At 70.0% G+C, this 57,671-nt stretch carries 44 protein-coding genes and 3 pseudogenes (2 of these 47 only partly in view); 24 read left to right on the top strand and 23 right to left on the bottom strand.

Translation table 11 applies throughout. The annotated features are described in order from the left end of the window. Positions 1–1,298, top strand: the 3' portion of a protein-coding gene (locus tag I004_RS0102860) for an FdhF/YdeP family oxidoreductase (protein WP_028434257.1). 994 nt of this gene lie to the left of the window's left edge; 1,298 of the gene's 2,292 nt are visible here — the last part of the coding sequence; its start codon lies off the left edge, out of view; it ends in the stop codon at positions 1,296–1,298. 82 nt (positions 1,299–1,380) lie between these two features. On the opposite strand, the gene I004_RS0102855 is transcribed toward I004_RS0102860, so the two are convergent. Continuing rightward, the gene (locus I004_RS0102855) at positions 1,381–1,581 is read right to left on the bottom strand and encodes a hypothetical protein (protein ID WP_028434256.1); all 201 of its coding nucleotides are present in this window, start codon (positions 1,579–1,581) and stop codon (positions 1,381–1,383) included. 114 nt (positions 1,582–1,695) lie between these two features. Between I004_RS0102855 and I004_RS31760 the strand changes: the two genes are divergently transcribed. Beyond that, on the top strand, positions 1,696–4,479 hold the full coding sequence (locus I004_RS31760) for a LuxR family transcriptional regulator (RefSeq protein WP_051344618.1): 2,784 nt from the start codon (positions 1,696–1,698) through the stop codon (positions 4,477–4,479). A gap of 152 nt (positions 4,480–4,631) precedes the next feature. On the opposite strand, the gene I004_RS0102845 is transcribed toward I004_RS31760, so the two are convergent. From I004_RS0102845 to I004_RS37920, 3 genes and pseudogenes are all read right to left on the bottom strand, one after another. Next, positions 4,632–5,195 (bottom strand): hypothetical protein, encoded by a 564-nt coding sequence (locus tag I004_RS0102845; RefSeq protein ID WP_037974592.1) that lies wholly within the window; start codon positions 5,193–5,195, stop codon positions 4,632–4,634. A 294-nt stretch (positions 5,196–5,489) separates the two neighbouring features. After that, positions 5,490–7,316 carry a LamG domain-containing protein gene (locus I004_RS0102840; protein WP_028434254.1) on the bottom strand — a complete coding sequence of 609 codons (1,827 nt, stop codon included), beginning with the start codon at positions 7,314–7,316 and terminating at the stop codon, positions 5,490–5,492. A gap of 365 nt (positions 7,317–7,681) precedes the next feature. Next, a pseudogene (locus tag I004_RS37920) lies at positions 7,682–7,871 on the bottom strand (hypothetical protein); the annotation flags it as partial. 173 nt (positions 7,872–8,044) lie between these two features. On the opposite strand from I004_RS37920, the gene I004_RS0102835 reads away from it, so the two are divergent. Next, positions 8,045–10,750: a LuxR family transcriptional regulator gene (locus I004_RS0102835; protein WP_028434253.1), complete on the top strand. Its 2,706-nt coding sequence runs from the start codon at positions 8,045–8,047 to the stop codon at positions 10,748–10,750. An 80-nt stretch (positions 10,751–10,830) separates the two neighbouring features. Here the strand turns inward: I004_RS0102835 and I004_RS0102830 are convergent, their stop codons facing one another. Together I004_RS0102830 and I004_RS37915 are read right to left on the bottom strand one after the other, a co-directional pair. Beyond that, a complete protein-coding gene (locus tag I004_RS0102830; RefSeq protein WP_028434252.1) occupies positions 10,831–13,011 on the bottom strand; it encodes a LamG-like jellyroll fold domain-containing protein in 2,181 nt (726 codons plus the stop codon). 216 nt (positions 13,012–13,227) lie between these two features. Beyond that, positions 13,228–13,380 (bottom strand): annotated as a pseudogene (locus tag I004_RS37915) (DUF397 domain-containing protein); the annotation flags it as partial. 235 nt (positions 13,381–13,615) lie between these two features. Here I004_RS37915 and I004_RS31755 point away from each other — a divergent pair. The 4 genes and pseudogenes from I004_RS31755 (at position 13,616) to I004_RS0102810 (ending at position 19,187) form a co-directional block, all read left to right on the top strand. Beyond that, positions 13,616–15,922, top strand: coding sequence for a molybdopterin cofactor-binding domain-containing protein (locus tag I004_RS31755; RefSeq protein ID WP_051344617.1), 2,307 nt, complete (start codon positions 13,616–13,618; stop codon positions 15,920–15,922). Between the two features lie 10 nt (positions 15,923–15,932). After that, entirely contained in the window at positions 15,933–16,391 is a 459-nt protein-coding gene (locus I004_RS0102820; RefSeq protein WP_028434251.1) for a (2Fe-2S)-binding protein, read from the top strand. Between the two features lie 494 nt (positions 16,392–16,885). Beyond that, positions 16,886–17,164 (top strand): annotated as a pseudogene (locus I004_RS31750) (hypothetical protein); the annotation flags it as partial. A gap of 934 nt (positions 17,165–18,098) precedes the next feature. Then, positions 18,099–19,187: a class I SAM-dependent methyltransferase gene (locus tag I004_RS0102810; protein WP_078510751.1), complete on the top strand. Its 1,089-nt coding sequence runs from the start codon at positions 18,099–18,101 to the stop codon at positions 19,185–19,187. 219 nt (positions 19,188–19,406) lie between these two features. Here the strand turns inward: I004_RS0102810 and I004_RS31745 are convergent, their stop codons facing one another. Further along, the gene (locus tag I004_RS31745; RefSeq protein ID WP_051344616.1) at positions 19,407–20,468 is read right to left on the bottom strand and encodes a slipin family protein; all 1,062 of its coding nucleotides are present in this window, start codon (positions 20,466–20,468) and stop codon (positions 19,407–19,409) included. 324 nt (positions 20,469–20,792) lie between these two features. Between I004_RS31745 and I004_RS31740 the strand changes: the two genes are divergently transcribed. The 4 genes from I004_RS31740 to I004_RS0102785 are packed head-to-tail and all read left to right on the top strand — an operon-like array spanning position 20,793 to position 25,420. Further along, positions 20,793–22,151, top strand: coding sequence for an ABC transporter substrate-binding protein (locus I004_RS31740; RefSeq protein WP_051344615.1), 1,359 nt, complete (start codon positions 20,793–20,795; stop codon positions 22,149–22,151). A 53-nt stretch (positions 22,152–22,204) separates the two neighbouring features. Further along, positions 22,205–23,185, top strand: a complete 981-nt coding sequence (locus I004_RS31735) for a carbohydrate ABC transporter permease (RefSeq protein WP_051344675.1) — start codon at positions 22,205–22,207, stop codon at positions 23,183–23,185. Beyond that, on the top strand, positions 23,182–24,117 hold the full coding sequence (locus I004_RS0102790; protein ID WP_486579696.1) for a carbohydrate ABC transporter permease: 936 nt from the start codon (positions 23,182–23,184) through the stop codon (positions 24,115–24,117). Before I004_RS31735 ends, I004_RS0102790 begins: the two co-directional genes overlap by 4 nt. 19 nt (positions 24,118–24,136) lie before the next feature. After that, on the top strand, positions 24,137–25,420 hold the full coding sequence (locus I004_RS0102785; RefSeq protein ID WP_028434248.1) for a family 1 glycosylhydrolase: 1,284 nt from the start codon (positions 24,137–24,139) through the stop codon (positions 25,418–25,420). Between the two features lie 17 nt (positions 25,421–25,437). Here the strand turns inward: I004_RS0102785 and I004_RS0102780 are convergent, their stop codons facing one another. After that, positions 25,438–27,810, bottom strand: a complete 2,373-nt coding sequence (locus tag I004_RS0102780; RefSeq protein ID WP_199779313.1) for an isoamylase — start codon at positions 27,808–27,810, stop codon at positions 25,438–25,440. A 483-nt stretch (positions 27,811–28,293) separates the two neighbouring features. Here I004_RS0102780 and I004_RS0102775 point away from each other — a divergent pair, with 483 nt between their 5' ends. Further along, positions 28,294–29,151: an endonuclease I family protein gene (locus I004_RS0102775; RefSeq protein WP_486579694.1), complete on the top strand. Its 858-nt coding sequence runs from the start codon at positions 28,294–28,296 to the stop codon at positions 29,149–29,151. Between the two features lie 126 nt (positions 29,152–29,277). Here I004_RS0102775 and I004_RS0102770 read toward each other — a convergent pair whose 3' ends face one another. From I004_RS0102770 to I004_RS37910, 4 genes are all read right to left on the bottom strand, one after another. Continuing rightward, positions 29,278–29,844 carry an NlpC/P60 family protein gene (locus tag I004_RS0102770; protein WP_028434245.1) on the bottom strand — a complete coding sequence of 189 codons (567 nt, stop codon included), beginning with the start codon at positions 29,842–29,844 and terminating at the stop codon, positions 29,278–29,280. A 270-nt stretch (positions 29,845–30,114) separates the two neighbouring features. Then, on the bottom strand, positions 30,115–30,456 hold the full coding sequence (locus tag I004_RS0102765) for an SCO4225 family membrane protein (protein ID WP_051344613.1): 342 nt from the start codon (positions 30,454–30,456) through the stop codon (positions 30,115–30,117). A 151-nt stretch (positions 30,457–30,607) separates the two neighbouring features. After that, entirely contained in the window at positions 30,608–31,027 is a 420-nt protein-coding gene (locus I004_RS31730; protein ID WP_051344612.1) for an STAS domain-containing protein, read from the bottom strand. Between the two features lie 118 nt (positions 31,028–31,145). Next, positions 31,146–31,589 carry an ATP-binding protein gene (locus tag I004_RS37910; protein WP_158676980.1) on the bottom strand — a complete coding sequence of 148 codons (444 nt, stop codon included), beginning with the start codon at positions 31,587–31,589 and terminating at the stop codon, positions 31,146–31,148. 287 nt (positions 31,590–31,876) lie between these two features. Between I004_RS37910 and I004_RS31720 the strand changes: the two genes are divergently transcribed. Next, the gene (locus I004_RS31720) at positions 31,877–32,770 is read left to right on the top strand and encodes an RNA polymerase sigma factor SigF (protein WP_078510748.1); all 894 of its coding nucleotides are present in this window, start codon (positions 31,877–31,879) and stop codon (positions 32,768–32,770) included. A 236-nt stretch (positions 32,771–33,006) separates the two neighbouring features. On the opposite strand, the gene I004_RS0102745 is transcribed toward I004_RS31720, so the two are convergent. From I004_RS0102745 to I004_RS0102735, 3 genes are all read right to left on the bottom strand, one after another. Next, the gene (locus I004_RS0102745) at positions 33,007–34,440 is read right to left on the bottom strand and encodes a tannase/feruloyl esterase family alpha/beta hydrolase (RefSeq protein WP_028434243.1); all 1,434 of its coding nucleotides are present in this window, start codon (positions 34,438–34,440) and stop codon (positions 33,007–33,009) included. A 351-nt stretch (positions 34,441–34,791) separates the two neighbouring features. After that, positions 34,792–35,640 carry a SigB/SigF/SigG family RNA polymerase sigma factor gene (locus I004_RS31715; RefSeq protein WP_037974590.1) on the bottom strand — a complete coding sequence of 283 codons (849 nt, stop codon included), beginning with the start codon at positions 35,638–35,640 and terminating at the stop codon, positions 34,792–34,794. A gap of 305 nt (positions 35,641–35,945) precedes the next feature. Continuing rightward, positions 35,946–37,076, bottom strand: coding sequence for a ferritin-like domain-containing protein (locus I004_RS0102735; RefSeq protein ID WP_028434242.1), 1,131 nt, complete (start codon positions 37,074–37,076; stop codon positions 35,946–35,948). 237 nt (positions 37,077–37,313) lie between these two features. On the opposite strand from I004_RS0102735, the gene I004_RS0102730 reads away from it, so the two are divergent. The 6 genes from I004_RS0102730 (at position 37,314) to I004_RS31710 (ending at position 42,164) form a co-directional block, all read left to right on the top strand. After that, the gene (locus tag I004_RS0102730) at positions 37,314–38,270 is read left to right on the top strand and encodes an AurF N-oxygenase family protein (protein ID WP_051344610.1); all 957 of its coding nucleotides are present in this window, start codon (positions 37,314–37,316) and stop codon (positions 38,268–38,270) included. Positions 38,271–38,306: 36 nt separating this feature from the next. Beyond that, positions 38,307–39,062 (top strand): TetR/AcrR family transcriptional regulator, encoded by a 756-nt coding sequence (locus tag I004_RS0102725; RefSeq protein WP_028434240.1) that lies wholly within the window; start codon positions 38,307–38,309, stop codon positions 39,060–39,062. A 58-nt stretch (positions 39,063–39,120) separates the two neighbouring features. Then, on the top strand, positions 39,121–39,597 hold the full coding sequence (gene soxR, locus I004_RS0102720; protein ID WP_028434239.1) for a redox-sensitive transcriptional activator SoxR: 477 nt from the start codon (positions 39,121–39,123) through the stop codon (positions 39,595–39,597). A 28-nt stretch (positions 39,598–39,625) separates the two neighbouring features. Further along, the gene (locus I004_RS0102715) at positions 39,626–39,889 is read left to right on the top strand and encodes a hypothetical protein (RefSeq protein WP_028434238.1); all 264 of its coding nucleotides are present in this window, start codon (positions 39,626–39,628) and stop codon (positions 39,887–39,889) included. A gap of 179 nt (positions 39,890–40,068) precedes the next feature. Beyond that, entirely contained in the window at positions 40,069–40,920 is an 852-nt protein-coding gene (locus I004_RS0102710; protein WP_078510747.1) for a protein kinase domain-containing protein, read from the top strand. Positions 40,921–41,063: 143 nt separating this feature from the next. Continuing rightward, the gene (locus I004_RS31710) at positions 41,064–42,164 is read left to right on the top strand and encodes a C40 family peptidase (protein ID WP_051344609.1); all 1,101 of its coding nucleotides are present in this window, start codon (positions 41,064–41,066) and stop codon (positions 42,162–42,164) included. Positions 42,165–42,301: 137 nt separating this feature from the next. On the opposite strand, the gene I004_RS0102700 is transcribed toward I004_RS31710, so the two are convergent. The 5 genes from I004_RS0102700 to I004_RS0102680 are packed head-to-tail and all read right to left on the bottom strand — an operon-like array spanning position 42,302 to position 47,912. Further along, on the bottom strand, positions 42,302–43,558 hold the full coding sequence (locus I004_RS0102700; protein WP_028434236.1) for a styrene monooxygenase/indole monooxygenase family protein: 1,257 nt from the start codon (positions 43,556–43,558) through the stop codon (positions 42,302–42,304). Between the two features lie 47 nt (positions 43,559–43,605). After that, complete coding sequence (locus I004_RS0102695) at positions 43,606–44,247, bottom strand: ATP/GTP-binding protein (RefSeq protein WP_078510746.1); 642 nt, start codon at positions 44,245–44,247, stop codon at positions 43,606–43,608. Next, positions 44,228–44,638 (bottom strand): DUF742 domain-containing protein, encoded by a 411-nt coding sequence (locus I004_RS0102690; RefSeq protein WP_028434234.1) that lies wholly within the window; start codon positions 44,636–44,638, stop codon positions 44,228–44,230. The genes I004_RS0102695 and I004_RS0102690 overlap by 20 nt, the downstream gene beginning before the upstream one ends. Continuing rightward, entirely contained in the window at positions 44,635–45,201 is a 567-nt protein-coding gene (locus I004_RS0102685) for a roadblock/LC7 domain-containing protein (RefSeq protein WP_028434233.1), read from the bottom strand. The genes I004_RS0102690 and I004_RS0102685 overlap by 4 nt, the downstream gene beginning before the upstream one ends. Continuing rightward, on the bottom strand, positions 45,198–47,912 hold the full coding sequence (locus I004_RS0102680) for a sensor histidine kinase (RefSeq protein ID WP_486579688.1): 2,715 nt from the start codon (positions 47,910–47,912) through the stop codon (positions 45,198–45,200). Before I004_RS0102680 ends, I004_RS0102685 begins: the two co-directional genes overlap by 4 nt. A 419-nt stretch (positions 47,913–48,331) precedes the next feature. Here I004_RS0102680 and I004_RS0102675 point away from each other — a divergent pair, with 419 nt between their 5' ends. Continuing rightward, complete coding sequence (locus I004_RS0102675) at positions 48,332–49,219, top strand: protein phosphatase 2C domain-containing protein (RefSeq protein ID WP_028434231.1); 888 nt, start codon at positions 48,332–48,334, stop codon at positions 49,217–49,219. A 4-nt stretch (positions 49,220–49,223) separates the two neighbouring features. On the opposite strand, the gene I004_RS0102670 is transcribed toward I004_RS0102675, so the two are convergent. Next, positions 49,224–49,670, bottom strand: a complete 447-nt coding sequence (locus tag I004_RS0102670; protein WP_037974850.1) for a MarR family transcriptional regulator — start codon at positions 49,668–49,670, stop codon at positions 49,224–49,226. A gap of 258 nt (positions 49,671–49,928) precedes the next feature. On the opposite strand from I004_RS0102670, the gene I004_RS0102665 reads away from it, so the two are divergent. Beyond that, positions 49,929–50,780: a lysozyme gene (locus tag I004_RS0102665; protein WP_028434229.1), complete on the top strand. Its 852-nt coding sequence runs from the start codon at positions 49,929–49,931 to the stop codon at positions 50,778–50,780. Between the two features lie 183 nt (positions 50,781–50,963). On the opposite strand, the gene I004_RS31705 is transcribed toward I004_RS0102665, so the two are convergent. Next, positions 50,964–52,073: a hypothetical protein gene (locus I004_RS31705; RefSeq protein WP_037974588.1), complete on the bottom strand. Its 1,110-nt coding sequence runs from the start codon at positions 52,071–52,073 to the stop codon at positions 50,964–50,966. Positions 52,074–52,576: 503 nt separating this feature from the next. Next, positions 52,577–55,024 (bottom strand): endopeptidase La, encoded by a 2,448-nt coding sequence (gene lon, locus I004_RS0102655; protein WP_037974587.1) that lies wholly within the window; start codon positions 55,022–55,024, stop codon positions 52,577–52,579. Between the two features lie 139 nt (positions 55,025–55,163). Between lon and I004_RS0102650 the strand changes: the two genes are divergently transcribed. The 3 genes from I004_RS0102650 to I004_RS0102640 all read left to right on the top strand — a co-directional run. Continuing rightward, positions 55,164–55,913 carry a class I SAM-dependent methyltransferase gene (locus I004_RS0102650; RefSeq protein ID WP_028434227.1) on the top strand — a complete coding sequence of 250 codons (750 nt, stop codon included), beginning with the start codon at positions 55,164–55,166 and terminating at the stop codon, positions 55,911–55,913. An 80-nt stretch (positions 55,914–55,993) separates the two neighbouring features. Next, entirely contained in the window at positions 55,994–56,818 is an 825-nt protein-coding gene (locus tag I004_RS31700) for a response regulator transcription factor (protein WP_051344607.1), read from the top strand. 136 nt (positions 56,819–56,954) lie between these two features. Continuing rightward, positions 56,955–57,671, top strand: partial view of a sensor histidine kinase gene (locus I004_RS0102640; RefSeq protein ID WP_051344672.1) — the 5' portion only. Its footprint extends 387 nt past the window's final position; 717 of the gene's 1,104 nt are visible here — the first part of the coding sequence; it begins with the start codon at positions 56,955–56,957; its stop codon lies off the right edge, out of view.

Here is a 57,671-nt window from a genome sequence, read left to right as displayed (position 1 = left end):
CGCACGCACGTCAGGTCTGCTGGGACGACGTGCTGAGCGCCACCGGCCTCACCCGCGAGGAGATCGAGGCCGTGCACGCACGCGTCCTCGGCTCGCGGAAGGTCATCGTGTGCTGGGCGATGGGACTGACGCAGCACAAGCACGGAGTGCCCACGATCCGCGAGATCGTCAACTTCCTCATGCTGCGGGGCAACATTGGAAGGCCCGGAGCCGGGGTCTGCCCGGTGCGTGGCCACAGCAACGTGCAGGGTGACCGCACCATGGGGATCTGGGAGCGGATGCCGCAGCCCTTCCTGGACGCCCTGGAGCGGGAGTTCGGCTTCACACCGCCCACGGAGCACGGGCTGGACTCGGTGAACGCGATCAGGGCGATGCGGGACGGCCGTGCGCGGCTCTTCGTCGGAGTGGCGGGCAATTTCGTACGGGCCAGTCCGGACAGCGAGGCCACCGAAGAGGCCCTGCGCAGCTGCCGGTTGACGGCGCACATCTCGACGAAGCTGAACCGTTCGCACACGGTGTGCGGGGAGACGGCGCTGATCCTCCCGACGCTGGGCCGCAGCGACAGGGACTTCCAGGCCGGCGGAGAGCAGTTCGTCACCGTCGAGGACTCGATGAGCGAAGTGCACATCTCCCGCGGCAAGTTGCCCCCCGCCTCGCCGGAGCTGCTCAGCGAGGTGTCGATCATCAGCAGGCTGGCGCGCGCCACGCTCGGTGGTTCAACGTCCGTTCCCTGGGAGGAGTTCGAGGCCGACTACGGCACGATCAGGGACCGCATCTCCCGCGTGGTCCCGGGATTCGAGGACTTCAACGCGAGGGTGGCGGTGCCGGGCGGCTTCGGGCTGCGCAACCCGGTCAACGAGCGCACGTTCAACACCCCTTGCGGCAAGGCGGTGTTCACCCGCAACGAGTTCACGATGCTCCAGGCGCCGAAGGGGCATCTGCTGCTGCAGACGCTGCGCTCCCACGACCAGTGGAACACCGTCCCGTACGCGATGAACGACCGCTACCGCGGGATCCACGACGCCCGCCGGGTCGTGCTGGTCAACCCGGCCGATCTGGAGGAGCTGAACATCGCCGACCGGACCGAGGTCGACCTCGTCGGCGTCTGGCACGACGGCGTGGAGCGGCGAGCGAAGGGCTTCCGGGTCGTCGCGTATCCCACGGCACCCGGCTCCGCCGCCTCGTACTACCCGGAGACGAACGTCCTGGTGCCGCTGGACAGCGTCGCGGACATCAGCAACACACCCACGTCCAAGGGCATCGTGTGCCGCCTGGAGCCTGCCGGGCTGTCTGTGTGAGGAGCGGCGCGGGCAGGCGCGGCGGGCCGTTCACGGGCCTGCCGCCTGTCCGCGGACGCGGCGGCGCGCGACCCGAGCGGACTCAGCCGTCGAGGTCGACGGCCACGGACAGGAGATTCGTGCCGAAGGCCCGCACCGCGGCGCTGCTGAGACGCGGCAGGGCGGCCGGCTTGTTCCCCGGCTTGCCGGCCGCGGTGGATTCCCCTCTCCCCTGAGGTCGTACGGCCGTACCGGGGCCCGGACTTGGCCGTACGACGGCCGCCAAGTCAGAGCTCTGGTGCATTAGTGCGACTACGTGATACATAGCGGGCACCGGCCATCGGTGGCATGTGCGTCCGCTCGCAGGCGGCCCGGTACGGCGAGGAGTTCGTGACGACTGGGCGAGGAGCGGCCTCTCGTGTGCGAGCAAGCGTGGGAGCGGCAGTTGACGTGCGCGCCGGACGGCGATCAGGCATGGCCGGCGCTGGTGCTGGTCGAGGGCTCGGCAGGCACGGGCAAGAGCGAACTGGTGCGGCGGCTGCTGGAGTCGCCGGGCGCGAGGGCGGTGCCCCGGCTGGCCGTCACGTTCGGCCCGGCGGGTGCCGTGGACATCGTCGACCCCGCCGCCTGCGTCTCACACCCGTCCCTCGAGTCCTCGCTCGCCTCGGTGCGGCCCGTACTGCTGGTCGCGGAGGACCTGCACCACGCCGGCGAGGACGACCTCGGGCTGCTGCGCCGCCTGTTGCGTGAAGCGCCCGCACGCCTCATGGCGGTGCTGACCTACCGGCCGGAACAACTGGTGCGGCCCGGCCTGCCGTTGGGCCGCGCCGTGGACTACCCGGCGCGGCTCTCCGTGACCCGTTACGTGCCGCCGCGCCTGGGCGAGCAGCAAGTACGCACTCTGGCCGGGGAGTTGCTGGGGGCGCAGCGCTGCACCGAGGGATTCGTCACGCGGCTCCACCAGCGCTCGGCGGGCGTGCCGCAGGTCGTCGTCGATCTCCTGAGCACGCTGCGCGGCACCTGCCGCAGCCGCGAGCGGGAGCACTTCACGGCCGGGGACGTGGACGAGGCGGGGGTACCGGTCCGACTGAGGGAGCTGGTGCTGGATCGCCTGGACGCCCTCCCGGAGGCGTGCCGTCCGGTGGTCCGGGCCGCCGCGGTGCTGGGCGAACCGGCGGGCGCGGGCGACCTGGCCACCGTCGCGGGGCTGTGCGGCGATGCCGGGCACGAGGCGCTGGTCGCAGCGTTGAAGGCCTCGGTGCTGCGCGAGACGGAGCAGGGACGGTACGGGTTCGCCGTGCCGATGGAGGCCTCGGCCGTGTACGAGGAGCTGCACGGACCCGTGCGGGAGCGGCTGCATGAGCGCGCGGCGGCGATGCTCGCGGGCCGCACGCCGGTCCCATGGGCGCAGGTCGCGCGCCACTGGCGGGGCGGCGGTCGCACGGAGGACTGGCTGCGCGCCGCAGAGCATGTGGCGGACGCCGGCGGCGAGGGTGACCACGACGGCGCGGTCAGCGAGGACGAGGCCCGCTTCGCCCTGCTGGAACAGGTGCTGGGTGCCGGGGGTCTGCCGCCCCACCGGAGGGGCCGGCTCGCCCTGACACTGGCCCGCGGAGCCATGCTGGGGCCGCGCTCGGACGGCACAGCGCGGGCGCTGCGCAGGATCCTCGAGGACCCGGCGCTTCCGGCGGCCGCCCGTGGTGAGATACGGCTCGAACTCGGTCTGCTGCTGCACAGCCAGAAGCGCCGTTTCGACGAAGGGCGGGCGGAACTGCGTCTGGCCGCCGAGGAGTTGCGAGGGCGTCCCGCTCTCGCCGCTCGCGCGTCGGCCGCGCTGGCCAACCCCTTCTTTCCCGGTCCCGCACTCGATGAGGGCCTCGACTGGCTGCGTCGCGCGGAGGCGGCAGCGACGGCATCCGGGGACCGCGCCGCGCGCACGGCTGTGGCGGCCTGCCGGGCGACCGTGCTGATGAACTCGGGTGACCCGGACGCCTGGAGGCTGGTGGAGGAGCTGCCTCGTAACAGCCCGGAGCGTACCGGCCGCCAGCAGGTTGCCCGCGGGCTGTGCAACACGGCCAACGGCGCGGTGTACCTGGGGCATTACCGGCGCGCCGGCGAACTCCTCGCGGAAGGCGTGGAGTTGGCGGTACGCAGCGGTGCGCCGTTCCTGGAGCGGGTGGGGCGCGGCACGGCGCTGTTCCGGGACTGGCTGACAGGCCGCTGGGACGGTCTCGCGGAGCGGTGCACCGTGCTCGTCGCCGAGGACGGTGTCGCGAACGACGCCCGCGTGGTGCTGGCCCTGCTGGCGCTGGCGAAGGGCGAGTGGACCGCGGCACAGGACTGGCTGCCGCGTCCCGGATCGTCCTCCTCGCCGCACCGCGAACCCGGCGAGTCGTGCAACCCGTTCGAGCCGGAGCAGGTGTGGGAGTCGTGCGAGGCGCCGGTGGCGGCCACGGCGGCCGGCGCGTACGTCCGGCTCCACCTGGCGCGGCAGGACGCCGACTCGGCGCAGCGCGCGGCCGGTTCGGCGTGGACGTGGCTGCGGAGGAAGGGCGTGTGGGTCTGGGGTGCGGGGCTCGCACCCTGGGTGGTCGAGGCCCACACCCGTGCGGGCGCGCCGTCCGCGGCCCGGGCGGCGGCCGAGGAGTTCGCGGACGGCCTGGCCGGCCGGGACGCCCCGTCGGCGTCGGCGGCGCTGCTGTGGTGCCGGGCCCTGCTCGCGGAGGCGGCGGGCGAAGCGGAGGAGGCCTTCGGGCGGTTCGAGGAGGCGGCCGCGGCCTACGCCCGGCTGCCGAACCCCTACGCATCCGCCCTGATGACCGAGAGCGCCGGGCGGTGCGCCTTCGTGCTGGGCAGCGATCCGGAGGCCGCCGCCGGTCGCCTCGCGGCATGCGTGGAGCGGCTGACGGCTCTCGGCGCCGCGTGGGACGCGGCCCGGGTACGGGCGACGCTGCGCGCTCACGACCCCGCCGCGGCACGGCGCCGCTCCCCGGGGCGGCCTTCGTACGCGGAGCGGATGTCCCCGCGCGAGGGGGAGGTCGCCGAACTGGCCGCCACCGGCCTGACGAACAGGGAGATCGCCGCGACGCTCCATCTGTCTCCGCGGACGGTGGAGCAGCACGTGGCGCGGGCGATGCGCAAGCTCGGCATCAGTTCACGTCAGGCCCTCGCGGAGCGGGCGGCGTCCGCGGGGCGCACCTGAACGCCGCCGCCACGGCCGCCCCGTGCCCGCGGTGGCGACGGACGGGCGGTTGCGGGCAGGTGCGCGTGCACCGCGCACCTGCCCGCAACCTTGTCGCATCACTCACCTGCTCCCACACGGGCACGGGAGCCGGTGGATGACGCAGGCACCGGTCAGCACATCGTCGGACGCATCACGTCGTACGGGCTCGCCCAGCTCGCGCAGCCCGGGTCGGAGTGCCCGTACCAGTTGTGCCCGAACTCGTGCGCGGCCAGCAGCGCGAAGTCGCTGACGAGGGTGGAGAGCATGATCCTGTCGCCCTGGCCCCAGTTGCAGCCGACGACGTTGCCGCCGCCGCAGCCCTGCACGTAGCCGCCGGTGCACTCGACCGGGGTGCCGCTGGAGGACGTCTCCTGGGCGTCGCCCCAGTAGTTGGCGCCCTGGCGTATCGGGCCTTCGAGGCCGCTGCACGACGAGGTGATGTGGTAGCTCCAGGCGGTGAAGCCGGAACGCTCGTCGCGGGGTGCGTCGGGAAGGGCGCTGGTGCCCGGGGCCTCGCCGGTCGGGAAGCGGTCGGACAGCGCGGCGTCGCCGGCCGCCTGGGCGGAGACGGACTGCGCGGCGTCGGAACGTGCCGAGTCACCGATCTCGGCAGCGGTTGCCGAGGTGGGGAACGCGAAGACGAGAGCGAAGACCAGAGCCGCGGCGCCGGTCAGTCTTCGTAGCAGCGTACGCATGGACATTCTCCTCTGTGGGGGGCGGCGTGCACCGCGCCGGCACGGTCCCGTCCGGGGCCGCCGCGAATCCTCGGGCCAGAACCGCGGCCCATACCGATCGCCAGGAACGTACTCACGGATCCGTGACGCGCCTATACGGGTCCGGCGATATACGGATACGCAAGAAATCCAGGCCGCGGGCGGTACCCGCCCCCGCCTGCCCGCATATGCGAGAGCGCCCCAAGTCGCCGTCGTACGCGGGGACTTGGGGCGCTCGGCACGCTATGAGACGTACGAAGACGCCGTAGGTGCGGGCTACTTCGCCAGGGCTGCCGCCTGGCTGGTGGTGAGCGCCCTCCCGAAGGCCCTCACGTCGTCGACGCTGCCCTCCACGCCGCGGAAGCCCTCACCGAACGAGAGCCCGCGTCCTGCGGCGAAGTCGCCCTCGGCGGCGAAGTCGCCGTCCTCGTGGTCGGCGACGTCTTCGAGCCTGCCGTCGACGTAGAGCCGGATCTCGTCGTCGTCATCGTCGTAGACGCCCGTCAGATGGGTCCATTCACCGGGCTCCGGGCCGAAGTCGGCGGCTGCCTCGTCGGATTCGGCCTCCTCCGCGTCCTCCTCGTCCTCCTCGGGGATCCGCATCTCCCAGCGGTCCTCGTCCGCGTCGTACTGGAGCATGAAGCCACTGGCCTCGTCGGAGTCCTGGCTCACCACGACCTGACGGTCCTCGGTGTCGTCCAGTCGCACGCGCGCCGAGACGGAGAAGCTGCTCTCGGTGTCGACGACGGGGCCGTCCGACACGACGGCCTGCTCACCGCCGAGCTGAGCGGCGCTCCCGACGACCCTCGCCGTGGGTGAGCCCCTGAGGAGCCCGTCGCGCCCGTTCCCCGAAGTGTCGGCCACCGCCCCGCCCTTGACGTCGTCGAAGACCCACTCGAGCAGAGCACCGGCGACGGGCTGCTTGGAGGCGGGCGGCGGTCGCTTGCCGCCCTTGGAGGGCGGCTTGGAGCTGCGGGTCGCGGTCACGGTGGAGGTGGCCGTGGCGGTGGCGGTCGTACGGGCCGGCCCCGGCTTCCCCGGCGCCGGCTGCGCGCTCTGCGCGGGACTGGACTCGCTGCTCTGCGGCGCACCGGGACGCAGGCTGCCGGAGAACGCGAACGCCGCCGCGAGGGAAGCCAGTCCGATGAGGGCGAGGCTCTGCACGACCCGGTTCGCGCGCCGGTTGCCGGCCATCGGGCGGACCGGGCCCCAGCGTCCGAAGAGGCGCCGCCGCATCCTGCCCGGCGGGTGCGCCAAGTGGACGCCCGACGGGAGGAGTTCGAGAGCGGTGCCGACGGGGGCGTCCTCCTCCGCCCTGATGGCGCCGTACTCCTCGCCTCCCCAGGGCAGAACGGCCTCCGCCAGGAATCCCCCGCAGTCGACACGCATGCGCCCCAGGTCGGCGACGGCCCGGGAACAGGCGGCGCAGCCCTCGAGGTGCGGCGCGAGATCGGCCGCCATGTCGAGGGACTTCTCCTCGGCATAGGCGAGAACCATCCGGTGGAAGGGACGGCACTCGTCGTCCAGTCCTGCCTGGTGCGTCTGCACGTAGACGTTGTACAGCTCGTTCCGCGCGCGCCTCTCCAGCAGCGAGACGACCTCGGTGTCGGGACCGAGGATCTCCTCGATGCGCTCGATCTCGTCGTGCTCGACGATCTTGTGCCACAGCACCGTCTGGCTGTGCTCGGCGATGCCCTCGAAGGCCCGCGCCGCAACGGAGGGAGGCAGGAGGTCCGCCACCTCACCGGCCTCGGAACCGGCCGGCGGCAGGGGTATGTGCGTCTGGACCCAGGTGGTCAAGTCCGGGTTGAGGATGCTCCGTTGCTCGGTGGCGGCCCACGCCGCGGCCGTGCGCAGGACGACGGACAGCGCCATGGGACGGACCGCGCCCGCGGCGCCGCCGTCCTCCGGCCTCAGCGCCTGCTTCCACGCCTGACCGGCGAGGGCGTCGGCCGCCGAGGAGGTGACGACGCACGCCGACGCGAAGACCCGGACCGCCTGGAAGTGCCGCTGCTCCAGTTCCCGGAGCGCAGCGGTCGAGGGCTCCCCTCCCGCACGTACGAGGCGGAGCAGTTCCGCGTCAGACAGGCGCGCGCATTCCATCCGTTCGTTCAATCTCCCCGGCAGTCTCTGGGCCCCGTACGAGTCAACTGCTTCACGCTCGGGTCGACGCCCTGACCGTGTCGGTGGCAATGGTCAACATCCAGCTCAGCGGAAGGACGCTGAAAAGGCCATAGGCAATATGTACCTAGCCTGGGACCGCTCTTGATGCCGCTGTCCAATCACCCTGCGGGGCGGGGCCGAGTGATGCCGCATAGCCGGAACGGGTGGTTACCGGCGGGTCCTCGTGGACAGGGGTTTGAGTTCCGGCGTGAGGAGCAATGCCCAGTCCGGACCCGGCAGCCGGAGTGGCCGGGCAGCCGGATCCCGGCCCGGCTGTCCGGCCGCCCGCTGCCCGGGTGCCGCATTCACAGGCGCGGGTCGACGGGCTCCGACTCCAGCGCGAGAACGGCGAACACCGCCTCGTGGACGCGCCACAGGGGCTCGCCCGCCGCCGGCCTCTCCAGCGACTCCGGGACCAGGCCGTTTCGCGCCCCGGACCAACGCCTCCAGCGGCTTGACCACCATGCCCTCGCCGCCGGCCGCCGTCGTCTCCAGCCGCGCCTTCTCCGCTCCGCGCACGCCGAGTGGGTCCGGACGCGGACTTGATGCGTCACAGCTGTGACCGCGCCCGCAGCACTCAACATGTGCCAAATCCCGCACGTACAGGGTTCCTCCGGCGAGAGGGTCCCTACTCTGCACCGATCCGACTCCGGCAAGGGGGCGACATCGTGGAAGCTCCGACAGCATGGCCGTTCGTCGGGCATGAGCGGGAGCTCGCCGATTTCGACGAGGCGCTGGGCAGCGAGCAGTGCCACGCGTTCATCGTCCACGGCCCTCAGGGCATCGGGAAGTCGCACTTCGCGCAGGTCTGCCGGGAGCGGGCGGAAGACCTGGGCCATCCGACCGGCAGGGCGATCGCGGTCTCCGAACCGGACTTTCCGCTGGCCTCCTTGGCGCATCTGCTGCCTCCCGGGGCGGGCGTCAGCGATGCGGTGTCCCTGTTCGCGAGCGCCCGCGAAGCGTTCACGGGAGGAGCCACGGGGGCCACCGCCCCGTCCGTCGGCACCGGCACCGGCACGGGCACGGGCACCCGGCGGAGGTTCACGCTCGTCGTCGACGATCTCGACGGGCTGGACGAGGCGTCGGCGTCGCTCACGGCTCAACTCCTGGAGGCCGGGGCCGTGTTCCTCCTCGGCACGGTGGGCTCCCTGCAGAACCTGGGCCCCGTCGCGTACTGCCTCCAGGCGGGCGGCCAGGCGCGCAGGGCGGACCTGCACGCCTTGAGTGAGCCGCAGGCCGGGGAGGTCATGGTCCGGGTGCTCGGCGGCCCGGTGGAGCCGCGCACGGTGTCGCTGCTGCACAGGGTGAGCGGTGGAAACCCCTGCTATCTGCGGGAGTTCGTCCTGAACTCGCTGGCGGAGGAGAGCCTCGTCGACGACGGGGAGTCGTGGACGCTGATCTCCGACGTCGGCCCCACTCCGCTCCTGTCGGAGATGATCAAGCGACGCCTGGCGAGCGTGTCCCCCGAGACCCGCAGGACGCTGAACCGGATCGCGCTGTGCCAGCCAGTGGAGGCCGCCAGCCTTCCCGACGGCGCGATGGACGAGCTCGAAGTCCTGGGATTCATACGGTCGTTGAGGGAGGGCCGCCGCGAGTCGGTCTCCTTGCGGCACCCGGCGCACGAGAAGGTGCTGCGCGGCGCGATCCCGTCACCGGAACGCCGGCGCATCCTCGGCGAGGAGGCCGAACTGGTGCGGGCCAGGGGCGCCAAGAGGTTCACGGACAAGATCCGGATCGCGTCCTGGCAGCTCGCCGCCACGGGTTCGGCGGACCCCGACACGCTGCTGCGGGCGGCGACCCTGGCACGCCGCACCCAGAACTTCCGTACGGTGCGCGAACTCTCGCGTGCCGCGTGCCGTGAGGGCGAGGACTTCCTCTCCCGTCTGCTGCTCGCCGAGTCGCTGTACGAGCTGGGCGATCTGGCCGGCGCCTGGGAGGTCTTCGAGGAGGCGGAGGAGCGGACGGACGGAGAGTTCGACCGGCTGCTCCTCGCCCTCGGCCGGTCCAGGCTGCTGGCGTGGGGGTTCATCGACGCCCGCAAGGCGCTGGACGTCAACGCGGAGGCGGCACAGGAGGTCTCCGAACAGAAGCACCGGGACGCTCTGACGGCAGCGCGCGGCGCGATCCTCGTGGCGTTCGGAAGGCCCGAGGAGGCGCTGCGCGTCGTGGACGACACGGACTGCGGGGGTTCCGGGGGTCAGGTGCGCTCCCGGTGCTTCGAGGGCAACTGCCTCGCGGGCGTGCTCGGAAACGGCTCGCGGGCGACGGCGCTCGTGGCCACGGGCAGGGTGCGGGACGGCCTGGAGTCGGCGCGCGAGGCGTACGAGGAGCGAGTCCGTCTGGACGAGACCCCCGCGATCCCGCACCCGGTGGAGTACCTCAGCATCGTCATGTTCGCGCTGGAGGAGGAAGGCAGGCTCGATGAGGCGTACAAGACAGGCGAGCGGGGCTGGCAGGAAGCTCTGACCGACGACGTCGCCGGTGCGGAGGCACTGATCGCCGCGGCGCTCGCGCGCTGTTCACTGCTGCTGGGCCGTCCGGCCGAGGCACGGCGATGGGCCGCGCAGTCCGCCGGCGTCGCCTCCCGTAACTCCTTCCCCGGCACGCTGCACATCGCCCTGGCCCGCAAGGCCGAGGCGGCGGCCCTGATGCAGGACGTACCGGCCGCGGCCAAGGCCGTCGAGGCCTGCGCCGGTCTGCCGCGCTGGGGAGCCTTCCGCTCCGAACTGCCGCTGGGCCAGGCGTGGTTGCTGGCCGCCCAGGGCAAGCAGCAGGGAGCGCGCAGCGTCCTGTGGGAGGCGGCCGAGGACGCGCGGTCCGCGGGCCACCTGGCCAGCGAGGCCAGGATCCTCACCGACATCGCCCGGCTGGGCGACGCCAGGGGCGCCGGGGCGAGGCTGCTGCACATCGCCCGGACCTCGGACGGCGCGCTGACCGCCGCCCGCGCCTCGTACGTCTCCGCTCTCGCGGCCGGTGACCCGGAGAGGCTCATGGAGAGCGCCCACGTGCTCGCGGGGTCAGGGGCGTCCCTGGTCGCCGCGGAGGCCGCCGCCTCCGCCTGTACGCAGTGGAGTCACCGTGGCGAGCCGCGGCCTGCCACCGCGGCCGAGAACCTCTCCATCTCCCTTCAGCGGCACTGCGAACAGGCCCGTACGCCGGGGCTGACGGTGCTGGGAGCGGCCAAGCACCTCACCGCGAGGGAGGCGGAGATCGCGGGACTCGTGTGCTCGGGGCTCACGAACGTCGAAGTGGCGGAGTCCGTCACGATCTCCAAGCGGACCGTCGACAACCATCTCCAGAACATCTACCGGAAGCTGGGGGTTCGCAGCCGGCGGGAACTGCGGGCGGAGTATCTGAAGGAGGACTTCTCCTGACGCGCGCCGGCCGGGGTGCACGGGCAGCGTCCGTACGTGGCCCGCGCCTCCCGTCCCACAGCCGGCCGCTCACCGGGCGCTCAGCGGCCTGCGAGGGCAGCCACCTCGCCCGCGCTGAGCGCCCGCTTGAAGACCCGCACGTCGTCGATGGTTCCGTCGAAGCCCCGCACGAACTCCTCGCCCGCGAGCCCGCGACCGACGGCGAAGTCGCCGTCCGCGTCGACGACTTCGTAGTGGCGGACGGTCGTCCTCCGGATGATCTCGTCGGCGAACTCGCCGCCTGCCAGGTCGGCGGCGCTCCTTCCGGCTTCCTGCGAGGCCCCTCCGAAGTACCCGCCCCCGGCACCGCCGTACCCGCCGGTGCCGCCGAAACCGCCCCCGCCGCCGCTGAACTCGTAGCCGTTGCCCGACCCGTTGCTGTTGCCGCTGCTGTCGTACCCGTTGCCGTTGCCGTTTCCGCTGCCGTCGAATCCGAAGCCTCCGCCGGAGGTCGTCGTCGACGTGCTGGTGGTGGTCGTACTGTATTCGCGCGCCGCGTCGGCGCCTCCGCCGACCGACGCGCTGTCCTCGAGATGACCGTCGACGTACAGCCGGATCTCACCCGCACCGGCGTCGTACACGCCGGTCAGATACGTCCACCGGTCCGGCTCCGGGCCCGGCCCCGAGCCCGCCTGGACGAGGTCGGAGTCCTCTTCGTCCTCCTCGGGAACGATCATCTCCCAGCGGTCCGAGTCCGGGTCGTACTGGACGGAGAACCCGCTGATGTTCGTGGCGTCCTGGCTGATCACCGTCTGGAAGTCCTCGGTGTCGTTCATCTTGGCGCGGGCCGACACGGTGAAGCTCTTCGACGTGTCGACGACCGGGCCGTCCGCCACGACGGATTGCTGCCCGGCGAACTCCATGCCGCCCTTCACCGTTTCCGGCAACGGGTCACCGTCGAGAGTTCCGTCGATGCCGTTGCCCGAGGTGTCCGCCGTGACCCCGTCGTCGACCGAGTCGAAGAGCCACTCAAGTTCCGCTCCGCGCACGGGTGATGAGGGCTCGTAGCCGTTCCCGCGATTCCCGGGCGGCTTCGTCGCCGTCACGGTCGAGGTGGCGGTGGCCGTCGGCTCCGAACCCCCGGGCGGCGCAGGCGCCCTGGAGGTGTTCCCCGGACGCGGCCCGGCGCTGTTCTCCGCTCCCTGCCGTAGGCCGCCCGTGTAGGCGACGGCGACGACGAGCGAGCAGAGTCCGACGAGGGCGGCGGTCAGCACGATACGGCGGGCACGCGGGCTGCGTTCCTTGCTGGTCAGGACCGCCATGCCGGGCAGCACGGAAAGGCGGGCACGGAGAATGTCGAGGAACCGCCGTCCGGGCCCCGCCGCGCTCGCCCAGGCCCGGGCTCCCGCAGTCTTGCGCCAGTCCGGCGCTGACGCCCCGGAGACGACGTCGAGGGTCGCCGACGAGACCGTGTGCGCGGCCAGGGCGTAGTCGGCACCTCCCCACGGCAGCAGCGCCTCGGCCAGGACGCTCCCGAACTCGAAGCGCATGCGCTCCAGATCGTCCACCGCTCTCGCGCAGTGCTCGCACCGGTCGAGGTGCGCGACGAGGTCTCCCGGGGTGTTCATGGACGTCTGCTCCGCGTAGGCGAGCAGCATGCGGTGCAGCCGGCGGCACGCGTCGTCCACCGTCTGGTTCTGGTGCAGGGTGATGTAGGTGGTGTAAAGCTCCCTCCGCGCACGCCTGTTGAGGAGGGAGACGTCCTCCGCACCGGTGGCGAGGAGCTGGTGGACCGTGGCGGCGTCGTCGTGCTCGACCTCGTGATGCCACAGCACGGTCTGGCTGCGGGCCGGCAGCCGTTCGAAGGCCTGTGCCGTGAGGGAGGAGGCGCGCAGGTCCGCGAGCCTCGCGGCGGCCGCGTCACCGTCCGCCTCCACACCGGCCTCGCCGTCACCGACAGGGGCATCCTCGAACCAGTTCACCAACTCCGGTGAGAGCGCGTCACGTCGTCCGGCGCCCATCCAGTCCGCGCCCGTGCGCAGCACCGACGCGAGCGCGCGCGGACGCATGGCACCCGTGATGTCCTCGTCCAGCGGACGCAGGGCCTGCTCCCACGCCTCGCCCGCCAGCTCGTCACCCCCCGAGGGGCTGACGACGAACGCGAAGGCCCGTACGGCCTGATAGTGGCGCTGCTCCAGCTCGTCGCGCGCGCCGGGCGTCCTCTCCCCCTCGTCCTGGGCGAGCCGGCGCAACTCGTCGTCAGACAGTCGCGTGAATACCATCCGCTCGTTCATTCCCCGGGCAGTTGACGGCGTCTCAACCAAGAGACCGAGCCGAATCGGCGGTCGCGGACGCAGCACCGCGGCCGCACCTTGTCCTCACCCAGGATCACAGAACGGTGACAGCAGGGCATGAGCAATATGTACCTAGACGCGACTCGGGCGCACTGCGCTCGCCAGGTCGCCGAGGTTCAGAAGGGCCGTCTCATTCAAGGGCGTTCAGTGTGAGGGCCGCTTCGCTCCGCGCCTCACGTCGTCGACGAACGCGGACCACGCGGCGGCCGGAAATCGGTGGGCCGCGCCCGCCGGACGCTTGCTGTCCCGCACCGGCACGGTTCCGGGGACGCCGTCCCCGACCTCGACGCAGCCGCCGCCCTGGCGTCCCGTCCTCGGTCAGCCGCGATGACCACGGCGATGCGACGCGGACGGTCATGGCCCACGGCGCACGGACCGCATCAGGACCCAAGTGTGATCAGGCGTTTCCAACGCTTACGCACAATCGTCACGGGAGGCACATTGCCCGGCAGGACGGGGCGCGGAAGTGTGTGCGCAAGCCGGATCACGGGGCCGCCGTCCCGGCAGCCGTCCTGTTGCGAAGGAGCCCACCATGGCCGGAGCCGATGGGGAGGCCGGCACGGCCGGCGCGCACGCCACGCACAGCACGTCCGGCGAGGCGGATTCGCGCGACAGCGCCCCCCGGGAGCACGGCAGGCGCAGGTTCCTCACGTATCTGGTCGCCGCTCCGACACTCGCCGTCGCCACCAGCATCGGCTCGGAGACGGCCGCGCCCCGCGAGGCGGAGGCAGCCGTCCCCTCTCCCCCGGCACCGGCGGACATCCTCGACCTTGGTGACGTGCTGATCCTCGCCGCCAAGCCCACCTCGGGCCTCCTCGTGCTGACGATCGACGAAGAGGGCACCGTGCACTTCCGGTTGCCGAGGGAGGAGGTCGGCCAAGGCCTCACGACCGCGTTCGCGATGCTCGTGGCGGAGGAGCTGGACACACCTTTGGAGAACGTGCGCGTCCAACTGGACGACGCACGACCCGAGTTGCTGTTCAATCAGCTCACCGGCGGCTCGAACTCGATCAGGTCGCTCTACGACCCCGTCCGTCACACCGCAGCCGCCGCGCGCGCCCGCATGGTGACCACCGCGGCACGCAGGTGGGACATGAAGCCGGAGGCCCTGTCCGTGCGCAACGGCCAGGTCGTGGGTCCGGGCGGCCGGAGCGCCTCGTACGCGTCCCTCGCAGCGGCCGCGGCCGGTGAGCGGACCGAGGAGCTGAGCGGCGCCCTCACCGCGACGAAACCGGAGTCGGACCACAAGCTCGTCGGCGTGCCCACCTCCCGCATCGACGCCCGCGCGATCGTGACCGGTCAGCAGGAGTACACCCTCGACCTGGACGTCCCCGGCGCGAAGCCCACCATGGTCCGGCGGCCGCCGACGCTCAACGGCACGGTGAAGTCCGTGCGCAACGAGGCGGCCGTGCGCGGCATGCCGGGCGTGCTGGACGTCGTGGTCGTCGAGACGGGTGTCGCCGTCGTCGCGGAGACCTTCGGGCAGGCACTCGACGGCACGGAGGCCCTGGAGGTCTCCTGGGGCAAGGGCAGCGTCGACGATCTCTCCGACGACAGCATCCGCAAGAAGCTCCGCGCCGCCGCCCCGCCCGTCGCCGTGCCTCCCGTGCTGACGGGACACACCGACGCGGAGTTCGACTTCGCCTTCGTCAGCCACGCTCCGCTGGAGTCCAATTCGGCGGTGGCGGACGTGCGGAAGGACCGGGCCACGATCTGGTCGGGACTGAAGTCGCCGATCGTGGCGCAGCAGACCATCGCCGCCGAACTGGGGCTGCCGCAGGACAAGGTGACCGTCCATGTCATCCAGGGCGGCGGCTCGTTCGGGCGGCGGCTCTTCTTCGACGCGGCGCTGGAGGCGGCCCGAATCTCGAAGAAGAGCGGTCGGCCGATCCGGCTGATGTGGTCCCGCATCGACGACATGCGGCACGGCCGGATGCGGCCCGCGACCCATCACAAGATCCGCGCGACGCACACCCTGGGCAATGTGATCAGCTTCGAGCACAGTGTCGCCGCCGTGGAGACCGACTTCCGGCACGGACTGGGCGAGATCCTCTCGGCCACCGCCGCGAAGCTGCCCGTCGGGGGCAATGCGAGCCTCGCGCAGTCGATCTTCCTGACGACGGTGAAGACCCCGTACGACTTCGGCGTCACGACCCACCTGCTCAACGAGGTGCAGCTGCGGATGCCCACGGCCTCGTGGCGGTCGGTCTACTCGGCGAACTCGCGGGGCGCGGAGGAGATCATCGTCGACGAGATCGCCAAGAAGCTGAAGAAGGACCCTGTCGCCTTCCGGCGCGAGTTCCTCAAGTCCGCACGCCAGCGCGCGGTGCTGGACAAGGTCGCCAAGGACGGCGAGTGGGGCCGGAAGATGCCGGACGGCTTCGCGCAGGGCGTCGCCTTCCACGAGGAGTACAAGTCCTGCACGGCGTGCCTCGTCGAGATCGACGCCCGCGACCCGAAGGCGCCCCGGGTGACGAAGGCCGTCATCGCGGTCGACGTCGGGCGGCCGGTGAACCCGCGCGGACTGGAGGCGCAGATGCTCGGCGGGCTGACCGACGCGATCTCCACGACGCTGCGGGCCGGGCTGCACATCGACAAGGGGCTCCCGCTGGAGGGCAGCTACTCACAGTTCCACTACGCGCGGCAGAGGAACAGCCCGCAGGACGTCCGGATTCATGTGATGCCCGCCGAGGAAGGCGGGGAGCCCGGGGGCGCCGGAGAGCTGGGCGTGCCCGGGGCTGTCGGCGCCATCGCCAACGCCTATGCGCGGGCGACCGGCACGAAGCCGCGCTCCTTCCCCGTGAACTTCGACGTCGACTTCGACCCCTTCCCGCGTTGAGGAGCCTCCGTTGCCTTCCCACACCTTCTCCGTCAACGGCAAGAGCGTCACGGTCGACGCCCCCGACGACATGCCCCTGCTGTGGGTGCTGCGCGACCTGCTCGGCGTGCGCGGACCCAAGTACGGGTGCGGCATCGACGTCTGCAAGGCCTGCACCAGCCACCTCGACGGCCGGGCGGTGAACCCCTGCGTCGTGCCGGTCTCCGAAGCCGACGGGCGGGACGTCACGACGATCGAGGGCCTCGCCGACGGCGACAGGCTCCACCCGGTGCAGCAGGCGTGGCTGGACCAGGACGTCGCCCAGTGCGGCTACTGCCAGCCCGGCCAGATCATGGCGGCGGTCGCCCTGCTGCGTAAGACGAAGAACCCCTCGGACGAGGACATCGACGCGATCGCGAACGTGTGCCGCTGCGGCACCTACTTCCGCATCCGTGAGGCCATCAAGAAGGCGGCGTCGATGATGCAGTAGGCGGTCGCAGGGCGGGTAGGCACCGAAGTAGGCGCTCGCAGCGCGTGGACGTGCGCGGACGCTGGTGTGTGGGTGCCGTGACGGCAGTAACGCGGTCACGCCGTCGCGGCGCTGAGGGGATGCGGGCACCGGATTTCCGACTGCTCTCCCCCTGGACATCCGCCCCTGCGGCCGTGACTGTTCTTCTCCTAGGACGAGAATTTTGCGACAAGACGCGGTTTGCGCGTCGGATTGGGACCGATCCCGTGAGTGACACCGCACCCATGCCCAGGCAGCCGTACCAGGGCGGGCCGGGCGGGCCCCCTCCGGGCCCGGCCTACCGTCAGGGCGGCCCGCCCCCGGGCCCTGACTACGGCCCGCCCCAGGGCCACGGCTACCAAGGCGGCCCGCCTCCGGGTCCGGGCTACCAGGGCGGCGGCCCGCCTCCTCCCGACTACGGATACAACGCGCCCCCGCCCCCGGCTCCCCGCCGGGAACGGGAACGCCGTCCGCGGGGTGAAGGGGCGCAGCGCGCCGCGCTGATCATCCACACGATCGCGGACATCGCCGCCGTGATCCTGGGTCTGTGGATCCTGCTCTACCTCCTGGAGGCGAACACGTCGAACCCCTTCGTGGAGTTCGTGAAGGGCTCGGCCGACTGGCTGGCCGCCTGGGCCCAGGACATCTTCACGATGGAGAGCGAGGGCCTGCGGGTCTTCTTCAACTACGGCCTGCCCGCGCTGATCTACCTGCTCATCGGGCACGGCATCTCCGCACGGGTCCGCCGGCTCTGACGGGAGTCGCCCCCGCGGAACTCCTCCACGGAGAAGAAGCGGCCGCGTAACGCGGACACCGGAACGGAACAGCCCGCGTCCAGAGGACGGCGGGCCGCAGGCCGCGGACCGCGCGATGCGGGTCCGCGACCGACCACGGCGCGCGCCCCCTGCGCGGCGTCCCCTCGGGGATGCCGGGCAGGGGGCGCTTCCGTGTGCGGCGGTGACCCGCCGGCGGCCAGGGCACCGCCACGGGGCGCGGTCCTGCCTACCGAGTGGGGCCGAGCGGGCCGCCCACGCGGTGATCAATGGACGGTGATGAACGGCCCAATTTCCGTTGAGGCAGCGCGAATTCACGGTCCTCGGTATTTTTTGTTACCAACTCATGACAGTCGCACCGCGTGACATTACTGCTTCGTAGAATGCGTTTATCCGCCGCTTACGCCGGGACTCGGATCTCACCGACCCACCCCTGGTCAGGGCACGACTTCCCATATCCGTTGCCTTGTGCACGGATTACCCGAACCGTGAAGGAGATTCAGCCTGTTGCGCCCGGGCCGACGTTGCGCGCACAAGACGGAGACCTTCCTTGAGGGGCAGGATTCGGCAGTTCATCCGTGTACCCAATGGGCACGGAAAGCCCTGTTGAGGCGCCGAAAAGACACGCATCGTCCACTACCGATTACAGGGCTCACGCGAACTCCATCGGCGCTGCACATCCGGAAGTGGATGGGACTCCCGACTCTCGACGGGCCGCAGCAAACCGGCATCAATCCCCCGGCGAAACAGGCATATCCACATGAATCCTCACCATCGCATTGACTGCGGGAACAGATGGAGATCGCTCAGAAGCGAACAGCGGGCGTCCAGCACACAAAAGCGTCACAGCACTATTTGAACAATTCCGTTCGCGGGTGACACTGTGAGCCGAAAGCCGTCTCGAGAGGTAACCGCTATGGTGTCAACCAAACGAGCCGTCGCCCGTGCCGTTTACGGGTCGCGTTACGACAGCGTCCCCTGGGCGCAGCGCGTCTATGTCAGGCCGGGCGAGCGAGCATTGAGGGAGCTGCAGTACCGCAAGCTGCTGCGCAGTTCGCCGGTGATATCCCTCGATGAATATCGCTCACGCGTCAAGCTCGGCGCGATCGAGGAGTTCATCACCTGCCACATGTGTGGCGAGTCCAAGCAGCAGCCGCTTTACCAGCCTTCGAAGCTCAAGAAGAACGGCAAGACCGCATGGACGTACCACGTCGTGCGCTGCCCGTCCTGCGGCTTCCTGTACCGCAATCCCAACATCCTGCCGGAACGCCTCGGCGACCTGTACTCCAAGAACTACAGCACCTTCCTGACCGGCAACTACGCGTCGAACAGGCAGCGCCGCTACCGCCAGGCCATGGACGCGTTCAGGCCCGTCTTCGAGGAGGGCGACAAGCGCCGGCTGCTGGACTTCGGCTGCGGCGCCGGTTACTTCCTGGAGCTCGCCGAGGAGCGCGGCTTCGACGCACAGGGCGTCGACCTCTCGCCCGACTCGGTCAAGGAGGCCAACGAGCGTCTGACGTCGGCCACCGCGCACTTCGGCGCCCCCGAGGACGTGCCGGAGATCGCCGCGGGCGGCTTCGACGTCGTCACCCTCTGGTCGGTACTGGCCCATCTGCCGCGTCCCGTCGACGACTTCACCAGCTTCCGCAACCTGCTGGCTCCCGGCGGCGTGCTGATGATCCTCACCGTCAACGCGCAGTCGCTGCTGCTGAAGGCGTACGGCTCCCAGTGGAACGGGTTCACCCGCAACCACCTGATGTTCTACTCCCGGGAGACCATGCCCAGCCTGCTGCGGCAGGCAGGATTCGCGGGCGTGGCCTTCGAGCCGTTCTACGGCGACACGATCGAGGCCGGCACGACGCGGCTCAAGGACGCGCACGCCGAGCGCCTGCGCAAGTCCGTGCAGGCCAGCGACGGCGGCAACATGCTGAGGGCGCTGGCGTTCGCCGACGAGGAAGCGATCAACCGCTGGGGCGACGGCCGCCCGGTGCACCGGCTGACCTGACTCCAGGAGCAGCAGCCGGCCACTTCGGCCCGCCATCCGCGACGACGAAGGCCGGTGCGGCCACCGGGGGCGGTTCACCACCCCCCCCCGGCTCGCACCGGCCTTCGTCGTGGGTCCACCCGGGCTTGGCGGCAGGTCCTTCCTGCCTTCACGCCCGCGCCGACCGATTTCCGGCAGCAGCCACGGGGGCACTCGCGCCCAGCACTCGCCCCGGCTCGCTCACTTCCGCCGGCGCCGGCCCTCCGGAACCGAGTCGTCCTCCGGTGCGGAAGCCTCCGGCGTCTCCTCGTCCGCCGCCTCGGTCAGTTCCTCGGGCACGTCGTCCGGAGAGATCGCCCCGGGAGCCGGACCTTCCGGTACGGCCGCCTCCGGCGGAAGGGTGGCGTCGGGCGGGATGGCCACGCCGGTGAGCGAGTCAGAAGCGGCCGCCTCCGGCAGGGACTTCCTCCGCTCCCCCTTGACCTTGGCGGCCTTGCCGTTCCTGCCGGTCTTGGCGCCCTTCTTCCCCTTGCCACCGTTCGGCACCGTGCCCTCGCGCGGCCCCTCCAGGAAGCGCAGCAGCTCGACCGGGAAGGGCAGCACCAGCGTGGAGTTCTTCTCCGTTGCCACCGACGCGACGGTCTGCAGCAGACGCAGCTGCAGTGCGGCCGGGGTCTCGGACATCTGCTCGGCGGCCTGGGCGAGCTTCTTCGACGCCTCCAGCTCCGCGTCCGCGTTGATGACCCGGGCGCGCCTGTCGCGCTGTGCCTCCGCCTGGCGCGCCATCGAGCGCTTCATCGTCTCCGGCAGCGACACGTCCTTGATCTCGACGCGGTCGACCGTGACACCCCACTCCACGGCCGGGCTGTCGATCATCAACTCCAGGCCCTGGTTGAGCTTCTCGCGATCGGAGAGCAGATCGTCGAGCTCACTCTTTCCGATGATCGAGCGGAGCGACGTCTGCGCCATCTGCGAGACCGCGAAGCGGTAGTCCTCGACGCGGATGATCGCGTCGGCGGGCTGAACCACCTTGAAGTAGACGACAGCGTCGACGCGGACCGTCACGTTGTCGCGCGTGATGCCCTCCTGGGCAGGCACCGGCAGCGTGATGATCTGCATGTTGACCTTCTGCATCCGGTCGACGCCGGGCACGATCATCGTGAACCCCGGCTCCTTGATCCCGGACTGCAGCCGTCCCAGCCGGAAGATCAGACCACGTTCGTACTGCCGGACCACTCGTGCCGCCGCCATCGCGTAAAGGGCGAACGCGATCACGAGTCCGACGACCACCTCGACGACCATCAGGGCCTCCTGCCACTGCCGTACAAGTCCGGCATTCAGGGAGAGAACCACCTTCAACGGTAGCGCCGCGCCGACACCTGGTCGAGAGATGTGCCGGGACCCGGGAGCGGGTGCGGCGGGAGTTCGCCGCCGAGGGGTTCGGCACAGAAGGTGACAGCTCGCTCACAGGCCACAACTGCCCCGCAGATCCCCGCGAATCTTTGGAAACAACCCTGTACAACGTTGAGGTAAACGTTGTAATAAGGTCCCCCGACGCCCGCTTCCACGGTCCGTCGCCCCCTCCACTCGCCGCTTTCAGCCAGGTACGAACACCCGGGAGGACCCATGCGGAACCACACCCCCGACGGCCTGTTCCGGCGCGCCGTTCCCCGGCGGCCGCTCCGCCGCACCGGCATCGTCCTCGTCACCGGCCTGGCCCTCTCGCTGAGCGCCTGCACAGGTCAGGGAGCGAGCGGCAGCGGTTCGGAGGAGGCGGGCTCGTCCAACGGCAAGGCCACGCTGACGTTCTGGAACGGCCTCACCGGCGGCGACCGCAAGACGGTCGACAAGCTGATAGGCGAGTTCAACGGCTCGCAGAAGAAGGTCAAGGTCAAATCCGTCCCGATGCCGTGGGACGTCTTCTACCAGAAGCTGTTGACCAGCGTCAGCTCCGGCAGCGGCCCCGACATCGTCGCCATGGACGCCGGCCAGATGCCCAAGTACGCCGACAAGGGCGTTCTCCAGCCCCTCGACGACTTCTACAGCTCGAAGAAGCACATGGACACCTCGAAGCTGGTGCCCGCGGCCGTCAGCAGCTCGAAGTTCGAGGGCAAGAACTACGGCGTGCCCCTCAACATGGCCACGCTCATGCTGTTCTGGAACAAGACGATGTTCAAGGAAGCGGGACTCGACCCCGAGGAGCCTCCGAAGACGTGGGGCGAGCTGGCGGAGATGACGCCGAAGCTGAGCAAGGACACCGACGACGACGGCAAGATCGACCAGTACGCCCTCGCTCTCGCCGACAGCGCGACGGTCCCCATGTATCCGATCCTCATCTGGCAGGGCGGCAGCGACCTCGTGAGCAAGGACGGCAAGAAGGCGACGCTGGACGACCCCAAGACGCTCAAGACCCTCAAGTACTGGGTGAAGCAGGTGCGTTCGGAGCACGTCTCGCCCGTCGGCCTGAACGGCGCCAAGGCCGACAAGCTGTTCCAGACCGAGAAGGCCGCCATGGAGATCGTCGGACCATGGGCCACCACGCCGTTCACCGAGGCCGGAGTGAAGTACGGCGTCACCCGCCCGTTCAAGGGCCCTGACGGACAGCAGACCTTCAGCAGCGTCACCTCCTTCGGGGTGAGCGCCAAGGCGAGCGCGCAGAAGAAGGCCGCCGCCTACGAGTTCTTCTCCTTCTGGAACAGCAAGAAGTCGCAGGTGACCTTCTCCGAGGGCACCGGATTCCCGCCGGACCGCACGGACATCTCGGCCGCGGAGCTCAAGGCCAATCCCTACGCGGGCACGTTCGGCGCCCCCGACGTCCTCGACAGCGCGCGCCCGCATCTGCCGGGGCAGGTGAGCGGTCCGACCATCACCGACCAAATCTTCTACCCCGCACTGCAGCGGGCGCTCGACGGCAAGGACGACGTCGAGTCGGTCTTCAAGAAGGCCGACAAGCAGGTGCAGGCGCAGCTCGACAAGCAGAAGTGACGGACGCACACGGCCCGTCGGGCGACGGACCCGGCACCGGGCGGGAGTTGACCATGCCGACGGCAGAGGGCACACGATCGGCTCCCGCGGTGCCGTCCGCGAGTCCGGCCCGGCGGTTCGCACCGTACCGGCGGACGGGTCCACCGCGTCCGCGCCGTTCGCAGCGTGCACGCCAGACCCGCGCGGCGTGGCTCTTCCTCGCCCCCAGCCTCACCGCGCTGGCCGTGTTCGTCGTCTGGCCGATGATCCAGGCCGCCTACCTGTCGTTCACCGACTACAACCTGATGCAGGCGGCGCACTGGGTCGGGCTGGGCAACTACCGGCAGCTGATCGACGATCCGGAGGCGTGGAACGCCCTGGAGAACACCCTCGTCTACGCGGTCGTCAGCACGCCGGTGAGCGTCGTGCTCGCGTTCTCACTCGCGCTGTTCCTGAACCGGTCGATGGCGCTGCGCGGATTCCTGCGCTCCGCCGTCTTCCTTCCGTTCGTCGTCTCGCTGGGCGTCGTCTCGATCGCCTGGGCGTTCCTGCTCGATCCCAACATCGGCCTGCTGAGCAAGTGGCTGTCGGCGCTGGGGGTTTCGCCCGAGCAGGGCTGGCTGGAGGATCCCGCGTACGCGATGCCGGCCGTCATCGCCGTCGGCGTGTGGAAGAACCTCGGCTTCTACATGGTGATGTACCTCGCCGGTCTGCAGGGCATCCCGCCCGAACTCCACGACGCCGCACGCGTGGACGGTGCCAGCGCCTGGCAGCGGCTGCGCCGCATCACCTGGCCGTTGCTGACCAACCAGACGATGCTCATCTCGATCATGGCGGCGATCGGCACCCTCCAGGCGTTCGACCAGATCTATGTGATGACGCACGGAGGCCCCTTCTTCCAGACCGAGACGCTGGTCGTCTTCACATACCGGGTGGGCTTCGAGCGCAACGAGTTCGGCTATGCGGCAGCCATCTCGTGGGTGCTGCTGGTCCTGGTCTTCGTGCTGTCGATGCTCCAGTTCGGCTACTTCCGCAAGCGGGCGGTGACCCTGTGACGACAACACCGCAGAACGAGCGGCGCCCGCGGGCCTCGTGGACCCCGGGCGCCCGGACGGGCCGGCAGAAGTCCCGGCGCCCCGGAACTCCCCCGGCCCGGCGCCGCGGCATCGACCTCGCGCTCGTCTGGCGGATCAGCACGATCGTGGCCGCCGCGGCGATCGCGCTGGCCGTCCTGCTGCCCCTGATCTGGATGGTGCTGGCCTCGCTGCGGCCCGAGCAGGACATCGTCACCAGCCCGCCTACGCTGTGGCCCCGCTCCTTCACGCTCGAGCACTACGTCGACATCTGGCAGGAGCTGCCGTTCGCGACGCTGTACCGCAACACGATCGTCTTCGCCGGCTTGGTCACCGTCGTCTCGCTGCTCTTCGACTCGATGGCCGCCTACGCACTGGCCAGGCTCGAATTCCGGGGCCGCGAGGCCGTGTTCGTGATCATCCTGATCATGCTGATGCTGCCGTTCCAGATCACCCTCGTCCCGCTGTACGACCTGCTCAACAACCTCGGCCTGGTCAACAGCTTCACGGGAATGATCGTCCCGCGGGCGACCAACGCCTTCGGCATCTTCTTCCTCCGCCAGTTCTTCCTCTCCCTGCCCAGGGACCTGGAGGAGGCGGCACGCGTCGACGGGGCCTCGGAGTGGCGCATCTACTGGCGCGTGGTGCTGCCGCTGGCCCGGCCCGCGCTGCTGACGCTGGGCCTGTTCCACTTCCAGTTCAACTGGAACGACCTGCTCTGGCCGCTGATCATGACCTCGGACACCAGCCGGGCCACGCTGCCGGCCGGACTGTCGCTGTTCATGGGGCAGCACGTCACGCAGTACGGGCTGCTCATGGCGGGAGCCGTGCTCTCCCTTGTGCCGGTGATCGTGCTCTTCCTGCTGATCCAGCGCAGCTTCGTACAGGGCATCGCGACGACTGGCCTCAAGTGAGCGCCGGGAGGGACGACTTGTGAACCGATGGTTCGAGGACGGGCGTCTGCGCTTCGCGGTCGGCATCGAGGACACCTTCGTGCCGCAGGAGTCGGCCGGCCACCGCAAGCTCGACGAGTACGAACTCACCCAGCACTACGCGCTGTGGCGTGAGGACCTCGACCGCGCCGCCGACGCGGGTGCCGAGCTGATCCGGTGGGGAATCCCCTGGTACCTGGTGGAACCCGCGCCCGGAGACTTCCGCTGGGAATGGCTCGACGAGGTCGTGGCGCACATGGACCGCCTGGGCCTGCGCTGCGTCGTCGACCTCATGCACTACGGGACCCCGCTGTGGCTGGACAACCAGTTCCTCAACGCCGCCTACCCCGAGCGCGTCGCCGCCTACGCGGCTGCGGTCGCCGAGCGCTACCGCGGCAGCCTCACGGACTGGACGCCCCTGAACGAGCCCGTCATCAATGCGATCTACTGCGGCGAGAAGGGCCTGTGGCCGCCCTGCCTGCGCGGCGACGACGGCTTCGTGAAGCTGATCGTCCAGCTCGCGCGCGGAATGGTGCTCACCCAGCGGCGGATCGCCGAGGTGCAGCCCGAGGCCGTGTTCGTCCACGTCGACGCCGGGTTCCGCTGGGCGGGTGCGGGGGCACTCCCCCTCGACGAGCTGGGGGGACCCACACCCGGCGAAGCCGGGGGGAACCCGGCTCCCCTGGAGCACCTTCTGGAGCGGCGCTTCATCGGTCTGGATCTGGTGCTGGGACGCGTGGACGAGGACCACCCCATGCACGGTTACCTCACCCGACACGGCACGACGGACGCGGAGTTGAGATGGTTCCGGGAGAACGCGGTGACGCCCGACGTGCTCGGCGTGAACTACTACCCCGCCTTCACCACCTCGCGCCACGACCCGGACACCGGCACACCGCACCCCGTCGAGGCCGGCACCGAGGGCCTGACGGATCTGCTGCACACCTACGCCGCCCGCTACGACCAGCCGCTGTTCGTCACCGAGACCAGCCGCGGCGGCCCGGCCGCGGAACGGCTGGCGTGGCTGGAGGAGAGCGTGGCCACCGTCCGTGAACTGCGAGCGGAGGGCATGGATCTCGTCGGCTACACCTGGTTCCCCTTCTTCGCCCTCGTCGACTGGCTCTACCGCGAATCCGACGACCCCGCGGACAACTGGCTGGTCCAGATGGGCCTCTACGACCTCGAACGCGACGCGGGCAACACGCTGCGCCGCAAGGCCACCCCGCTCGTGGCCCGCTTCCGCGAACTGGCGCGCGAGGCGGGCGCGGACTGCAGCATCCGCTGAGCGGGGTGGCGCGGCGGTTACTTCGCGATCAGCACGGCCGCCGAACGGCCGCCGAGCTCGTACATCTCACCCTTGCCACCCACCGGCTTCTCCGAGCCCGGCTCGGCCACCTGGTCGCCGCCCTCGGACGCGGCGCCCGTGTCGGTCACGCGGTGCCACTCCTTTCCTTCGCCGGGCGAGGGCAGCGTGAAGTCGACGGCGTCGGACCACCCGTTGTAGGCGACGTACAGCCCGTCGGCCGGGTCGTCGAACTCGGTGCCGTCGATGCGCCAGGCCAGCGCGTGGTTGGACGCGTCGCTCCAGTACGCATCGTCCGGCGCGGCACCTGCCGGCGTGAACCAGTCGAGCTGACCGGTGCCGTTGCCGTTGGTGTCCTTGGACGTGTAGAAGTCCGCGGGCCGCAGCGCCGGGTGGGCCTTGCGGAACTCGAGCAGCCGTTGCGTGTACGTACGGAAGGTGCGCTGGTCCGAATCGGGGTCGTGGCCGAGCCAGTTGGCCTCGTTGTCGAGGTTGTAGGGGTTGTTGTTGCAGCGCGTGCTGCGCAGGACCTCGTCGCCGCCGGTCATCATCGGCGTGCCCGCCGAGAGCATGAGGAAGGCGAAGCCGTTGCGGGCGGCCTGCCGTTGGGCCGCGGCTCCGCCGCCCTGGTCCCAGGAGATGTTGTCGTCCGACCCGCCGTCGGAGGGTCCGTAGGGCCATGCCTGGTCGTTCTTCTTCTCATCGCAGGCGTAGAGGTCCCGCTGCGTGAACCCGTCGTGCGCGACCATGAAGTTGACCGAGCTGGAGGGCCGCCGCCCGTCGTCGCCGTAGAGGTCGGAGGAGCCGGCGAACCGCGTTGCGAGCTGCCCCGGGGTCACCTTCTCTCCGGGCTTGTTCTGGTCGGCGCGCAGCGTGTCGCGGTACTTGCCGTTCCACTCCGCCCAGCCCTGGGGGAAGTTGCCGATCTGGTAGGTGCCGTCGCCGAGCGCCCAGGGCTCGGCGATCCAGTCGGTGCCCTCGCCGCCTCCCGCGCCGCGCGCGGGCATCTCCTCGGTGATGCGGTGCAGCGCGGTCTTCGGGTCGGTGGCGCTGTACTTGAAGCAGCCGTGCTCGCAGGTGTTGCCGAGTACGGGTGCGAGGTCGTGCCGGAAGCCGTCGACGCCGAGCGTGTCCTTCCAGTACCGCAGGGAGTCGACGACGAGGTTCTGCGCGACCGGGTTGTGGGTGTTGAAGTTGCCGCCGACGCCCGTGTTGTCCATGGGTCCCTGGCGGTCGTCGGTCAGCGAGTAGTACGTGGGGTTGTCCAGGCCGCGGTAGGAGTGGATGCCGTAGGTGTTCTTGTCCCCTTCCTTCCAGGGGCCGCCTTCTCCGGTGTGGTTGTAGACCACGTCGGCGATGACCTTGATGCCGGCGTCGTGGTACGCCTTGACCATCGCGCGGAACTCGCGGGTGGGACCGCCGGGTGAGTCGTCCGCCGCGTAACGGCGGTCCGGGGCGAAGAAGTTGTCGGTGACGTATCCCCAGTAGTTGTCGTCCGCGCTGCTGTCCGGAGCGGCGTCGTTGGCATCGTTCTGCGATTCCTGCATGGGCAGGAACTCCACGGCGGTGACGCCCAGTTGGGCCAGATCCTCCGCCTTGGCCGCAGCGCCCTTGTAGGTGCCGCGTTCGGCGGCGGGGACCGCCGGGTCGTTCTTGGTCAGGCCGCGCAGATGCACCTCGTAGACGATGTCGTCCTTTAGCGCGCGCCGGGGCTTCTCGCCCGTGCCTCCCCCAGAGCCTTCGGCCTGGGAGGTGCCCCCATCACCGGATCCCGTCCCAGGCAACACGATGCCCTTCGGTGCCTGCGCTCCGCTGTCCTCGTCGCGGTGCTCGGGACCCGAGCCGTAGACGCCCTTGTCGGTCATCCCCTCGCGCAGCGGGTCGTGGCTGACTTCGAGTGCGTACGGGTCGAGGAGCAGCTTGTTCGGGTTGAATCTGTTGCCCTTCCCGTCGACGTCGGAGACGAAGCCGGCCTCGGAGCCCTTCTTCCAGTCCTTGTCATAGGGCCAGTTGGGGCCCCATGCGCGGTAGCCGTAGTAGACGGTGCCCTCGATGCCGTACTCCTCGCGGAGTTCCGCGACGGTCACCGTCGCCGTCCACGTGCCGTCGGAACCGGACTCCCTCTCCAGCGGCAGGCTCGCCTCCTCGTCGGCCCCGGCGGCCTTGCCGTAGAGCTCGACGAGCATCCGCGTGGCGGCGGAGGAGTGCACTCGGAAGGTGATGCTCTCGCCGCTGCCGTCGTAGTGGGCTCCGAGGGCCGGAGCCTTCGCGGCGGCGGCCCGTGCGGGCTGGCCGGCCGCCGGCATGAAGCCTATGACGGCGGACAAGGTGACGGCCGCTGCCGCCAGTCGGAGAAAGCGCAGGCGTCCCAAGGGGGTTCAACTCCTCGAGGTGGGGGGGTGGACAGGCGAGCCCGAGGAGTGCGTCGAGACGGGCCCGCGGCCCGTGCAGGGCGTGCGCGCACGCACCACGGCTCCTTCGCATCGCTCGGGAGGCCGCACGCGCCGGCAGCCGGACGTCGATTCCCTTGTTTCGGCGGGAACTTGAAGGGAACGTAACGGGGCCACGCACCCCTGTAAAGCCTTCCCGCAAGATTCAGGAAGAACTTGCGAGAGGGTCCGATTCTGCCCAACACGGCCCGATCGTGGGGGCATTGAGCGAGTGAAGTGCGGACAGCTCAGGGTGACGACGCACCATGCTTCACCACTTCTTCACAGCACAGTTTCATATACGTCCCGCATCGTTGTTCGACGCAATGGAAGGCTCTTCCACGGCCGACCACCCATCGGCCGGTGCCGTGCTGCGACCCCCACATTGCGCACACGGCGCCACATCCTCGGGGAGAGGACGCCAACGTGGACTTCATACGTTCCGCAGCGCGCCGCAGAACGCTCGGCGCACTCGCCGGCACCGCGCTCATAGCCGCCGTCATACAGATTCCCGCCTCCGCGGGCACGGCCACCGCACCGGACAAGAGCTCCGCACGGGCCTCCGGCGCACAGTCGGCCTTCAGCGCCGCCGAAGACGACGAGTACTACAAGGACGCTGAAGGCAAGACCGGCGAAGAGCTCAAGAAGGCGCTGCACGGCATCATCAGCAAGGGCGTGACCACGCTCTCGTACGACGAGGTCTGGGACGCGCTGAAGGAGACGGACAAGGACCCGGACAACGCGGGCAACGTCATCCTGCTCTACAGCGGCAAGTCCGAATCCGCGGACAACAACGGCGGCGGAGAGGACCAGTGGAACCGTGAGCACGTCTGGGCCAAGTCCCACGGCGACTTCGGCACCGGCAACGGCCCCGGTACGGACGTGCACCACCTGCGTCCGACCAACGTGAAGGTCAACAGCATCCGCAGCAGCAAGGACTTCGACAAGGGCGGCGAGGAAGTCGAGGGCGCGCCGGGCAACTTCACGGACGACGACTCCTTCGAGCCGCGCGACGAGGTCAAGGGCGACGTCGCCCGCATGATCCTCTACATGGACGTCCGCTACGAGGGCGAGGACGAGTTCCCGGACCTGGAAGCCAACGACGACGTCAACAACGGCTCCAAGCCCAACATCGGGCGGATCTCCGTCCTGAAGCAGTGGAGCGACGAGGACCCGCCGGACAAGTTCGAGGAGAACCGCAACCAGGTCATCTTCGACAAGTTCCAGAAGAACCGGAACCCGTTCATCGACCACCCGGAGTGGGTCGAAGAGATCTACAAGTAGAGGAACGGACGGCGGCCCCGCGTGAGTAGGGCCGCGCACCTCCCGATCCGGTGGACAGCACTGTGCCCTCGCCCCTGTTCCGGGACGAGGGCACAGTCGCGGGGTCGCGAACTGCGGCTGCCTGCCTCAGTACTTCTTCGGCCGATAGGCGTCGTACTCGTCGCTCCCGATGCCGTAGCTGCGGGTGCTGTGGTCGGTCCCGTAGCTGCCGCGCTGCTCGTAGGCCCGGTAGGACTTGTGGGCGGAGCTGGTCCACTTCTCGAAGATGACGACGTGACGGGTCGTGGAGCTGCCGTTCGCGTCGATGATCAGATCGCCCTTCTTCAGCTGCGACATCTTGATCTTGTTGGTGAACTGCGAGGAGGCCAGACCAACGGTGTTCGTGCCCGGCTTCCCGTACTTGAGCGCCATGCTCACGTAGCCGGAGCAGTCCGTGCGGTAGCCCTGGAACGTCTTGCTCTGGCTGTAGGGAACCTGGTGACCGTTGACGGCGGTCAGCCAGGTCTTGGCCCGCTTGATGACGGTGTCGCGGCTGATCGTGGCCTCGGCGCCGGCGTCCGCCTTCGCCGTGCGCGCCTGGGTGCCGCCGGCGGACTCCGCCGGAGCGTCACCGGCCATGGCCATGGGGGTGAGGGATGCCAGGACGGCAGCGCCCGCGACCATGGGAAGAGCTATTCGTGTCCTGCGGTTCATGCGGTCCCCGTGTTTCGTCCGATTTCCCTTGACGGGCTGACAGCCGGGCACAGGGACGGACGAATCCGCGGCGGCGTCCCAACTCGCGGATTTCATCGGCCTGTTGCCCGACGACGGGGACGCTAGGCGTATTGAGGTGAACGCGTCAATGCATTCCGGCCCGTCCGGCCGATACCGATGACGAATGTCAGGCGGTGAATTCGCACCCGACTCCCGAGCGCCTCACGGGAAATGCAGCACGCCTGCCCCGGCAGTGGCCACGCCCTCGGGTCAGGTCTGTGACGTGCGGCTTCGCAACCACCGCAGCAGCAGACCGAGCACCGTGGCATTGATGAGTGCCGCCACGGCGAGCAGGATCAGGAAAAGCGGGAGGGTCACCGCCGTCGGCAGCAGAAATCCGATTCCGCCTGCGAGCAGCACGACGAGAAAGCTCGTCGGCAGCGTGGCGAAAATCGGCCAGACACCCGCGAACGATGGACCTTCGTCGTTCGCCAGAACGGCATCGAAGGCCGTCCAGACCAGCAACGCCGCACACACTGTCAAATACACGCGGGACAGCCAGTTGTCCGTCGCCGCCGAGAGAATTCGCTTCCAGCCGCTGCGGTCCCGCATGGTCGCTCTTCCCGGTCGATGAGAGATCTCGGTGAGAGATGCCGGTCGCGCGTGTTCCGGCAGATCCTCCGCTCCTTCACTGCCGGGCGCATGAGTACTTGTACTCAGATCCGCGGCTTTCCGGAAGGCCCGAGGGCCGGTTGAGTCCGCGTCACGTCCGTTGCGCGGCTGCCCGCAGAGCGTCGTCCAGCGTGTCGCGCACATTGAGGACACCTGTGATGCCAGTGACCTCGAACAGCCGCCCGACGAAGGGCTGGAGGGGCCCGGCCACATACAGAGACGTGCGGGTTCGCGTGCGCAGGAGCAGGTTGAGCGCCGAGGAGTCCGCGAAGCTGACCTGCGAGAGATCCACCACCAGCCTGTCGGCTCCCGACTCGAGCACGTCGTCCAGAACAGGGACGACGTCCTGCACCGTGGTGATGTCCAGCTCGCCGGAGAGGGTCAGCACCTCCACGCCGTCTTCACGCCGCCGCGAGACAACAGGGGAGATGCCTTCGGCATCCGCGCTCCCTGTCTCCTCATGCCGCCCGTGCTGCGGAGGCTCACCCGTCGTCTCGTCACCGGTTGTCACAGCGTCTTACCTTGTCACACGCCGCACCGTCCGCCGCTCAACCGACCCGGCCCGCACCTGCGGCAACCGGAGCGCCGAGCGGGGCCGGCTGCTCAGTGAGTCAGAGATGCCGGTGAGATCAGTTGAGTGACGCGCCGGCCCGGTCAGGGTGCAGCCACTGCGCGCGCATGGTCTTGCCGCGGGCCGACGACAGCACCTCCAGCGTGTCGGCGCACTGCTCGACGATGCGCAGACCCCAGCCGCCGCTGCCGTCGAGCTTCCCCTGCCGCCAGCGCGGCGGGAGCGGCACGGAGTCCGTGACCTCGATCCGCACGCGATGCGGTTCGGCCTGTACCCGCAGTTGCCATTTCCCCCGAGCGTGACGCTGTGCGTTGGTCACGAGTTCGGAGACGACGAGGAGCACTCCGCTCAAGTCCACCCAGGCGCACTCGCGCGCCAGGTGCTCCTCCACGGCCTTGCGTGCCTGCCCGATGTCGGTGAACACCGAATCCACCAGAAGGGCCTCTTGTTGTTGTTCCCCTCCGCCTGTCGCCGCAGGGCTGTGACCCGTGGGCACAGGCATCACCTCCCGTCCTCTGCCGAGGACGCGCTCTCCTCGACGGACTCCGTCCGTCCGTACGAAGCGCGTACGGAAATACGGGTTCTCGTCGTGGTCTGTCGATCGGTCCCTGGTCCGCTTGCCCAACGACGCAAACCTCATGCCAACTACCCGTCGATGGACACCACAAGGCGCCGCAAAACTTCCCATAAGCGACAACACTTCGTTCCCGGAGGCGTGTTCGGCGAGAACCCGGGTAGGCGATACAGCCCGACGCCGAACCGACTCGAAGTGAAGGGCAGGTCCACGCGATGACTTCCGCAACGCCGACCGTCACGACAACGGAGGAAGCGCCCACAGGGTCGCCGTCCGTATTCGAAGGGCGGGGAGCCGGAGGCGAATCGCACGAGCTGCCCGTCATCGATGAGCCCGAGAAGCTTGCTCCCGAGGACGCTCGTCAGCTCTCCAAGACGCTCTTCGACAGGCTGGCCGTCCTCGAGGAGGGCACGCACGAGTACCAGTACGTGCGCAACACCCTCATCGAGATCAACCTGACGCTCGTACGGTATTCGGCGCGCCGCTTCCGCTCCCGCGGCGACGACATGGACGACATCGTGCAGGTCGGCACGATCGGCCTGATCAAGGCGATCGACCGGTTCGACCTCTCGCGCGAGGTGGAGTTCACCACCTTCGCGATCCCGTACGTCGTCGGCGAGATCAAGCGCTTCTTCCGCGACACCACATGGGACGTGCGCGTCCCGCGTCGCCTGCAGGAGATGCGCATGGACCTGGCGCGGGCCAACGACAAGCTCACCTCGAAGCTGGGCCGTTCGCCCCGCGTGAGCGAACTGGCCGAGTATCTCGGTGTGAGCGAGGAGGAGATCGTCGAGGGCCAGGTCGCGGCCAACGGCTACAACTCCTCGTCCCTCGACGCGACGGTCAACGACGAGGAGGGCGAGGCCTCCCTCGCGGACGTACTGGGCGAGCGTGACGAGGCCATGGAGCTGGTCGAGGACTTCCACGCCCTCAAGCCCCTCCTGGCCGAACTCTCCGAGCGCGACCGGAAGATCATCGAACTGCGCTTCGGCGAGGAGCTCACGCAGGCGCAGATCGGCGAGCACCTCGGCCTCTCGCAGATGCACGTCTCCCGTCTGCTCAGCCGCGCGCTCTCCGGCCTCCGCGCCGGCATGCTCGCGCAGAGCTGAGTACGGCACCGGACAAGGCCACTGCCGTGGACGGCCGGGGCACCCTCTCAGGGCGCCCCGGCCGTCCACGGCGTCGGTGAGGATACGGCGGCCTTCGGTACGGAATTCGGTACGGAAGGGGCCCGTGACGAGTGATCGCCGCGACGGGTGCCCGCACAAGAAGGGTGGAAACGCCGAGCCGCTGCCGTCCGGTGCCGAGCCGTTGAGGACGTTCGGCACCAACTGGGCGCGCTCGCTCACCTCTTGAGGGGGCAGCTCCTCGTCAGCTCCGCCTGCGACGCCCCGTCCGGCCTGGGCACGTCGCGGCTGCGCGGCGGCTTCTTACCGTCATCGAGCCAGCGCTCCAGTGCCGTGAACGAGGAACGGTGGCAGGGCGTGAGAGGTCGCAACTTGTCGGGGAAGGTGTCCGCGAGCGAGTCGACGTGGTTGCCGTCCTCGACGCGGTAGTAGCGGAAGAGCCCGCCGCGTCCGGAATCGCGCACCATGCGGGCGTAGACGTCGGAGTCCTCGCCGATGGGCAGCAGGGTGTCGAGGGTGCCGTGCAGCGTGATCAGCGGTTTGCCGATCCGGCCGGTGAGCCCGGCCCGTGCGACGGCGCGGCGGACATCTTCGGGACGGTCGCCGTACTCGTAGTCCGCGTCGCACGGCGGACCGTCCGGGTCCCCGGGCGCGCAGAACGGGGTGCCGGCCTCTGTGTCGCCGTCGAAGCCGGGATCCATCTCCTCGCGGTACACCCGCTGGGTGAGGTCCCAGTAGTTCTTGTGGAAGTAGGGCCACAGGAATTCGGAACCGCGCGGGAATCCGGCGCGGTGCAGGGCCTTCCTGGCCTTCGCCGCCCCGGGACCGCCGGCGGCGTACGCCGGGTAGTGGCGCAGCGCCTGCGGCAGAAAGGTCAACAGGTTCGGCTGCTCGCCGCCTGCCCGCCACAGCGTGCCCTCCCAGTCGACGCCGCCGTCGTAGAGCTCGGGACGGTTCTCCAGCTGCCAGCGCACGAGGTAGCCGCCGTTGGACATGCCGGTGGCCAGGGTGCGCTCGGGCGGACGCCGGTAGTGGTCGGCGACCGTCGCCCGGGCGGCGCGCGTGAGCTGCGTGACGCGCCGGTTCCACTCGGAGATGGCGTCACCCGGTGTCCGTCCGTCGCGGTGGAAGGACGCTCCGGTGTTGCCCTTGTCGGTGGCGGCGAACGCGTAGCCGCGCTTGAGCGCCCAGTCGCCGATGGCCCGGTCGTTGGCGTACTGCTCACGGTTGCCGGGCGAGCCGCTGATGACGAGGCCGCCGTTCCAGCGGGCGGGCAGCCGCAGCACGAACTGGGAGTCGTGCTGCCAGCCGTTGTTGGTGTTCGTCGCCGAGCTGTCCGGGAAGTAGCCGTCGATCTGGACGCCCGGCACACCCTTCGGCGTGGGCAGCCCCGCAGGGGTCAGACCTGCCCAGTCGGCGGGGTCGGTGTGTCCGGTCTCCACGGTGCCCGCCGTCGTCAGCTCCTCGAGACAGGCGGACTTCTGATGTTCGGCTCCGGGTACGCGCGGTATGTCCGTCCGGGCACAGCCACGCTCCGCGTCCTGCTGCGCGGCGGCACCGCCGGACGCGGGGAAGGAGAGCATTGCGGCGGTGAGGGCGGCGACGGTCGCGAGGCGGTACGGGCGTACGGCGGCGCTGCTGGCCCGTTTCATCGCAGAGGCCTCCATGGGGGCTGTGTCCGGCCGGCGGCCGGGCCGGTGTCCGGCGTGGTGAGTGCCCGCAGGCTAAGAGCACCCGCCGCACACGGCACACGTGACGGACCGCCACCTTCACGGGCCGTGCGGTGGTGCCCGGCCACACGCCCGGGCGCGCGAGGGCAGCAGGCAGCAGCAACGACCCGTCCGCATCCCTGGCGAACCGGACACGGAACGGGCGGGGCCTCGCTCCCCGGCTACCGCCGGGAGGTGCCCCCACCCAGCTACCGCCGGGAGGTGCCTCAGGCCGCGGGACTCGCCGGCGTCCGTACGCGCCGGGCTCCCGGGCCGCTCCCGGGCGGGCCGAGGCTAGACCGTCATCGGGGTCCGCTCCGAGGAGGGATCGTGAGCACGGGCCGCCACCTCGGTCTCGACCTCCCGGTGGAGGCGCTCGCATGTGCGGCTGATGAGCCGCGAGACGTGCATCTGGGAGATTCCGAGCTGCTCGGCGATGCTGCTCTGCGTCATGTCGCAGAAGAAGCGCAGGTAGAGGATGTAGCGCTCGCGCTCCGGCAGGTTGCGCAGCTGCGGCTTGACCGCCTCGCGGTAGGTCACGCGGTCGAAGCCGGGCTCGGTGGCGCCGAGCGTGTCGAGCAGCGAGTAGCCGTCCTCGTTCTTGGACAGTTCGGCGTCGAGGGAGAGCGCGCTGTAGCTCTCCAGCGCCTCCATGCCGATGACGACGTCCTCCTGGCTGAGTCCGCTGTGCTCGGCGATCTGCGCCACGGTGGGCGAGCGGTCATCGAGCGTGACGCCCAGCTCACGGCTGCTGGCACGTACGCGGTTGCGCAGCTCCTGCACGCGGCGCGGCACATGCAGATCCCACATGTAGTCGCGGAAGTGCCGCTTGATCTCCCCGACGATGGTCGGCACCGCGAAGCTCTCGAAGGCGCATCCACGGGCCGGGTCGTAGCGCGCGACGGCCTTGACCAGCCCCAGGGCCGCGACCTGCTGCAGGTCCTCGAGGTTCTCGCCGCGGTTGCGGAAGCGCTGGGCGAGGCGGTCGGCCATGGGCATCCAGGCCCGGACGACCTCCTGGCGCAGCTCCTCCTTCTCCGTCCCGTCCGGCAGTGACGTGATGCGCTCGAAGTGTGCCGCGGTGTCGGGTGCATCGTCATGCGGGTGGCGTGCGTGCTTCGCACGGAATCGAACTGCTGACATGACTTGATGCCTCCCGGTGCGCGGTAACTACGGGTAGGGCGTCACCACGGGAGCCGACACAGCGATCAAGCGCGGCGGCGCCGACCGCCCTCCCGCAGCTGTGCCTACTGGCCGAAGCACATGGGTGCTCAAAACACCCGAAGAGTAATGACACCGTCCATTACTCCCGATCCCCTTCAAACTACGTCGATGTGGCCCCTTGTGCCACACGTACGCCGTGTTTCGCCCGAGCCCTTCCGGTGACACACAAAGGCCCCGGGTGCGCAGCAGCGCACCCGGGGCCCGTGAAGCCCTGCCGTCCCGCGTCAGCGCGCGGAGTCGGCCTCCGTTTCCTCGCGCTCACCCTCGGCGATCGCGTCGGCGACCTCGGCGGTCCGTTCCGCTTCCTCCGCGGCGAACCGTTCCGCATCGAGCTTCTCGGCGATCTCTTCGTCCTGTGCCATGAGCAGGTCCAGGTTCTGGTTCCCCATCTCGAAGACGCCCATGTCGACGTAGGCGCGCTGCAGCCGCTCGCCCCACAGCCCGATGTCGCGCACGCACGGCACGATGCGGCTGAAGAGCAGTTGCCGGAAGAGCTTCAGGAAGTCCGACTGCTCGCTGAAGGTCTCGGCCTCCTCCTTCGGGACGCCGAAGTTCTCCAGCACCTCGACGCCCTTGAGGCGGTCCCGCATGAGGTAGCAGCCCTCGATGACGAAGTCCTCGCGCTCCCGCAGCTCCGCGTCCGTGAGCTGCTTGTAGTAGTCACGCAGCGCCATGCGGCCGAAGGCGACATGCCGTGCCTCGTCCTGCATGACGTAGGCCAGGATCTGCTTGGGCAGCGGCTTGTTCGTCGTGTCGCGGATCATCCCGAAGGCGGCGAGCGCCAGCCCTTCGATGAGCACCTGCATCCCCAGGTACGGCATGTCCCAGCGGGAGTCGCGGAGGGTGTCGCCGAGCAGCGACTGGAGGTTGTCGTTGATCGGGTAGACCATCCCGATCTTCTCGTGGAGGAAGCGCCCGTAGATCTCGGCGTGCCGGGCCTCGTCCATGGTCTGGGTGGCGGAGTAGAACTTCGCGTCCAGGTCGGGGACGGACTCCACGATCCGCGCCGCGCAGACCATGGCGCCCTGTTCGCCGTGGAGGAACTGACTGAACTGCCAGGACGCGTAGTGCTGCCGAAGATCGGCCCGCTCCGCGGCGTTCATCTTGTCCCAGTAGGACGTGCCGTAGAGCGACATGGCCTCGTCGGGGGTGCCGAGCGGGTCCTTCGGGTCCACCTCGAGGTCCCAGTCGATGCGGCGCTGCCCGTCCCACTGCTTGTCCTTGCCCTTCTGGTAGAGGGCGAGGAGACGGTCGCGGCCGTCGTCGTAGTCCCAGCTGAAGCGGGCCGCCCCCGAGGCCGGCACCTCCCACTCCGCGGCTCCCGGACCGTGGACGTAGAGGTCGTGCGTGGACATGGACGCCTCCTGACACCGGGCTGCTGGGGTCCCGCCCGGGGCAACCAAGGCCCGGAAGCAGGTAGTTGGCAGGCTCACACGCCTGTTACCACCCGGTCAACAAGAGCTGCGCAATGTGTGTCGCAGGGATTGACTCGCTTGCTGACAGGCAGTCTCATAAGACGGACGGCCTTGGGGTCTCCCCGGGTCGGAGATCGAGGGGAAGTACCTTCGGTAACTCACGAAGAGGTGCCCAGCATGACGATCACCCCTGACACGGCCACCGACGAGAAGACCGGTATCCAGCCGCTCCGGGACGCCCTCGGCCTGCTCAAGGACCGGGAGCAGGTCGCCGAGCGCCTGCTGGACTCCTCCAAGAAGCACTCGTTCGACCCGGACGAGGAGCTGGACTGGGACGCGCCCTTCGAGGAGGGCAAGTGGTTCTGGCCGCCGGAGCTCGTCTCGCTCTACGACACCCCGATGTGGAAGCGGATGTCCGAGGAGCAGCGCCTCGACCTCGCCCGCCACGAAGCCGGCTCCCTCGCCTCCCTCGGCATCTGGTTCGAGGTCATCCTGATGCAGCTTCTGGTGCGCCACATCTACGACAAGCCGCTCACCAGCAGCCATGTGCGCTACGCCCTCACGGAGATCGAGGACGAGTGCCGGCACTCCAAGATGTTCGCCCGGATGATCACCAAGAGCGGAGTGCCGGCGTACCGCGTCTCCCGTGTGCACCACAACCTCGCGCGGCTGCTCAAGTCCGTCTCCACGACCCCCGGGTCGTTCACCGCCACGCTCCTCGGCGAGGAGATCCTCGACTGGATGCAGCGTCTTACGTTCCCGGACGAGCGCATCCAGCCGCTGGTGCGCGGTGTCACACGCATCCACGTCGTCGAGGAGTCGCGGCACGTGCGGTACGCGCGTGAGGAGCTGCGCCGCCAGATGGTCAGCTGCCCACGCTGGGAGGCGGAGTTCACGCGCATCAGCTCGGGCGAGGCGGCCCGCGTCTTCTCGATCTCCTTCATCAACCCGGAGGTCTACACGAACGTGGGCCTGGACAAGCGCGAGGCGATGGCCCAGGTCAAGGCCAGCGGACACCGCCGCGAAGTGATGCAGACCGGCGCCCGGCGCCTCACCGACTTCCTGGACGAGATCGGCGTGATGCGCGGCATCGGCCGCAAGCTCTGGGTGAGCTCCGGTCTCCTTGCCCGGTAGGGACCCGCCCGGGGGTGTCCCGGTTACGCTCGTGGAATGAGCAGCAGCGGCACGGCACCGGCGTATCGCAGGCTGAGCGTGGACGAACGGCGTACACAGCTGATCGGTACCGCGCTCGGTCTCTTCGCCCACAATCCGCCAGAGGACGTCTCACTCGACGACGTGGCGGCCACCGCCGGTGTCTCGCGCCCACTGGTCTACCGCTACTTCCCGGGGGGCAAGCAGCAGCTGTACGAGGCGGCCCTGCGCAGCGCGGCCGACGAACTGGAGCAGTGCTTCGCCGAGGCCCAGACCGGGCCGCTCACGCGGCGGCTCGTGCGGGCCCTGGAGCGCTACCTCGCCTTCGTCGACCAGCACGACGCGGGCTTCATGGCGCTGCTGCAGGGCGGCAGCGTCGTACAGACCTCGCGTACGCACGCGATCGTCGACGAGGTGCGGCGGGCCGCCGCCGACCAGATCCTCTTCCACCTCGGCTACCAGCCGGGGGGCAAGGAGGCGGGCCCCCGGCTGCGGATGACGGTCAGCACGTGGATAACGGTGGTCGAGGCCGCGTCCCTGATGTGGCTGGACCAGGACAAGCAGCCGCCGGTCACCGAACTGCGCGACTGGCTCCTGGACCACTTCGTCGCGCTGCTGATGGCTTCCGCCACGAGGGACGCGGAGACGGCCCGGATCGTCCGGCACGCCCTTGACCTGGAGGAGGGCGACGGCCCGGTCGGCGAGCTGGCCCGGCGGATGCTGCCGGTCGTCGGCGACAAGGGGCACCTCCTGGACGTCCCGGGCAAGGCCTGACCGACCGGGATGGCCGGAAGAACTTAAAGAAAGCTTGAAGAACTCCTATCCTGGCTCCATGTCCACCCAACTGTCCTGGCAGGCCAAGGAGGCCACGGTCGGCGAGCTCGCCGAACGCGCCGGAGTGGCCACCTCCGCGCTGCGCTACTACGAGCGCGAGGGCCTCATCCACAGCCGCCGGACCCCCGGCAACCAGCGCCGCTACAGCCGCGACACCCTGCGCAGGGTCGCCTTCATCCGCGCCTCCCAGCGCCTGGGCATGCCGCTGGGCGCCATCCGTGACGCGCTCGCGCTGCTGCCGGACAACCGCACGCCCACACGCGAGGACTGGGCGAGGGTCTCCGAGTGCTGGCGGGAGGACCTCAACCAGCGCATCAAGCTGATGACGCAGCTGCGCGACCACCTCACCGAGTGCATCGGCTGCGGCTGTCTCTCCCTGGAGCACTGCGCGCTGGCCAATCCCTACGACAAGCTCGGCGAGGACGGACCTGGCCCGCGCTCACTCGCGGGCTGCGCCTCGGACGAGTGCGGCTGAACCGGAAAGCGGAGGCTGGAGCAGACAAGTGCGCAGCGAGCAGAGCCTTTTCGTCGGCGGACCGCTGGACGGCCGTGTGCTGCCGGTGCTCACCGGGATCAACGGACGTCCACCGAAAAGTTACGAGGTGCCCGTACCGTCCGCGGACGACGGGCCCGCCGTGGTCCACGTCTACCGGCTGGAACCCGCCGCCTTCACACGCCGGCTGGGCATCCCCCGTGGCTGGCGCTACGTGCACGAACCTGACGGACGCGCCCGCGGAAACCTCCGTTGGCCGTGGAGCCGCGACTAGCGCGGGCCGCCCGCGATCCCGCTGTGCCGGGGCGCGCGGCGCCAGGGCCACTGCCGTGTCTGGCACATCCGTGACGATTTCTGAGGCTGACGTGAAGTTTGCGAAGAACTGCGACGGTTCTGTTCGTGCCGTCCCCTTGTACACGCTGTGCGCCTAGGCTGCCGTGCGTGATCCAAGGGATGGCTGGCCTAGGTAGCACAGACCCCCAACAGGTGGGCCCGTACCGCCTCCACGGCGTACTCGGCGACGGCCGTATGGGAACCGTCTACCTCGGGCGGGGGGCACCGCAGCGCGGCGCGCGCAAACAACTCGTCGCGGTGCGCGCCCTGAGACCCGAGTTGCTCCGCGACCGGCCGCTGCGCGCACGCCTGCGCCAGGAGATGCAGGCAGCCGCGAGTGGCGTGCGCAGTGACTACGTCGCGGACGCGGCCGGCTGCGAACTCGACAGCGCCCAGCCGTGGATAGCCAACGCCTTTGTGCCCGGTGTCTCGCTGGAGGCCCTGGTCTCGAAGTACGGCCCGATGCCGGAGTCCTCGGTACGCGCCCTGGGCGGCGCGCTGACACGGTCCCTGATGGCCCTTCATGCGGCACGGATAACGCACCGCGACCTGGGCCCCCACAATGTGATGCTCGGTCTGGACACGCCACGGGTCGTCGACTACGGCCTGGCACTGGGCAACATGAGCGGTCCGGCCACCGACGAAATGGCCGACGACATCTTCGACCTGGGCGCGACCCTGGTCTACGCATGCAGCGCCCATCAGCCCTTCGCCGGGAACATGCTGCCGATGGCGCGCGAGGATCCCGACCTGACGGGCGTGCCGGACGGGCTGTGCCCCGCGCTCTTCGCGTGCCTGCACAAGACCCCGGAGTCCCGTCCGCCTCCCAGCGTCCTCACGCACGCACTCGACCTCGCCGACACGGCGGAACTGCCCGCCTCCAAGTGGCTGCCCGAGCCGTACGTGCATGAGATCGGGCAAGTGAACGAAGCCGCCCGCCGTGTGATGGGGCGTCGACTCTTCGGCAGGTGACCCGGCCGTCCGTGCGCCGCCGCACGGACGACCCCTGCGCACCCTTCGGGTGACGGACCGGGACGAGGGCCGGGCAACCCCGCCGGTAACAAGCACCGCCGTGCACCATCGCTCCGGTAGCGAGTCTGATCGGAGGCGAGTCGGTGTCGTATCTACGTGCCCCACATTCCGTCGCGGCCGGCGCGTTGGCCACGGTGGTGGCGGCTGCACTCGCCTTTCAGCCACTGCCCGTGGCGGCGGACCCCATCGGAAAGCCCGTCAGCGAGCTGCTGCGCGACCTGCGGGTGATGTACGAGAAGACCGAGACTGCCTCGGACGCGTACAACAGGACCACCGTCAAGCTGGCCCGGCAGCGCCAGCGCACGAACGACGCGGAGAAGGCACTCACTTCGGTGCGTGCGGCGCTCGCCGAAGGCCGCCGCGAGGCCGGACGCCTCGCGCGCCAGCAGTACCGCCGCGGCGACATCGGCCTCCCGCCCGTGGTGCAGCTCCTGCTCGCGGGGGACGCACGGAACCCGATGGACGGCCTGCATCTCCTCACCCGCGCGGCGGGCCGGCAGGCCCTGACGGTACAGCGGCTCCTGGCCGGCGAGGCGAGGCAGCGTCAGCTGACGACGCGCGCACGCAAGGCGCTGGCGGGGCAGCAGCGGCTCGCGGACCGCAAGAAGAAGCAGCGGGAGACCGTACGCTCACGGCTGCACAAGGTCGAGCGCACCCTGGCCTCGCTCTCCGAGGAGCAGTTGACGCGTCTGCGCGGACTGGAGACGGCCCAACAGGCAGGCGCCCAGCGCTCATTGATGTCCGCGCACGGACTGCACGGTTCGAAGGTGCGGCGCAAGCCCTCACGCCCCGGAGCGAAAGCGGTGCGGTTCGCGCTGCGGCAGATCGGCAAGCCCTACCGCTTCGGGGCCGCGGGCCCCAGGGCCTACGACTGCTCGGGGCTCACCTCGAAGGCGTGGCGGAAGGCCGGGCGTTCCATTCCCCGCACCAGCCAGGGCCAGTGGAAGAGGCTGCGGCACGTGCCGATGAACAAGCTGCGCCCGGGCGATCTCGTCATCTACTACAAGAGCGCCTCGCACGTCGCCATGTACGCCGGACGCGGCAAGGTCGTGCACGCGCCCCGGCCGGGTTCCGACGTCAGGCTCTCCCCCGTCGGCGCCACCCCCTCCGTGCGCGGAGCGGTGCGGCCCGACCCGGGGAAGCGGCCCCTGCTCCATTACCGGCTGCCGAAGCCGCTGCGCTGAGGGCACATGAGGCCGGGGTGCACCGGCACCCACGGACCGCGGGCGGGTCCCCCTTCCCCGCCCGTGACGGGCCGCCGCGCCGGGACGACCGGGCGCGGCGGCCGTACCACCGTTCCGCGCCCGGCACCGGGCCGGCGTCAGCCTCCGGCGACGCTGCCCAGGTAGGCCTCGGCCTTCTCCGGGTCGTAGAAGTACTCCTCGAAGTCCGCTGGGTTGTTGAAGCCGTTGGCGATCCGGTCGGCGACGGGCTGCAGCTGGCCGGCCGCGCCGATCAGGTTGAGGATGTGCTCGGGCGGCGGGGCCAGCATCGCGTTCGTCCACTTGGTGGTGTGCTGGACGTCCGCCCAGAAACGGTCGAACGTCTGCTGCATCCACTCCTCGTCGAAGGGCTTGTCGCCGCGCTCCAGGATGGAGGCGAGGTACGCGGCCGCGCATTTGGAGGCGGAGTTCGAACCCTGGCCCGTGATCGGGTCGTTGGCGACGACGACGTCCGCCACACCGAGCACGGCGCCGCCGTCGGGCAGCCGGCCGACGGGCTTGCGCACGGTCGGCGCGTACCGCCCCGACAGCGTGCCGTTGGCGTCCGTCAGCTCGACCTTGGTGGCCCGTGCGTACTCCCAGGGCGTGAACTGCTCCATCAGCTCCAGGGTCTTGGCGAGCTGCTCGTTGGGGTCCTTGATGCCCTGGAAGACATCGAGGGGCCCGCCGGGGATGCCCTCCCAGAAGAGGATGTCGCAGCGACCGGACGTCGTCAGACAGGGCATGACGAACAGCTCGCCGACGCCCGGCACGAGGTTGCAGCGCACCGCCTCGGTGTCCGCATGCTCGGGACGCGGGCCCAGCCCGTTGACGTAGCTGACCGCGAGGGCACGCTGAGGCGCGTCGTACGGGGAACGCTCCGGGTCCCGCTCGAACATCGAGACCAGTTCGCCCTTGCCCGCCGCGACGAGCACCAAGTCGTACTTCTTCGCGAAGAAGTCGAGGTCGGAGACGGCCGCTCCGTGGATGACGAGCTGGCCGCCGCGCTGCGCGAAGGTCTCCATCCAGCCGGACATCTTCACCCGCTGGTCGACGGACTGGGCGTAACCGTCCAGCATTCCAAGCCAGTTGATCGCGCGCTGGGTCTCACCGGGACCCTGCACTGACTCAGGGTCGGCCACGGAGACACCCAGGCCCTCGACCTTCGGGGCCTGGCTCTCCCAGAAGTTGACCTCGATGTCGCGCTCGTTCTGCAGCGCGGTGTGGAACTGCATCTGCGTCGACATGACGCGACCGCCGCGTATCTCGTCCGCGGTGCGGTTCGACATGACGGTGACCTCGTAGCCCTGCGACTGCAGGCCCAGCGCCAGCTGTAGGCCTGCCTGGCCGGCTCCGACAATGAGTATCTTCCGCATGGCGGTCTCTCTTCTCCGTACGTTGTGCAGTTCCGCGCCGCACCCGCTCAGGCGGGTGTGACGTCCAGGGCGTGACTCACCAGCGCGAGCAGGGACTTCAGTACCGTCGGGCGCTCGCGCGCATCCATGATCACCACAGGGACGCGCTGAGGAACGGACAGGGCCTCCCGCACGTCCTCGGCCTCGTACGCGGTGGTCCCCTCGAAGTGGTTCACCGCGACGACGTACGGATACCCACAGCTCTCGAAATAGTCCAGAGCGGGGAAGCAGTCCTCCAGACGCCGGGTGTCCGCCATCACGACGGCACCGATGGCGCCGCGCACGAGGTCGTCCCACATGAACCAGAAGCGCTGCTGGCCCGGCGTGCCGAACAGATAGAGCACCAGGTCCGATTCGAGGGTGATGCGCCCGAAGTCCATGGCCACGGTGGTCGTGGTCTTCTCCGGCGTCGAGGCGATGTCGTCCTCGCCCTCGCTCGCCTGTGTCATCAATGCCTCGGTCGTCAGCGGCTCGATCTCGGAGACCGAACCGACGAACGTCGTCTTGCCGACGCCGAAGCCGCCTGCCACCACGATCTTGGTGGATATGGGGGCCTGCGAGAGATCCTCCTGCCAGTCCTTCACTCCGGGCGCGGTACCTTCCGCATTCCTCACTTCTTCCACCACCGGCTCAGAGCCTGCGAAGTCCACCCAGCACCCTTTCCAACAACGCACGGTCGGGCCGGTCACTGCCGTGCCCGGTGCCGTGAACGCGCACCCGTCCCTGATCGGCGAGGTCGCTCAGCAGAACCCGTACCACGCCCAGAGGCATCTTCAACAGTGCTGCGATCTCCGCCACCGAACGCATGCGGCGGCAGAGTTCGACAATCGCACGCATCTCGGGCATCACCCGGTCACGCAGACCGCCGGAGGTCAACTCCGGGCGCTCCTCGGGGGCTTCGATCGCCGCGACGATCGTCTCGACCAGCAGCACGTGGCCGAAACGGGTGCGGCCGCCGGTGAGGGTGTACGGGCGGACTCTCTTGGACTTGCCGCTCTCACGACGAACGGGCAAGGGGGGCGGAGAAGCAGCAGGATTCACTGGTCCAGCTCCATCGACGAGCGCAGTTCGGTTCGGAGTTCAGGGGTGAGGACATGGCCGGCGCGGCCCACGAAGAGCGCCATGTGGTAGGCGATGACGCTCATGTCACAGTCCGGCGTGGCGTGCACACCGAGCAGGGAGCCGTCGCTGATCGCCATCACGAAGAGCGAGCCCTCGTCCATGGCGACCACTGTCTGCTTGATCTCCCCGCCGTCCATCAGCTTCGCGGCCCCGAGGGTCAAGGACCCCAGGCCGGAGACAATAGTGGCCAGATCGGCGCTCGTACCCTTCGGGCTGCGCCTGGGTCCCCTGCGGATGGACGGGACGTCTCTGGCTTCCGTCCCCTCCTCCCGGTGGCCGGAGCCCTCGGGCCCGGCGCTCCCGGCGGTCTTGCCGGCGCCTCCGGCATCCGCGTTCTGGTCGGAGGACAGCAGCAGCAGTCCGTCGGACGAGACGACGGCGACGGACAGGATGCCCGGCACCTCTTCGACAAGGTTCTCCAACAGCCAGCGCAGATTGCGAGCTTGGGCGCTGCCGGACGTGCGCGTGGTGGGCGCGTTCACCTGCGAGCCTCCTCGGCGGTACCACCATCGGACTGCGCCCCCGGTTGATCACTCTCGTTCTCTTCAGCGCCGGTCTCCGCAGCCGCGTCACGGCGTCCGTGCTCGGCTCCGCGCTGGAACCCTCCGAGGCGGCGGCGCATCTCCTCGGCGTTCGGGCTCTGCTTGCGCGGCTCCACCGGGTCCGTCTGCGCCTCCACATGATGCGGAGTCCGCTTGGGGAGCCCCTTCTCGGTGATCCTCGGCTGTTCCGGGATCCCGGCCTCCGGTCCGGTGCCGGTCTCGGACCAGGGAGCGGTCTCGTCCCCGGAGCCGGAGTGCTGGCCGGCATCCGGTCCGGGCTCGGCGTCGGGACCGGGGTCGTGCCCGGCGCGGGTGGCACCGTCTCCAGGGGCCCGGCCATGCTCCTCGGACCCCGCCCTCGGCTCGCGGGGAGCCTCCTGCGCCGGCACGGTGCCCGACTCCCGGAGCGCCCGCTCGGCGGCGGTCACCAGCGGGTCGCCGGTCCGACGGCCGGGCAGGGCATTGGAGTTGGCCTCCGCGACCGAACCGGGGAATCCCGACTCGGGAGCGGCAGGGACGCGTCCCGCCCCGGCCTCGCCCGACACCGCTGCGACGGGGACGGGCCGTGCGGGCAGCAGCGCACTCGGCACCGCGACGACGGCCGCGATGCCGCCGCCCTGCCTGCGCTCGCGCAGCTGCACACGCAGCCCGTGCCGGGCCGCGAGCCTGGCGACGACGTACAGGCCCATGCCGAGACCGGCCTCGGAGCTGCGGTGCCCGGTCTGCGTGGCAGCCGCTTCCATCTCCGGGGGCTGTTGCCCATCGGGCACGCTGAGCCGCGCGTTGAGCGCGGCAAGTCTTCTGCCTGTCACCCCTATGCCCTCGTCCTCGACGGAGAGCATCACCTCGCCGCTCTCCAGCAGCCAGCCTGACAACTCCACTTGTGCGTCCGGCGGGGAGAAGGTGGCAGCGTTGTCGAGGAGTTCGGAGATGAGGTGACTGAGGTCGTCGGCCGCGTATCCGGAGACCTGCACGTGCGGCGGTAGCGTGCCGAGCTCGACACGCTCGTACCGCTCGATCTCACTGATCGCGGCGCGCAGTACGTCCAGCAGCGGTACGGGACCCGAGTGGTTCGCGGTGACGTGTTCGGCACCGGCGAGCAGCAGCAGGTTCTCGCTGTAGCGCCGCATCCGTGTGGCCAGGTGGTCGAGCTTGAAGAGCGTGCTGAGCCTGCCGGGGTCGCTCTCTTCCTCCTCCAGGTCCTCGATGACACCGAGCTGGCGCTCCACAAGACCCAGCGTGCGCAGGGCGAGATTGACGAAGGTGCTGTGCACGGCGCCCGACAGCGCGTCGAGGCGCTCCTTCAGTTCGGCGTACTCGCCGCGCGCACGGTCCCGTTCGGCGGTGAGCGCGTCCTTGTGGCGGACCAGGTAGTTGTTGTCGGCCTCGGCTTCCGCGGCGCGCTCGTGCACGCCTATGACGGTCTGGTGGAGCGTGTTGAGCGAACGTACGACTTCGGCGAACTCGTCGTTCCTGCCGTTGAAGACGACGGGCTCCTCGCCCGCCGGGTTCCCCGCCAGCCTCCGCGAACCGCGCTTGAGCACGGAGAGCGGACGTGCCATGGAGCGTGCCGTCTGCACGCTGATGCCGGCCGCGAGGAGCAGGCAGGCTCCGACAAGGGCGATGCGCCACTCCAGGACGGCGACGTCGTCGTCGCGCAGCTGCTCCAGGTGCTTCAACTCTTCGGCGGCGAAGGACGACTGGACGCCGCGCATGCTGTCGATGCGCGCCGAGAGCGTGGCGTCGATGCGGTCGTGGTTCATGGCCTGGTCGTCGGGGCTCAGGTACGGCTCGTCGGTCAGCCGCGCCAGATAGCGCTCCGCGACGGCGACGTCGGCCCCGGTGACGGTCTTGGCGAAGGAGTCACGGGCCCGGCTGCCGGCGCCGTCGCCGAAGTCGGCGAGCGCGGCCTGCTCCCGTACGCCGGCGCGCTGCGCCTCGGTGGTCAGGGAGCGCTGGGACCCTCCGGCGGCGAGCGCACCGCGCAGCAGTCCGCGCACGGCGGACGCCTGCTCGACGGCCCGGCCGAGGTCGGGCAGCGCGTGCGCCGCCCCCGATCCGACGGAGGATCCGGACGACTCGATCGCGCGCGCCGGCAGGGACCGGGCAACGCCGATGCCGACGTCCTGAAGGGTCTTGATGGTGCCCGTGTACGCCTCGTGGATCTCGATGGCGCCCGTGTCCCCCGCCTGTGCCTCCTGGCGGATGCGGGACAGCTTGCCGAGGGCCTCGCGCACGGACGCGGGGGCGGTCTCCCGGATCTCGCTGATCTGACGGTCGACGCGCTGGCGCTGCTCCTCGGTCACTCCGGCGCCGTCGCGGCTGGTGCGGCCCGCGGCGACGTACTCGACCATGCCGTCACGTTCGTCCGCGAGGGCGTGGCCGAGCGCGATGGCGTGCTTGTCGAGCTCGGCACGTTCGACCAGTTGCTGGGACTCGTCGAGATCGCTGGACGCGGTGAGCACCGCGGGCGTGCCGGCTCCGAGCACGGCGAGGGAGCAGAGGGCGACGGAGGCCAGCAGCCGGTTCCGGACCCGCGCGCGGCGGGGGCCGGGCGCCTGCGAGGGGCCGCCCTGTGCCGTCGTCCGGTTTCCGGGCCTGATCCGCAGTCGGGCCGTTCCGCCCGGCTTCCGCAGTAGCTTCGTCCGCACCCGTGCTCGCAATCTCGTCGGGGCCTGCTCCAGGGCCGGCCCGGCGCAGTCCAACCTTGTGTCGCAGGAGCGGACTTGATCCTGTCGTCCCTTGCATCCCCTTGGACGCCATCCGACCCTTCCAGCACGGATGACAGGTGATGTGACGATCTCCTGCTGGGCCACCCGAAGGAGTGAACCGTAACCGGGAGGCGGCGAACAACTCCGCCTGCGCACCCCAACCACCCTCTTACGGGCACCGGTTGGAATTCCCGCTCGGGTCCTGGCAGGATGCGCGTTCGCATACTTGCGGACGCACTCATTCCGGTCAACTCCGGCCCTGCCGCGAGGTCTGACCTGGCCGTCCTTCCTGATCCCGGGCTCTTGACACGCGTTGTGCGGACCGTCCTCCGGGAGGGTCCGAGTGCAGACTGAACGCCATGCGCATCGACATGACCGGCGAGGCCGGAGATCCCGGCCGCCCCAACGAGGACTACGCGTCGGCCGCTCTGCCCTCCTCCGGACACGGTGGCGCGCTGGTGGTGCTGGACGGTGTGACACCGCCACGCGACGAGGCCGGATGCACACACGGAGTGCCCTGGTTCACGGCCCGTCTGGGTGGCGCGCTGCTCGAACTCGCCACCGCACGAAGGGATCTGACGCTTCGTGCCTGTCTCTCCGAGGCCATTTCACGTACCGCTGCCGGCCATGTTTCAACCTGTGACCTTTCTCACAGGCGTACCCCCCAAGCGACCGTCGTCGCAGCCCGGTGGGACGAAGAGAGCGTCGATCACCTGGTCCTGTCGGATTCCGCGCTGCTCGTGGAGCATCCTCACGGCTCGGTGACACCTGTGCTCGATTCCCGGCTGGACGAACTGCCCCCGCACATCGGCTCGTTGCGCAGCCGCGTGCGCGCACTGCCGGAGGGAAGCGCCGAACGGGGCGCGGCACGCGCCGAGTACGTCCGCACGGTCGAGGCGCTGCGCAACGCCCCCGGAGGCGAGGGCTTCTACACCGCCGCCGCCGACCCCGCCGTCGCCTCGCTCGCGGTCACCGGCACGGCACCGCGGGCGGACGTACGGGCACTGCTGGCGCTCACCGACGGCGCCGCACGCTGGAGCCAGACGTTCCGGCTCGGCGACTGGTCCGCGCTTCTCGGGCTCGTACGGAAGGAAGGCAGCGCGGCGCTCGTTGCCCGGGTGCGGGAGTCCGAGCGCGCCGATCCGCACGGATCGGCGCATCCACGGGGCAAGAGGCACGACGACGCCTCGGTGGTCTTCGCGGAGCTCGGGCCGGCCGCACGGGCAGCCGGTCCGCCGGCCCGCTGATCGCTCAGGTCTCTACGTCCGACAGGGAGTTGAGCTGGTGCATCAGCCGCGCCAGCTCGGCGATCTCGGCGGGGTCCCAGGTGGCGAGCTTGCGCACGTACTCGGCCCGTCTCGCCTCCCGCACCGTCCTGAAGCGGTCGCGGCCCTCCGTGGTCAGATGCACCAGGGAGGCCCGGCCGTCGTCCGGGTCGGGGGCCCGGGTGATCAGCCCCAGGTTCTCCAGCACCCTCAACTGCCGGCTGATGGTCGCCTTGCCGACCCCGAAGTAGGCGGCGAGGTCGGTCGCCCGCTGCGCTCCTCCCTCATCGAGACGTACGAAGAGGCCGTACGCGGCTGGCTCCAGTTCGGGGTGCACCTCGCGGGCCAGTTCGCCCGAGAAGGCGCGCGCGCGGCGCAAGAACACCGTCAATTCCCGTTCCAGATCAAGCAATTCGGGTGTGTGCTGCCGCATGGACTCATCCACCTGTGCGCCCTCTTCCGTCTTTCTCGCGGAAAGTTCCCGTTGCGGACCGTCGATCGTCGCAGCTCCGGCGCGATTTCGCAGGTGTGGACCACCGGCGGAGAGCTGTCCGTCTTCCCCGGCTATGTCTACGCGCGTACCGTTAAAGACATGACATGCCCACACCAGAACGGGCATGGAAGGACAACCCCCGCACCACACCTCCCACTTGATCCCCCACTCCCGTCCCCCACGGTTTCGGAGGCAGCGATGCCAGGTCATGGTCCCGGCAAGGCCCGCCGCAGGCGCGGAATGCTCTACGCGGCGGCGCTGTTCACATCCGCACTCGCTCTGCTCCTCACCGCACCGGGCGCCGCCAGCGCGGCGCCCCAGGACAACAACCCCATCAAGCCCGGCGAGGCGTCCATGGGCGTGGGCGTCCGCATGCACGAGGGCGGCGACCCCACCGACGGCACACCCCCGAAGACGCTGGACGCGACCGTCCATGGCGTCGACGTGAGCAGCCATCAGGGCAACGTCAGCTGGTCGACCCTGTGGAACAGCGGCGTGAGGTTCGCCTATGTGAAGGCGACCGAGGGCACGTCGTACGAGAACCCGTACTTCGCCCAGCAGTACAACGGCTCCTACAACGTCGGGATGATCCGCGGGGCCTACCACTTCGCCCTGCCGGACAACTCCAGCGGCGCCTCACAGGCCAACTTCTTCGCGTCCAACGGCGGCGGCTGGAGCAAGGACGGCAAGACGCTGCCCGGCGTGCTCGACATCGAGTACAACCCGTACGGCGCCACCTGCTACGGCAAGAGCCAGAGCGCGATGGTCAGCTGGATCCGGGACTTCACCGACACCTACAAGGCACGCACGGGCCGTGACGCCGTCATCTACACCACGACGGACTGGTGGACGCAGTGCACGGGCAACAACGGCGGCTTCGGCAGCACCAATCCGCTGTGGATCGCCCGTTACGCCTCCGCGCCCGGCACGCTCCCGAACGGCTGGGGCTTCCACACGTTCTGGCAGTACACCTCGACCGGGCCGACAGTCGGCGACCACAACTTGTTCAACGGCGCGATGGACCGTCTGGTGGCGCTCGCCAACGGATGACGTGACGCCGCCGCGCGCGGCGCCACGGTGAACCGGGCGGGCGGACCACGCCCGCCGTACGACGCCGCGCCGGCGAGCGGTGCCGGTGCGGCGGTCCCAGCCGGGAGGGGGTGCCCGGTGGCGGTGTCACACCGCCACCGGGAGCTCCCGCCCGAACACATACGGCTTCGGGCTACGGCGTCCTCAACTCCGGCCCGGCTTCGTGGCGTTCTTGGCCGGCGCCGAGCCGACCGCGTTGCACCGCGGGATGCTGTTGGGCGGCGCGCAGTTGTCGGGGGTGTTCTTGAAGACGGCGCTGCGGATGAGATTCACCTGGGAGGGCGTCGGCGCGGCGCCCGTGTTCCGCCGTGGCTTCGTGACGGGGCTCGTGGAGGTGGACATGGTTCCGATTCCGAGGCGGATGCCGCCGCCGCTTCCGGGGCCGCCGTTCGCGGCGTTGCGGGTGACGATGCTGCGGTACAGAGTCAGCCGCTCGACCGAACCGACGAGGATTCCGCCGCCCTGTCGCTGAGCGATGTTGTTCGAGACCCTGGTCGAGTTCAGGCGCAGTGGCCCGGTGCGGTCGTTGATGTTCAGGGTCAGAATGCCGCCGCCCTCGGCTCCCGAGGCGTTGCCGTCGACCGACGCGTGGTTCAGCGTCGTGTTGCCCGCGTTCGCGAGGCCGCCTCCCCACAGATCGACCGTGTTGTCGCGGAGGGCGCCGCCCCGCATCGTCATCGTCCCGTTGGTGGCCACGCCACCGCCGATGTCGCTCTCGTTGTCGCGGACCGTGGTGTTCCTCAGGACAAGCGTCCCGAGGCTGTTCCAGATGGCGCCGCCCGCCTCTTCGGAGCTGTTGTTCCTGAGCGTCGCCCCGCTCAGGGTGACCCTGCCGCTCTCGTTGTAGACGGCCCCTCCGACGAAGGCCGTACCGCCGCGGACGGTGACCTCGTCGAGGGTGAGGCTGCCCTGCTGTCTCACATGGAAGATGCGGAAGGCCGCCGTGGCCCCGGGAGCACGCTGGATGGTCGAGCGGTCCCCGGAGATCCGCACGTTGCCCGTGATCTCGGGCAGACCGTCGTCGGCGTTGTCGGCGGCCGTCAGCGAGTAGACGCAGTGCGGGGCGAGGACGATGCTGCCGCCGCTGGTGTTGGCGTTGTTGATGGCGGTCTTGAGCGCGGCGATGTCGTTGCAGGGGACGCGGACCGGAGCCTGCGGCGCCTGGGCCTGGGCCTGCCCGGCGGGCAGGAGGGTGAGGCACAGGCCGAGGCCCGTGACGGCCGTGAGGGATACGCGTCTGAGCATGTTGGTCATGCGGCTTCCCTTACGTGAGGCGGGTGGGACACGGAGGTCGGACGGCACCCGGCGACGCGCAGAAGCCTCCGAGCAGCCATCGCCCCTGGGCGCCGCCGAACCGGCATTCCGAGATCTATCCGACGACCGGATCCGCCGCATGCGCAGCTGTGCCGTTCGGCCCACCGGGCCCCGGCGCCGCGCGCGCCGCGCCCTGGAAGGCGCGACCTCAACTCCGGCCCGGCTTCGTGGTGTTCTCGGCCGGGCGGAGCCCACCGCGCAGCGCGGCACACTGCCCGCGGCGCGCAGTCGGTGGGCGTGTTCTTGAAGACGGCGCTCCTGATGAGGTTCACCTCGAACCACCTCTGCGCAGCGGTGCTCTGCTTCCGCTTGCCGCTGTTCTCGATGTGGAGGTCCAGGGAGACCTCGGGGTTCGCGACACCCCGCCCTTGCCGGGGCCGCACGACGCCGCGCCGGCGACGGACGCCGGCGCGGCGGGCGGACCGCGAGTCCCGGTGGCGGGGTCAGGCCGCCACGGGAAAATCCCGTCCGACGTCGAGGCAACCGGACTCGGCCGGTGTCAGGGCCAGTTCGAGCACCTGGCGGATGTCGGAGAGCGGACGCACGTCCAGTCCCTCCAGCACCTCTTCCGGCACATCGTCCAGGTCGGGCTCGTTCCGCTTGGGGATCACGACCGTCGTGACACCGGCACGGTGCGCCGCGAGCAGCTTCTGCTTGACGCCGCCGATGGGCAGCACCCGTCCCGTCAGTGAGACCTCGCCGGTCATCGCCACGTCCGTGCGCACCTGGCGGCCGCTCAGCAGCGACGCCAGCGCGGTGGTCATGGTGATGCCCGCGCTGGGGCCGTCCTTCGGCACGGCACCCGCCGGCACGTGCAGGTGGATCCCCCGGTCCTTCAGATCGGCCACCGGCAGCTCCAGTTCCGCGCCGCGCGAGCGCAGATACGACAGGGCGATGTGGGCGGACTCCTTCATCACGTCACCGAGCTGCCCGGTGAGGGTCAGTCCGGAGCCGCCCGTCTCGGGGTCGGCGAGCGACGCCTCGACGAAGAGCACGTCGCCGCCCGCGCCCGTGACCGCGAGCCCGGTCGCCACGCCCGGCACGGACGTACGCCGCTGCGCCGGGTCCTGCGCGGACTCGGGGGTGTGGTGCGGACGGCCGATCAGCGAGCGCAGCTCGTCCGCACCGACGGTGAAGGGCAGTTCGCGCTCCCCCAGCTCGTGCTGGGCCGCGACCTTGCGCAGCACCCGGGCGACCGAACGCTCCAGGTTCCGCACGCCCGCCTCACGCGTGTACTCGCCGGCGAGCTTGCGCAGCGCGCCGTCCTCCAGCCGGACCTCGTCGGCCGCGAGGCCGGTCCGCTCGAGCTGGCGGGGCAGCAGGTGGTCGCGGGCGATGGTGACCTTCTCCTCCTCGGTGTAGCCGTCGAGCTGCACGAGTTCCATGCGGTCCAGCAGTGCCTCCGGAATCGCCTCCATCACGTTGGCGGTGGCGAGGAAGACCACGTCCGACAGGTCGAGTTCGACCTCCAGGTAGTGGTCCCGGAAGGTGTGGTTCTGCGCCGGGTCGAGGACCTCCAGCAGCGCCGAGGCCGGGTCGCCCCGGAAGTCGGCGCCCAGCTTGTCCACCTCGTCCAGGAGGACGACCGGGTTCATCGAGCCGGCCTCCTTCACGGCGCGCACGATACGGCCCGGCAGGGCACCGACGTATGTACGCCGGTGACCGCGGATCTCCGCCTCGTCGCGGACACCGCCGAGCGCGACGCGGACGAACTTGCGTCCCATGGCACGTGCGACGGATTCGCCGAGGGAGGTCTTGCCGACCCCGGGCGGCCCGACCAGCGCCAGCACCGCGCCGCCGCGACGGCCGCCGACGACGCCGAGGCCGCGGTCCTCGCGCCGCTTGCGCACCGCGAGGTACTCGGTGATGCGCTCCTTGACGTCCTGGAGACCGGCGTGGTCGGCGTCCAGTACGGCCTGGGCACCGCCGATGTCGTAGGCGTCCTCGGTGCGCTCGTTCCAGGGCAGTTCGAGGACGGTGTCGAGCCAGGTGCGGATCCAGCCGCCCTCCGGCGACTGGTCGGAGGCGCGTTCCAGCTTCTCCAGCTCCTTGAGCGCTGCCTTGTGCACGTGCTCGGGCAGGGCCGCCGCCTCGACACGGGCGCGGTAGTCCTCGCCCTCGTCCTCGGGATCGCCGTTCAGCTCGGCGAGCTCCTTGCGCACGGCGTCGAGCTGGCGCCTCAGCAGGAACTCGCGCTGCTGCTTGTCGACGCCCTCCTGGACGTCCTTCGCGATCGACTCGGCGACGTCCTGCTCGACGGCCTGGTCACGCAGCGTCTTCACCGCAAGGCGCAGCCGCTCCAGCGGGTCGAGTGTCTCCAGAAGCGTGATCTTCTGCTCCGTGGACAGGAACGGTGAGTATCCCGCGTTGTCCGCGAGACGGCCGGGGTCGTCGATCTGCTGGAGCCGGTCCACGACCTGCCATGCGCCGCGCTTGCGGAGCCAGTCCGCGGCGAGCGCCTTGTACTCGGTCATCAGCTCGGCGACGTCCGGTCCGGCATCGCCGCTCTTCCCGGCATCCCCGGTGTCATCAGTGGTCTCGGGCTCCTCGATCAGGACACCTTCGATCCACAGGGCCGCGCCGGGACCGCTCGTGCCGGCGCCGATACGTACCCGCTGCCGGCCGCGGATGAGGGCTCCGGGATCGCCGTCGGCCAGGCGTCCGACCTGTTCGACACGGCCGAGCACACCGATGTCCCCGTACGTGCCCTCGACCCGGGGCACCAGCAGTACCTCGGGCTTCTCACTTCCGGTGGCGGCGGCCTGGGCTGCCTCCACCGCCCCACGGACCTCACTGTCGGACAGGTCCAGCGGCACCACCATTCCCGGGAGCACGACCTCGTCATCGAGGGGCAGCACGGGCAGGGTGAGCGGTGTGGACGTCGAAGCCATGATCTCTCCCTCGGCAGGCAAGTTGAGCTACGCCCACTCAATGCTTGCGAGGCCCGGGATGTTCCACGCCGCCCGCCGTGTTCGCCAGGAGCGATCACCGGCGCCGCACGGCCCCCGCACCCCGCGGCAGGATGGGCGCATGCCCCAGACGCACAGCCACACCACCTCTCACAACAGCGCCGACCCCGGCGGTCATACCGGGACCGGCGACGGCGCCGGGGAGCCCGTCGTCCTCGACCGCCGCGACGGACCCCACGGCGAGGTCGTGCTGCGGCAGCACGGGCAGCTGCTCCAGATCATCGCCAACGGCACCTTCCTCATGGACACCTCCGACGGGCGTTCCGAGCGCCTGCTGGTACGGGCCGCCCTGGAGGAGCTGCGCCGCGAAGCGCACCGTGAGCCGCCCCGGCTGCTCATCGGCGGCCTCGGCGTCGGCTTCTCGCTCGCCGCGGCCGCGGACGAGCCGGCGTGGGGCCGCATCACCGTCGTCGAACGCGAGGAGGCGGTCATCGACTGGCACCGGGAGGGCGGGCCCCTCTCACGGCTGTCCGCGCAGGCCCTGCGCGACCCGCGTGCGGAGATCGTGCACGCGGATCTACTGGGTCATCTCGACAGGGGAGAGAGGTTCGACGCGCTCTGCGTGGACGTCGACAACGGCCCGGACTGGACCGTCACCGAGGACAACGGCTCCCTGTACTCGCCCGCGGGGCTCGCGGTCTGCAGCGCGAGCCTGGCGCCCGGCGGCGTACTGGCCGTGTGGTCCGCCCAGGCCTCCCCGACATTCGAGGATGCATTGCGGAATGCCGGATTCCGACGAATTCGCACAGAAGAGATCCCCGTTATCCGAGGCGTCCCCGACGTGGTCCACTTCGCAACCAAACCGGCATAGCCGCAGCCGACACGATCCCCTTACGCTGCTGCAAGCACGCACACAAACAAGCCACGGGGCCATTGCAGGGGCGGGGTCGAATGGACCAGAAGAACATCACACCGACACAGAGCAACAACGCGTCCTCGACGACAACCCCTGGCGCGCAGCGCCGAATCCTGGTCGTCGAGGATGATCCCACCATCGTGGACGCCATCGCGATGCGGCTGCGCGCCGAGGGATTCCAGGTCCAGACGGCGGGCGACGGTCCTGCCGCCGTCGACACAGCCGAGGCCTGGCAGCCGGATCTCATCGTGCTCGATGTGATGCTGCCGGGCTTCGACGGGCTGGAGGTCTGCCGGAGGGTGCAGTCCCAGCGTCCGGTCCCCGTGCTGATGCTCACGGCGCGGGACGACGAGACCGACATGCTCGTCGGGCTCGGAGTCGGCGCGGACGACTACATGACGAAGCCGTTCTCCATGCGCGAGGTCGCCGCCCGGGTGCACGTACTGCTGCGCCGCGTCGAGCGTGCCACCCTCGCCGCTCACACACCGCGCAGCGGCATACTCCGGCTCGGCGAGCTGGAGATCGATCACTCGCAGCGCCGGGTCCGGGTGACCGGTGAGGACGTGCATCTCACGCCCACCGAGTTCGACCTGCTGGTGTGCCTCGCGCACTCCCCGCGGGCCGTCCTCTCGCGCGAGCAGCTGCTTGCCGAGGTCTGGGACTGGGCGGACGCATCCGGCACGCGGACCGTGGACAGCCACATCAAGGCCCTGCGCCGGAAGATCGGCGCGGAGCGCATCCGTACGGTGCACGGCGTGGGCTACGCGCTCGAGACGCCGTCGTCGGGCTCCAACTCGGCGAACGCGGCGTCCGGCGCGGAGGGCGGCGGCTACCCGGCGCCGGCCGCAGACGGCTCCTGACGGGCGGCGTCGCGACGTGACAGAGGTGCCTGACACGCCGTCCGCCCGCCGACCGATCCGCGCACCGCGCACGGTCCGCGTCACAGGGAAGTTCCTGGGGCGCGGGCTGCGCGCCCTGGCGCGCCTGAACCAGCGCCTGCGCCGGCGCTGGGAGCCCGTGTGGGTGGGCTGGCTGGACCGGATCTGGGAGGGGCTGCGCCCCCTCGACCCGTACCGCTCGGTGAAGGCGGCGCTGGGCGCGCTGGTGATCGTCTCCGTGGTGATCACCACACTGCTCGCGCTGTTCGCGGTCAACTCGGCGACCGAGCTGCGCGTGATCACCATCATCTCGATCATCGCCTCGCTGCTGATCACCCAGTTCGTGGCGCAGTCGCTCACGGCGCCGCTGGACGAGATGACGGACGCGGCCAGAGCCATGGCCGACGGCGACTACTCGCGCCGTGTGCGCGGTGACCGCAGGGACGAGTTCGGCGAGCTGGCCGAGACCTTCAACCAGATGGCCGCCGACCTGGAGGCCGTCGACCAGCACCGCAAGGAACTGGTGGCCAACGTCTCGCACGAGCTGCGCACACCCATCGCGGCGCTGCGGGCGGTACTCGAGAACGTCGTGGACGGGGTCTCCGACTCCGATCCCGAGACGATGCGCATCGCCCTGCAGCAGACGGACCGCCTGGGCCGGCTCGTGGCGCATCTGCTCGACCTCTCCCGGCTGGACAACGGTGTCGTCCCGCTCCACTCGCGCCGGTTCGAGGTGTGGCCGTATCTGGCGGGAGTGCTCAAAGAAGCCAACATGAGCAAGGGGCAGGGACATTCGCGTACGGACGTCCATCTGCACCTCGATGTCTCCCCGCCC

This window comes from Streptomyces sp. TAA486, assembly GCF_000426165.1.
Note: the sequence above shows the minus strand (reverse complement) of the source record. Positions and strands in the feature narration are given on the sequence as shown.

Excerpts from the sequence above, each read along its gene's own strand:
- I004_RS0102855 (WP_028434256.1), bottom strand. The coding sequence starts at position 1,581 with ATGCACCAGAGCTCTGACTTGGCGGCCGTCGTACGGCCAAGTCCGGGC.
- I004_RS0102845 (WP_037974592.1), bottom strand. The coding sequence starts at position 5,195 with ATGCGTACGCTGCTACGAAGACTGACCGGCGCCGCGGCTCTGGTCTTC.
- I004_RS0102840 (WP_028434254.1), bottom strand. The coding sequence starts at position 7,316 with ATGGAATGCGCGCGCCTGTCTGACGCGGAACTGCTCCGCCTCGTACGT.
- I004_RS0102830 (WP_028434252.1), bottom strand. The coding sequence starts at position 13,011 with ATGGTATTCACGCGACTGTCTGACGACGAGTTGCGCCGGCTCGCCCAG.
- I004_RS31755 (WP_051344617.1), top strand. The coding sequence starts at position 13,616 with ATGGCCGGAGCCGATGGGGAGGCCGGCACGGCCGGCGCGCACGCCACG.
- I004_RS0102810 (WP_078510751.1), top strand. The coding sequence starts at position 18,099 with ATGGTGTCAACCAAACGAGCCGTCGCCCGTGCCGTTTACGGGTCGCGT.
- I004_RS31745 (WP_051344616.1), bottom strand. The coding sequence starts at position 20,468 with ATGGTCGTCGAGGTGGTCGTCGGACTCGTGATCGCGTTCGCCCTTTAC.
- I004_RS31740 (WP_051344615.1), top strand. The coding sequence starts at position 20,793 with ATGCGGAACCACACCCCCGACGGCCTGTTCCGGCGCGCCGTTCCCCGG.
- I004_RS31735 (WP_051344675.1), top strand. The coding sequence starts at position 22,205 with ATGCCGACGGCAGAGGGCACACGATCGGCTCCCGCGGTGCCGTCCGCG.
- I004_RS0102770 (WP_028434245.1), bottom strand. The coding sequence starts at position 29,844 with ATGAACCGCAGGACACGAATAGCTCTTCCCATGGTCGCGGGCGCTGCC.
- I004_RS0102765 (WP_051344613.1), bottom strand. The coding sequence starts at position 30,456 with ATGCGGGACCGCAGCGGCTGGAAGCGAATTCTCTCGGCGGCGACGGAC.
- I004_RS37910 (WP_158676980.1), bottom strand. The coding sequence starts at position 31,589 with ATGCCTGTGCCCACGGGTCACAGCCCTGCGGCGACAGGCGGAGGGGAA.
- I004_RS31720 (WP_078510748.1), top strand. The coding sequence starts at position 31,877 with ATGACTTCCGCAACGCCGACCGTCACGACAACGGAGGAAGCGCCCACA.
- I004_RS0102745 (WP_028434243.1), bottom strand. The coding sequence starts at position 34,440 with ATGAAACGGGCCAGCAGCGCCGCCGTACGCCCGTACCGCCTCGCGACC.
- I004_RS31715 (WP_037974590.1), bottom strand. The coding sequence starts at position 35,640 with ATGTCAGCAGTTCGATTCCGTGCGAAGCACGCACGCCACCCGCATGAC.
- I004_RS0102735 (WP_028434242.1), bottom strand. The coding sequence starts at position 37,076 with ATGTCCACGCACGACCTCTACGTCCACGGTCCGGGAGCCGCGGAGTGG.
- I004_RS0102730 (WP_051344610.1), top strand. The coding sequence starts at position 37,314 with ATGACGATCACCCCTGACACGGCCACCGACGAGAAGACCGGTATCCAG.
- I004_RS0102725 (WP_028434240.1), top strand. The coding sequence starts at position 38,307 with ATGAGCAGCAGCGGCACGGCACCGGCGTATCGCAGGCTGAGCGTGGAC.
- soxR (WP_028434239.1), top strand. The coding sequence starts at position 39,121 with ATGTCCACCCAACTGTCCTGGCAGGCCAAGGAGGCCACGGTCGGCGAG.
- I004_RS0102710 (WP_078510747.1), top strand. The coding sequence starts at position 40,069 with ATGGCTGGCCTAGGTAGCACAGACCCCCAACAGGTGGGCCCGTACCGC.
- I004_RS0102700 (WP_028434236.1), bottom strand. The coding sequence starts at position 43,558 with ATGCGGAAGATACTCATTGTCGGAGCCGGCCAGGCAGGCCTACAGCTG.
- I004_RS0102675 (WP_028434231.1), top strand. The coding sequence starts at position 48,332 with ATGCGCATCGACATGACCGGCGAGGCCGGAGATCCCGGCCGCCCCAAC.
- I004_RS0102670 (WP_037974850.1), bottom strand. The coding sequence starts at position 49,670 with ATGCGGCAGCACACACCCGAATTGCTTGATCTGGAACGGGAATTGACG.
- I004_RS0102665 (WP_028434229.1), top strand. The coding sequence starts at position 49,929 with ATGCCAGGTCATGGTCCCGGCAAGGCCCGCCGCAGGCGCGGAATGCTC.
- I004_RS31705 (WP_037974588.1), bottom strand. The coding sequence starts at position 52,073 with ATGACCAACATGCTCAGACGCGTATCCCTCACGGCCGTCACGGGCCTC.
- lon (WP_037974587.1), bottom strand. The coding sequence starts at position 55,024 with ATGGCTTCGACGTCCACACCGCTCACCCTGCCCGTGCTGCCCCTCGAT.
- I004_RS0102650 (WP_028434227.1), top strand. The coding sequence starts at position 55,164 with ATGCCCCAGACGCACAGCCACACCACCTCTCACAACAGCGCCGACCCC.
- I004_RS31700 (WP_051344607.1), top strand. The coding sequence starts at position 55,994 with ATGGACCAGAAGAACATCACACCGACACAGAGCAACAACGCGTCCTCG.